This window comes from Granulicella aggregans (assembly GCF_014203275.1).
Taxonomy (GTDB): Bacteria; Acidobacteriota; Terriglobia; order Terriglobales; family Acidobacteriaceae; genus Edaphobacter.
In genome coordinates this window covers 692,060-749,730 of the sequence record NZ_JACHIP010000004.1, presented here as the reverse complement: position 1 = coordinate 749,730, position 57,671 = coordinate 692,060, and the positions used below count along the sequence as shown (strand labels likewise).

The following is a 57,671-nucleotide window of genomic DNA, read 5'->3' as shown; positions in this document are numbered from 1 at the left end:
TGTCGCAACTCCTGCTGACTCTACGGGCGATGAAGATCACTCATCTCACCGATCTTGATTGGATCGATCTCCCACCCGCAGAGGCGATACAGAGTGCCGAATCGCTGCTCGACCAGATTGGCGCGACGGGCGATATGGCGCAGCGCATGACTCGCTATCCGCTGACCCCGCGCCTGTCTCGCATCGTGATCGAAGCCTTGGATCGTGGCGTCGGAGAAGATGGATGTCGAGTTGCCGCGATGCTCAGCCTTGGAGAGCGGAGTGAGAAGAACGATCTTCTGGAAGCGATGGACCAGCCGCAGAGTCCTCGCGAGCGACAGCATACCGAACAACTTCTCCGCATGGCGCGGCCTACTGGCAAAGCTCATCACGACGACAACGCGCTGCTGCTCTCCGTTCTTGCGGGCTTTCCCGATCGCGTTGGCCGCCGTCGGCTGGGCAGCCAGGTGCTGCTATCGACAGGCATCTCTGCCGAAGTCGCTGGCGGAGTACCAGCCTATGAGTTTCTGATCGCCATCGACGCGGAGGATCGCAAGGAGAATGCCTCGCCACTCGTCCGCATGACCGCAAGAATAGAGCCGGAGTGGCTTCTCGATCTCTTCCCTGGTGGTGTGAAGGAAAGTTCAACGGTCGTGTGGAATCGCGGCAGTGAGCGAGTAGAACAGGTGAATGCATTGCTCTACGGCAAGCTGGTTCTTGAGGAGTCACGAGGCCCAGCGCCCGATGCCGACGCAGCCGATCTGCTCGCGCAGAAGGCGCTCGAGGCCGGTATCGAAAAGTTTGTGGACCGAGAGATGCTCGATAGCCATCTGGCTAGATTGTCGTTCGCGGGCTTCGACACTCCTGATCTTCACGAGACTCTCAGAGATCTATGCCTCGGGCTTCGTAGCTTCGCTGAGCTGAAAGAGGCCTCGAAGGATTTCTTTTATCTCATGGAGCAACAATATGACTCCCGACTGTTGAACGAAGTTGCTCCGCTCAGCGTCTCTCTGAAAAGCGGACGTCCTGCGAAGATTCATTACGAGCAAGGCAGACCGCCGTGGATCTCGTCTCGTCTGCAGGACTTCTTTGGCATGAAAGAGACGCCCAGAATTGGGCAGGATAGAAGTCCGCTCGTCGTCCACCTGCTTGCTCCAAATCATCGCGCGGTACAGACTACGACGGATCTCGCAGGCTTCTGGGAGCGTCTCTATCCGCAGGTCCGCAAGGAGCTGATGCGCCGATACCCCCGCCATGCATGGCCCGAGCGGCCGTGAACAAGCCGCATCTCGGGTAGACGAGAGCCAATGTACCCGACGATCGCGGGCAACATAAGCGGCGCAGTTTAGTGAGAGTGCGCACCTGCTGTCTGCTGTAGCCGGTATGTCAACTCGAAGTAGCCGTAGTTCGCATCGCGATCTGACGTATAAATGGCTCCCACCGCGCTCTTTCCGAAGACGTGAGCATAGTAGGTGCTCAGAGCGAGTTGCTTCGTAAGCACGATGTCTGCGCTGATGTCATAGACACTACTGAAGCTCGACACCTTGTTGCCGGGACGGCCAACATAGCCAAAGACCTTGCGGTCATAGGCTCCCCCGCCCTGATACCAGAAGTCCCCTGGCGCAGTGAGCTTCAGAAAGTGCAGGTCAGTTCGCACTTCGATCTTCTTCGACGGCTTATCGACCAACTGAACGAACGAGTCTGTTGAGTTCATCATGTTGTAAAAGGGAAAGCGTGCGTAGGTACGTGGAGTGGGAAGCACCTGGAAGAACGTGTTGTGGGTTCCGTCCGTATTGTTGTTGTCCCCTGTTGTGCGAAGGTAGCCGCCACGCAGCCAGGGCATGGTGCGAAGGGAGTCTACGCGAATGCCTGCTTCTGTAGTTACCGCAGCAGCCGAGTGATCGAGGCGCCCCCACGTACCGGACTGGCCCGCGCCCCAAACTAAGAAATCAAGGGTTGCGTGACCGGCTGGCACAGAAGCAATCATGTCTCCGCCATAGGTACCGATTCGAATATTTTTATGATCCAGGGCCCGGGCCGCAGCGGTGCGATTGTCTGTCTTGGTCAAGCCAGTGCGGCCATCATGATAGCCAAGTCCGAATCCCCGCATGAGGACGTGGCCCTTCGCGAGGGCGCGGGTGTACGCAAGGTACTGAATGTCCACGTCCAATTCAGGATTGGCATTCATGTTGAATACACCCTGCGTTGCGCGGCCAGCCATAGCTGTGAGATTCCAGGACGTGCCGCTAAGCTTTCCGTCTGCCCCGTCGAATGAGCGCTGGCCGTTGGAGAATCCGAAGTTGCCGATGAGTCTCTGAGCAATGCGGTTGGTCTGAAGCCATCCGAGGGTGGCGTCCTTCGGCGCGGTCTCGATACCGTCCAGGAACTCAAATCTCCCTATACGCACGGAGTCATGCTCGGCCTTAAAGTGGTAACGAAGAAAACCCTGACGGAATGAGGCAGCCGCCGGGTTCGAGTTGTTTGAATTCGCCGCGTAATAAGTGCCTCCAAGTCCGAGTTGGCCCTGCGCGGAGACAGCCGAGACAGCATCGGTGGGAAGCGAGAGCTCTGCGCTTTGCCCGAGTTCAAGTTGATAGTCCCACTGACGAATGCGCTGCGTGAGGCTAAGGCGGAGCAGCGAATCTTGGTGTGCGTAGGTCTCAGAAGTGGGGGTTGCGGCAAACCATTGCGTGACGTTCGTGCGCTCACGAATGACCGCTGTAAAAGTAGGAGTTGAGGACGGCTTGGTGGCCGGAGCGGTTTGTGCGAAAGCCCCAACGGAAGAGACAAGCGCGGCAAGGCACAATACGTTAACTTTCATGATCGATCTCCTAAAAAAGACATAAGTGGGCTGTACCAGCGAGGCGTTCACGCTGGGGCGATTTGTAGCGCTGAGGAGTTGATTGCCTAGGCGGTCTGCAATTCCGGTTCGGCGTCTTCTGATGGACTGGCGCCCGACTCCGCCGGAACAAGTGCCCGGCCACCGGCGCCAACCCATGTAGCGGTCCACCTACGAGAGACGATAGCGAGCATGACCAGCACCATCGTCGCGAAGGCCGCATAGCAACCGAAGCCGAGACCGAAGGAGCCAGTGTGCTGCTTCGATTGACCGAGTACGTTGGGCAGTATGCCGCCGCCGAGCGCTCCGATTTCGCCAATCATGCTGCCGGCCAGGGCAGTTGCCATGGGCCACCGCATGGGGACTAGCTGGAAGGTGGCACCATTGCCTGCGCCGAGTGCCGCGAATGCAAGCATGAACAGCGCCGTGGTGATCGCCAGCGAAGGAGAGGTTGCAAGACCAAGCAGGCTGCCGATGACGACGACGAAGACGCCGTAGAGCGCGTGGATGCCACCGAACTTATCGGAGGACCAGCCTCCGATGACACGGGCTCCGCTACCAATCAAAGTGGCGAACATGGTGAGCGTTCCTGCCTGCGACTTGGCAATATGAAACTGTGAGACATAGAGCGAAGGCAGGAAAGTGGCGAGGCCGAGGAAGCCACCGAAGGTGATGATGTAGATGAAGTTGAAGTACCAGCTGTCTGCCTTGAGGAAGATGCTGAGATGCTGCCCGAGGGTGCGATGCTCGATGTCCGGTGGCTCTTTGGCGAAGACGATCATGACGATGAGCGGCAGCAGCATGAAGAGAGCGGCAATCCCATAGACATGTTCCCAGCCATAGATCTTCGCCAAACGCGGGGCGAAGAAGGCGGCCAGTGCGGTGCCGCTGTTGCCTGCGCCGGCGATACCCATGGCGAGCCCTTTGTATTTCTGAGGGAACCAGCCCGATCCGAGCGAAAGCGCAACTCCAAAGCTGGCGCCGGCGGTGCCGAGAAGAACGCCCATCGCCAGAACATTCGAGAACGAGTGCACGAAGAAGTAGCCATATAACAGAGCCACAAGGATGCAGCACATCTCCACAATAGCGGCGCTCTTGCGGCCGATGTACTGGCTGAGCACGCCTAGCGGGAAGCGCATGAACGCGCCCGACAACGTCGGAAGCGAGACCATCAGGCCGATCTGGGCAGGGGACAGGTGGAACTGCTCACTGATGAATGGACCCATGGCACCGTTCAGTACCCAGACTGCAAAGGTGAAGTCAAAGTAGAGGAAGGACGCAAAGAGGGTCATAGGATGACCGGATTTGAGAAACGATTTAGCGTTGGCCACGGCGAAGCTCCTGAAGATGATCTTGAGATGTAGAAGCGGTGATGCAGAGGAGCGACAACAGGAGCGAACGTCCGGGTTCAGCTCAACAACTGATCTCGCGGCGACCATGGGCGCGAGGATGAAAGCTAGATCAGCGCATCTAATTCAACGTGGATCGCTCCACGCGAACAGCGCACTGTTTGAAATTGGGCTCGCGGCTGATGGGATCGAAGGCCCCCAGCGTGACGAGGTTTGAGTTCTGCTCGGCGAAGTGGAAGGGCATAAAAACCTGACCAGGAGCCACGATCTCCGTGACGCGTAACTCTACCTGGGTAATCGAAGCACGTCGCGAGCGGATCGTGACGGGATCGTGCTGACGCAGCGAGAGGCGCTGTGCGTCGACGGGATTCATCTCCAGCCATGCGTTGGGGACCATGCCTTCGAGCATGGCAACTGCACCCGTCTTGGTCCGCGTGTGCCAATGCTCTACAGTGCGCCCGGTGTTGAGGATCAGATCGAACTCTCGATTGGGCTGCTCAACAAAAGGCAGGCAAGGCACACAGTGCAAGAGCGCGCGACCACCTTCGCGGGGGAAGACGCCATCCTCGTAAAGACGTGCACCGCCCCACTGTGCGCCGCCTTGGTCCTCGATCTGTTGCCAGGTGAAGGGGCTGTAGTCGCATAGCCGACCCGCAGAGACCTTCTGCCACTCGAGCCATGCGCTATGGGTTGTGGTCCATCCGGGAAAGAGCTTATCCTTCACACCGAGGCCCTCTGCCAGTGCCATGAAGATATCGAAGTCGCTGCGAGCTTCGCCGGGCGGCGTGGCGAACGAGTTGACTTTGCTGATGCGCCGCTCGGAGTTTGTGTAGGTACCTTCCTTCTCACCCCAGATAGCCGCAGGTAGCACGAGATCAGCGAACTCCATCGTAGGTGTCGGGTAGAAGCCATCCTGCACAACGACGAACTCCGCAGTGTCAAAGGCCTGCTTGAGCAGGTTGTAGTTTGGAAAAGAGACGATTGGATTGGTGGCAATGATCCAGAGCGCCTTCACCTTCCCTGTCACTGCGGCTTCGATGATGTCGGGATAGGCTAGACCGCGCGCAGAGGGGAGTTCGCTCTCTTCAATATCCCAGAGGCTCGCGAGTTCTTCGCGGTCGTTCGCGTTATCGAACTTGCGATAGCCCGGCATCGAGGACGCGAACCCGCTCTCTCGCGTACCCATCGCATTGCATTGCCCGGTGATGGAGAACGGCGATGCACCCACGCGCCCGATGTTGCCGGTCAGCAAAGCCAGGTTGTTAATGGCTGCTACAGTGACCGCTCCTTGCGTGGAGTGATTGACGCCCATGGTCCAACCGATGAACGCTGCTTTGGCGCGGCCATAGATGCTTGCGACCGTCTCAATCGTCTCGACCGAAAGTCCCGTGACCTCGCTCACCGCTTCAGGCGTGAACTCCGTGACGAAGCGAACAAAATCATCGAGGCCGTCGACATGGTCGCGAAGGTAGTCGCGATGGACGAGTTGATCACGCAGCAGAATGTGGGCGATGCCATTGAGGAGCGCGATGTCGGAGCGTGGCTTCACGGGCAGATGAAGGTCGGCCATCATAGCAGTCTTCGTAACGCGCGGATCCGCAACGATGAGCACCTGTCCCGGCTTCTTGCGCAGGCGGTTGCAAAGGATGGGATGGTTGTCGGCTAGATTGGAGCCAACCAGAAGAACCACATCCGCAGTCTCGAGGTCGGCGTACGCACCGGGGGGACCATCGGAACCAAAGCTGAGCTTGTAGCCCGACACGGCGCTGGCCATGCACAGGGTGGTGTTGCCATCGTAGTTGCGCGTGCGAAAGCCGAGTTGCACGAGCTTGCCGAGAGTGTAGAACTCTTCGGTCAGAAGTTGCCCCGTGCCGATGACTCCCAGCGCTTCGTTTCCATGCCTGACCTGCAACGCACCAATGCGCGCGATCATGGCGTCCAGGGCTTCGTCCCAGCTTACAGGCTCCAGGGGTGTGCCTCGGCCACCTTTACGAAGCATAGGCGTCGTCGCTCGTCCAGGTGCTTCAACGATCAGATGTTCACTGAGTCCCTTGGGGCAGAGCTTACCAAGATTAACCGGGTGCTCGGGGTTACCGCGCGCTGCTACGGGGCGGCCATCGCGTGTGCCAATCAACATACCGCACCCGACGGAGCAGTAGCCGCAGGTGGTCTTTGTCCATTTGTCCGCAACGCGAGACTCGGAGATATGTCCGAAGCGTTTGTCCTTTGCGTAGCGATAGACGCTGCGGCTGATGTCGAAGCCCAGCCACTTTCCGACGCGCTGAGCCAGCGACATCGAGCGCATGGCGATGCGCTCCTTTGCACTGGCGTTGGCGGGCTGTTGCCCGGTCGTCGGATTCGTCATGCCGCCCGCTTCGCGTGTTTGCCGGTTGCACCGAGGAAGGTAAGTGCCATGCTGCGCGGTACAACAGAGACGAAGAAGAGATAGCGGTTCACCAGAACGGCCGCCCCGGCGGCGACAAAGGACAAGATGGGAAGTGGAATAGCAAGAAGTAGCGTGGCGGCTACAGCGCAGCTCCATGCGAGACCAACCTGCCGGGATAGGAGCACGCCGCGAAGGTGGTCATAGGTCGCGCGAAGCTCAAAGACTTCAGAGTTACGGAGCCGCAGTGTGCGAAGAACCTGATTGAGCAACCACGCAGCGGCGATCAGCGCCATCCACCAGGGATGGATATGGAAGTGTGGTGCAGTGTCTGCCATTCCGGGCAAGCGCCACTTACCGTAAAGCCACTGTGAAGGCATGGCCAGCGAAGCGTTGAGCGGCGCGCCGAGTAACAGTGCCGAGAGTAGAAAGTCGATTGGTGTGTGTACAAGGTCCCAGGCGGGGCGCGCTTTGACCAGATAGATGCAGGCGCTGGCGCCGGTTCCCATCAGCCCAAAGAGGGCAGTGGCCGCCGCCAAGGGCAGCACGGCGCGCGTGAGATTCAGATGGAACAGCGGCGACCACGCTGCGGCTGCACATGCAGAGAGAGTGCAAAGAAATAATGTGAAGCAGAGGACTTCGCGGCTCAGCCATGAGCGTCTCCACATCTTCAAGGCGCGCCAGGCATACGCCGGACGTCCCAGATGGAAGACCGAGATATTGATGGCAACAATGGTGACGAGCAGCAGAAATGCCAGGCTGGCAGGAGTGAGATTGTGGTCGAACAGCAGAAAGCAAAGCAGGCCGAACGCCGCCTGCATCGCCGATGTCATTAGCACCAGGGAGCCGTGGGCGTGCTCCAAGGGAATCTGGCTGGTGTCCACCCGAGCCAGCTCGGACACGGCTGTCTTCGGCAGGGTGATGCGAGTGGTTGAGATGGTTTGCTCAGCCGGTGGCATGCCCGGGGATTCGGCGAGCGCAAAATCGTTTACCCATTCGGCGAGGTTCACGATTTCAATCTGGATCGCATTCTCCGGGCAGGCGTTCACGCAGGCAGGCTCACGCCCATCCAGAAGCCGGTCGCGGCACATATCGCACTTCCCCACCACGCCACGTTCCGGATTGAATTGCGGGACGCTGTAAGGGCAGTTCCATACGCAATACTGGCAACCAATGCAGGCGTCAGCGGAGTGCAGGACGATGCCGGTGATTGGATCTTTGGTGTAAGCGTCGACCGGGCAGCCGCGCACGCAATCCGCACTGACGCAATGATTGCAACCCATGGAGAGATAGGTGCGGGAGACCAGCGGATAGGTGCCGCCTTCGAGTTCGCCCACCCGTCGCCACTTGATGTCTGCCGGATTGCCGTTCTGCTCGTTGCAGGCGACTTCGCAGGAGCGGCATCCGATGCACTTCGTCATGTCAAAGTGAAAGCGGTACTGCTCTCCGGGCTCAAGCGGCCGGGACGGGATGAGCAAATCTACCAGCGACGGTGCGGCACCGCTCTCGATGAGCGTCATCCGCACAAGCTCTGCGCTGTCGGTCTCCATTGCCCGTTCCTGTAGTGGTAAAGCCACGTTGTTGCTCCCGAGAGGTGCGTGTTAGTAGATGTCGCGGTGATAACGGCTTTCGTCCTGCAGCTTCGTAACGTATTCCTGTGCGGCTTCCGGGCCCATGCCGCCATGCTTTTCGATCAGTGCGTGGAGCGCGGCATCGACGTCCTTTGCCATGTAGGTTGCGTCGCCGCAGACGTAGATGCGAGCGTCTTCCTGCAACCAGCTCCAGAACAGGGCACCGTGCTCGAGCATGCGGTCCTGAACGTAGATCTTTGTCGCCTGGTCGCGTGAGAAAGCAGTGTCCAGACGCGTGAGGTGGCCGCTGTCACACATCTCCTGCAGCTCATTGCAATAGAGGAAATCGGTCTGCACACTCCGCTCACCGAAGAAGAGCCAGTTCTTCCCCTTATGTCCAAGCGCCCGGCGCTCGTGCAGGAAAGATCGGAAAGGAGCGACTCCGGTGCCGGGGCCAATCATGATGATCGGCGTCCTACCGTCCGCGGGCAGCCGGAACTTCTGGTTGGGCTGGATGTAGACGGGCACAGTCTGTCCGACTTCAAGCCGGTCGGAGAGCATGGTCGATGCCACTCCACCGCGTTCGCGGTTGTGGGAGCGATATTTGACCACCGCTATGGTGCAATGTAGCTCGTGCCCATGGGCGGCAGGGCTTGAAGAGATGGAGTAGAGACGAGGCGTAAGTCGTGGAAGTATGGCGAAGAGCTCGGACGGCGACTCGATGGCGCCTCGATACTCGCTCAGAAGGTCGATCAGCCCGCGGTCGTAGAGGTACTTGTCCAGGTGACCGCCCTGTTCAGGCTGAAGAAGAGTCAGCAGATTCTTGTGCTGTGTCCTGCTGGCGAAAGCCTGCACCATCTTGCGGCTGGCGCGGGTGTGCTGATAGAGCTGGGTCAGTGCGTACTGAACGGTGGTTGAACCGATTTTGGGGAGATCGACTGGCGTGGTCCCGTCGAACGGCAGGAGTGAGATGATCTCATCCACGAGAGCAGCATCGTTCTGCGCGATGACGCCGCAGGCGTCACCGGCTTCGTAGGGCAGAGATTCATTCAGCTGTAGCGCGAGATGCATGGTGAGCTTGCTTGAAGTTCCGGTGGTGAGAGCGCGACGCTCCACGATCTCGGCCGGGAATGGACTATCGCGGGAGTACAGGGAGGGCTTCGCCGTGACGGACACGGGGGCGATGGGCACGGCGGCGACGGATACGCTCGGACTGGCACCATTCTTCTTCCCTATGGTGGCGATGCAGGTATCCTTCCACGCGGCAAACGGAGCATCTACATCCACGTCGCTCTCGACCCGACCGATGATGCGTGTTGCGCCGAGATCTGCCAGGCGTTCATCGAGCTCTACGCCGAATTGGCAGAACTGCTCGTAGCTGCTGTCGCCGAGAGAGAAGACAGCGTAACGCAGCGAATTGAGGCGGGCGCAGTCCTCGGCCAGCAGGGCGTCGCGAAAGGAGCGGCTATTCTCGGGAGCCTCACCGTCGCCGTAGGTGCTCGCGAAGATCACGGCGCAGCGTTGGCTGGCAAAGGAGGCCATGTCCGTTTCTGCCAGCGAAGCAAGGACCGGACGATGACCGTTAGCCTTGAGATCCTTGGCAAATTTTTTCGCAAGCCGCTCCGCCGTGCCGCTCTGGGTAGCAAAGTAGAGCGCAACCTCTTCAGAGGTGGCGGATGGCTGCGCCGCCGTCTGCGTGGCGGTCGAGAACATGCCAGCGAGAAAGCCATTCAGCCAGGCGCGCTGGTCCGGGTTGAAGGGGGCGTCATCGGGGATGAAGGGAATGGGCTGAGGATTCATGCCATCGTCTCCAGGTTGTCTGTTGTTCCAGCTATGCCGCGGAGCTCCTCGATGCTGTGCCGTCGTGTGAATTCGAGAAAGCTCTCCTCGCCTTGAGAGCACTTTCTATAGCCCGCAAACAGAGCGTGCAACATCGGGAGAACCTCTGCGTACTTGATCCCCGGGAAGAGCTGCCGCGCGATCGCCTGATCGCTATCGGCGCCGCCGCCAAGGTTGATCTGATAGCCCTCTTCGCCGCCTACCTTGACGCCCATCAATCCGATGTCTCCGATGTAGTGCTGTGCGCAGGAGTTCGGGCATCCGGTGACGTGCAGATTCACGGGCTGTTCGAGGGCGAACGAGGCATCGAGTGAGCGCGCAATCTCCAGCGCATGAGCTTTGGTGTCTGTCATGGCGAAGCGGCATCCGCGGCTGCCGGTGCATGCTACGGTTCCGCTCTGCACGCGACCGGCGTCGATCGCCAGGCCAGCCCTCTTCAGCTCCGCACAGGCTTCAGCGACGCATTCTTGAGGCACGTTCGGAATGAGAAGGTTCTGCCATACGGTAAGGCGGATTTCGCCTGAGCCGAACCGATCCGCGATCTCCGCGACGGCTAGCGCCTGTTCCATGGGCAGCCATCCCACAGGAATGCAGACGCCGATGTAAGACCTGCCGGGCTGCGATTGAGGATGGATACCCAAGTGACCGGCCCTGTCGACCGGGCCACGAGGCTCCGCGACGTTGGCGTCGACGTGAAGGACCGGGAAGGCGAGCTTCTTCGCTGTCTCCGCAACAAAGCGGTCTATGCCCCACCGATCGACCAGATACTTGAGGCGCGCCTTCTTCCTGTCTGTGCGATCGCCATTCTCGGCAAAGACGCGCACCATGGCCGCGGCGACGGCGACTAATTGATCCGGCCGAAGTAAAAGGCCGCAATCCGTTGCGAACTGCTTATGGCCGGTGATGCCGCACAGAAGAACCCGGAAGTAGATCCCCGCGGGAACCGACCTGTCATCCGCGACCTTGACGGCTACAAAACCAATGTCATTGGTGTCGGCGAGCGCACTGATGGCACCGCCATTGTCGAAGGCGATGTTGAACTTGCGGGGCAAACCGAACATGTCGCGAGAGTTGGTGATGTAGTTCTGCAACGCATCGGCAAACGGTTGCACGTCGATCAGTTCCTGCGGATCGTAGCCGGAGATAGGCGACGCGGTGATGTTGCGAATATTGTCCGCGCCAGAGCCAAGGCCGCTCATGCCGAGCTTGCGAACGCTGTTGAGAACATTCACGATGTGTCTCGGCGCGAATTCGCGAAGCTGCACATTCGAGCGAGTCGTCAGGTCCAGGCGCCGATTGCCCCAGCTCTCTGCGATCTTCACCAGCCCGCGAACCTGATGCGAGGTGATGATCCCTCCGGGAGCGCGCAGGCGCAGCATGAAAGAGTCCTGTGCGGGCGCGACGTGGAAGAGGCCATGAAATTTGAATCGATAGCGCTGCTCCGCGTTCGGCGCTTCGTCACGCGCGGCTGCGTCCAGCAGTTCGTCCCACAGGTCGAGTGAGTTGGACTCGTACTTCCACACCTCTTCGGCGCACAGATCGGAGATCGGCGTACCCCAGAAGGTCTCTTCATTCTGTGGTTCGGCCAGGTTCCGCGCATTGGAACCAGGCTCATAGGTAATCTGCGCGGGCGATAAGTGCGCAACGAACGGTCGCTGCTGAACGCCGGCGAAGAACCCGCGCAGATAGTGAGTCTGCTGATCCGTGAACCCGGAGTCAGGCGTCGCGTTTGGTGGAGAAACAGTAGACATAGTCGGCCTTAGAACACTCCGGAGAACCGGCGGTTGTGTCCTGAGAGCCTGAGATCAAAAGCATGTAGAAAGATGTGCGGTTAAGCATCCATAGGGCAAGCACAGGATTCACCACGCAATTCGGGTGATCTCAGGCTCGTCAGGGAGCTCCGATAAGGAAATATCAGGTTAGGCGAGAGTGTGGACGCTTCGAGGAGTCTCACGAGAAACGATGCAGGTCGGGAAGATCCCCCGGGCACCGTTGATTTAGCGAGTATAGGAACAACTCAGTGCTAACGCAACATTTTTTTATTGGGATCGCTTTCATCGGCGCCAAGCTTCTTTTGAAGAGCCAAGGCGGGAGACGGCCGGGAGAGTCCGCCCGAGCGGCAGTATACTAAGCCCGATCCTCTTCCAATCCAACTTTACAGAGATCGCACCTGCTTCCCTTAGGAGGGCGCATGCCTCATGCAAGTTTTGACGGACTCCGTGTGTTATCGCTGGAGACCCGCCGCGCGCGTGAAGTGGAGAAGTTGATTTCTACCTACAACGGCGATCCGCTTGTGGTGCCATCCATGCGAGAGATCCCACTCAGCTCCAATACGATGTGCCTCGAGTTTGGGCGACGCCTTCTCGCAGGAGAGTTCGACATCATCATCTTCATGACTGGAGTGGGTGTCACGAAGATGCTCGAAATTCTCGACTCATCCTTTGACCGTTCGCAGATTGTCGAGCAATTGCGAAAGCGTGAGATCGTGGCGCGGGGAGTCAAGCCGTTAGGCGCGCTGCGCGAACTGCAGATCCCGGTGGCAGTGACCACATCTGAACCCAGCACATGGCGAGAGGTTGTCGCGCAGATCGATAAGACATACGGGGAAAGGATCGGGACTCTGTCTGTCGCGGTGCAGGAATACGGAGCGACGAATCCAGAGCTTCTTGCCGAACTGGTGCAACGTTGTTCCTCGGTGACCAAGATCCCTGTCTATCAGTGGGGGCTGCCTATCGATGTAGAGCCGCTGCAGCGGAGCATCCGCGAGATCATCGATGGATCAATCGACGTCGTTCTGTTTATGACGGCGGTGCAGGTCATTCACCTGTTTCAGGTGGCAAGCGGTATGGGCGTGGTTGAGGAGATGCGCCGCGCCATGCAGTCGATCGCAATTATTTCGGTGGGCCCAACGACCACTGAAGAGATTCTGCAATACGGGCTCAAGCCTGATTTTGAACCTTCCCGGCCACGCATGGGCTTCATGGTCAACGAGGCGGCACAGTATGCCCGCAACGTGTTGGCTGCAAAACGAACGCCATCTGCCGACTCCGATGCGCAGCGGACCTTCGAGCCTCCAATTCGAGTGAGTACGAATGCCAGCCCACCGGCAGCTCGGTCAGCATCATGGCCAGTGCAGCAGGTATCTCTGTCGACCCCGACGATGGCCGGCTTTCGCGATGGCCTCGCGCCACTTGACGTGCTTCAACAAGTAAGCGGAAGTCTAATATCGAGCGACCCGTTACATGTCGTACTGTCTCGGATCGTCGCTTGTGTGTGCTCGATCGTGCCTTGCGAATCCTGCTTTATCTACACGCTGGAAGAAGACAAGCTGGTTCTTCGAGCGTCGAGAAATCCGCACGCGGCAGAGATTGATCAGCTCAAGATTTCGCTCGGACAGGGTGTGAGCGGATGGGTGGCCGAATATCGCGAGCCAGTAGCCATCTCCGAAAAGGCCAGTGACGATCCGAGGTTCAGTGCTTTCAGGAGCCTTCCGGAAGACTCTTTTGAGGCCATGCTTTGCGTTCCGGTACTTTGTGCCGGCAGGGTTGTGGGCGTGCTGAATCTGCAGCATAGACAACCCTATGTGCACACTGAGCTTCAGCGAAGGCTTGTTGCAACGATCGGCGTCCTTGTCGGTGCGGAGATTGAGCGGGCTCGATTGGAGACAGAAAATCTGCAGCTTTCTGACCGGCTCGAATCGCGCAAGGTGATCGACAGGGCGAAAGGGCTTCTGCAGAGGGACCTCAATCTATCTGAAGATGAGGCATATCGCGTTATGCAAAAAGAAAGCCGGGAACGCAGAAGATCGATGCGAGAGATTGCGGATGCTGTACTGCTCTCGGAAAATCTGAGGGCCGGCCGTCTGTCCGTCGCGACTCGTAAAGGTACCAGCACTCGATAGAGAGCAATTGGCTTCCTGTCTCCAGCCTGGCGGGCACAACGCCGTTTGTATCAATCTTCAACGTCGCGGAGATGGGAAGTAGCGTGATAAAAGACATCTCGAAAACATATCTCGTTTATTCTGCGAATTCCCTAGTTTATTTAATTATTAGTGGACGTGATCGGGATCGCACCGATGACTTCTCCCATGCCATCGGGCGATCCGCTTCTTAGTTCCTCCTCAGAAATTAAAGCTGGCTTGGAGATCGACACTTCTGTTAGATGCGGCAGAGCCGAAGAAACCACCCGCGATCGCATTCGACGTACCGAACAGAGGTGAATCCAACACGCCGACAGGAGCTGCAAGGCTAACGTGGTTGAAGACATTGCGTCCCATCACGGAGAAGCTTAGTGAGTATTTTCGAGCGGCAACCTGATCTAGCCGCGGCGGGCCGTTATTGCCGCTGAGGCCACCGGGGCCAAGACCACCGCCTCGTCCACCGCCAGGACCTCCCGGGCCTCCGCCGGGCCCACCAGGGCCACCTCCCGAAGCGCCACCGGATCCACCTTCCGCCCTGGGGCCAATGCCGAACGTCTTTGCGACCCGCAGGTTCATGCTGAATTGAGCTGGGCCGTTCCCCATGTTGTAGGGCACACGCGCCGCTCCTGCCGCCGGGTTGAGGTCGAAGTCTCCATACGCTGTCTGCAGCGTGCTTGTGCTGTTGGCGGTGGCAAATGCTGGACGATCGTTGTACTGGTTATCGCCGTTCAGGTCCTGGCCCACGGTAATGTTGAAGGGGCTTCCTGAGTTTGCCACCAGGAAGGGGCTGATGGAGACTCCGAACGGAGCGATGTAGTTTCCTCCCAACAGAAATCGGTTATGCACATCGAAGGTCGCCCGTCCGTAGTCTGCACCGGGATTGGTCTGCTCGGATGGAAAGTAAGTTGCACCTGAGGTATCAGCCTTGGCGAAGTTCATCATGTAGAAGCCAAAGAGGGAGAGCTTCTTCGCGCGCACTGAGTAGTTGAGCATTATCTGATTCTGGTTGTAGACACCGCCGGATTGGAACTGATAAAGATTCTCGTTCGTACCATTCGGTCGAACGCCTGTGCCTGTGGTCGCGTCGTAGGTGGACGCAACATAAGCGTTGACGTTGTCACTCGAATACTGATGCACACCGCGTGAGTTGATGTAGGTCGCTGATAACGTCACGGCTCTGCCAAATTGGTGATCAACCCCAACTGCCGCCTGCATGTTCACGGAGCTCTTAAGACCCGGTGCGACCGAGTAAAGACTTGGTGCGGACGTACTGCTGGCTGCGAGTTCCGAGGCGGTTGGCGCATTCATCGTGAAGGTTGGATTCTTGACTACATATTCACGCTGGTTGATTCCATTTTGCCGGATGGCGTCGAGGACATAGGACGGGGAGAAACGGTCAAAGAACCAGCCGTATCCCGCACGGAAGACCGTGTTGGCCTTCTTTCCGTCGCGAGCGCCTGGGGCGTAGCTGACCGTAAAGCGAGGGGCCAAGTCGGCGTGGTCGTTGATGCGGTTCTGTCCTTCGTAGCGGATGCCATAGCTCAGGGTCAGATTTGGGCGGATCGTCCAATCGTCCTGCAAGAAGAGGGCGGCATCGAAGAGGTTCACGCGTGATGTAGGATTGCCCGCAGTTACGTCGTACTCAGAGGGAGTTCCTGCCGTGTAGGCAGCAAGCGACTGATAGATGTAGTTGCCGTTGAAGCCGGATGTGGAATTGCTGACCTCGTGCGTGAGCCGCAGTCGTGTACCGAAGTTGAGCGCGTGCCTGCCTTCAGCAGCGGTCACATAGTCTTGAAGCTCATAGCGATCCTGATTGTCGCGCACGGTTCCGGAGTTGCTGCCACCGCCGGTAAATGCTGCCTGCACAGTGACGGTGGGGTCCGTTGAGTTTGCGACCTGGCTGTCGCGTTCGGCGGTGTATTGGAAGCGTAGGTCGTTGACGACCTTTGGGCTCAGAATCTGTGTGTCGCTTATCTGGACTGTATTCTCGTGGTCGAGTACGTTGTACGCCTGGCTCTGCAGAGCAAAGCCAGTAACGCCGCTGTTCGTCTGCTTCTGCCGGTCGTACATGTAGCGCACGCTGAGCGTATTGCTTGCTCCCAACTGGAAATCGAACCTTGGGCTGATATCCAGCCGCGACTGCGGATTTGCCACGGCGAGAGAGACGCTTTGCGCTACACCGTTCGAATCAGGCACCACTGCATTGACTATGGAGTTGGAGGCGTTGTCGCGACGAAAAACGCTTGTAAACCAGGAGGCGGATTTGCCTAGCGCTCCACTTGCGTTCCCCATAAGGAACGTCGAATAGTATGGGGGCTCGCTCGTAACGAAGGGGTTCAGTGAGTTGAAGGCACTGTCGTTGCCGGAGATCATGAACGAGCCGTGGAACTTGTCGGTACCCGGCTTTGTGAGGATCTCAATGCGGCCATATCCAAGCTTGTCGTACTGTGCTGAAAACGGATTCTTGTTGATACGAATCTCGCGAATCGAACTCTTGGGAGGAAGCTGGCCACCGGTAAAACCGTCAATGTAAATCTGAGCGCCGCTGGGACCGGCTGCGGGACCAGCAAGAGCGGTTAGTTCATTTTGCAGGTCGTCGGGATCATCCGAGAGTGCGTCTAGATCTTTGCCCTTGATTACGAGGGCGCTGGCGTTGTCGTCCGGGCTGGTGCTAATCCCCTGGGTCTCGGCGGTCACCTGCACGTTTGTCTCGACCGTCAATGTCATCTGGACTGCCTCGGTCGTGGCTTTGCCTCCGAATACCGAGACATCGTCGATCACTGTCTGAGAAAAGCCTTTGGCGGTGATGCTCAGCGAGTAGCGACCGGGAACCAGGCGAGGAGCCTCGAAGAAGCCTGTGGCGTTGCTCTTGACCTTAGCCACTACGCCACCCGAATTCATAACAACTACTTCGGCCTGCGGGACCAGTGCACCGGTGGAATCCGTAACCGTGCCTTTCACAGTGCCCGTAGTTGACTGACCATGTGCGATGCCAGCCATGCAGAGCATCACACCTAGAACAAATCTCGCGGCAAAAACCTTCATCGTCTTGCGCCCTCCTGAACCTTCTTCAGGAGACCGCATCCCGCGACCGGGTGCTGTTACATTGAGTAACCGCATGTAACGTTTTGTAACGATGGCGGTGACCATTCGTTACATCAGCAGCGGTAGATCAGGCATCGTTCAGCGGTACCATAACGCAGGAAGCATAGCGACAATGGAAGACATTCTGCTCATCGATGACGATGTTGAACTGTGCGAGATGTTGGGCGAATATCTCGGCAGATACGATCTGCGTGTCACCTCGGTGCATCGCGGAGACACGGGACTTGAAGTAGTTCGCGCGGGGAGCTGGCCGATGGTCCTGCTCGACGTTATGCTGCCGGGCATGGATGGTTTCGAAGTCCTCAAGCGCATTCGCATGTTCTCCTCTGTGAGCGTGCTGCTGCTGACAGCACGCGGAGAGGATGTCGACAGAATAGTGGGACTTGAGATGGGAGCGGACGACTATCTCGCTAAGCCCTTCAACGCCCGCGAGCTCCTTGCTCGTATTCGAGCGATTCGCAGACGCAGCGTGACGCCGACTTTGGCGGCAGAGTCTCCTGTACTCATCGTGGAAGACCTCATTCTCGACCGGGCTGCGCGCACAGTGACGAGAGACCGCGAACCGTTGGAACTTACCGACGTTGAGTTCACCCTACTCGAAGTGCTGATGCGCAATCCCGGCAAAGTTGTCGAGCGGGAGAGTCTGGCGGAGGAGGTGCTCGGCCGCAAGCTCAGTGCGTTCGACCGCAGCCTGGATATGCACGTGAGCCGACTTCGTAAAAAGCTGGCGGGTGATCGTAGTGATGATGAACGCGTGAAGACGATCCGCGGAAGTGGTTATCAACTCGTACTCCGCCGCACGTCTGCGAAAGGAGCTGACAGTGCGCGGCCTCTTCTTTAAAATCTTCGCGATCTTCTGGATCGCACAAAGCCTCATCTTTGTCATCTCGACTGCGCTCATCGTGAGCCAGCGTTTTCCCACGCACAACATTGTCTCCGACGCTCTCGACAACAATCTTTTCCATAACGCCGCCGCCGCATTACGGGCTTACCAGACCGGTGGCTGTCAGACATTTGCAGACAACGCTGCGAGAAATGAGCCGACTGGCTCTGCACTGCTTGACGAGCACGGAACGAAAGTCTGCCAAACCGCGGGCTCCTCGGCGATTCCTTCCCTGGATCATTTACCCCCGAGGATCGACGTTCGCGAAGTGTCAGGGCGCTGGGCATGGTTGATTCCAGTGGCTGCTAGTGATGGAACGCGCTATGAATATGTCTGGTTCCAACCGCCAGCGCAATCGCGTCCCCCGTCCAGATGGCATGACTTCTGGCGCTTTGCCTTTCCCCAGCTTCCGGTAGCAATTGCTGTAGGCGGATTGACCACGTTCGTACTGGTTCTGCTATTTACACGACCGCTTGTACGGCTTCGCAAGGCCGCTCGTCAACTAGCGGAAGGCAAGTTGAATGTTCGTGTTGAAGCGTCTGGCAACGCCGGAGCGCTCAGGCATTCCGACGAGTTTGAAGGCCTGGTACACGACTTCAACCATATGGCGGAACGGCTCGAATCTCTTGTCGGCGCACAAAAACTCCTTCTCCGAGATGTCTCGCACGAACTGCGTTCGCCCTTGTCGCGCCTAAGCGTAGCTCTTGCCCTGGCGCAAGAGGACGGAGACCCGGGTCGAACAGAACATCTCTCCCGCATTGAACGAGAGGCCGACAAGTTGAACCTGCTCATCGGTCAACTGCTGACGCTCTCATCGATGGAGGTCCGCGAGAGCATCGCAGCCTTCAGCACAATTTCACTCAACAAGCTTTGCGAACAGATTCTGCCAGACGCTGAGTACGAAGCTACGCAACGGCCGTGCGCTTTAGTCCTAGAGCATGCGGAAGCGTGTTCCATACGCGGCGATTGGGAACTGATCTATCGCGCAGTGGAGAACGTTGTCCGCAATGCGATCCGGTATACCGATGCGGGTTCCCGCGTAACCATCCGGGTTCTCTCTATTCCATTCGATGGACAGCCATTTGCGGCAATCGAAGTCACCGACTGCGGACCGGGCATTCCAGAGGCAGATCTCGCACACATCTTCAAACCCTTTTACCGCGTTGACCAGGCCAGAAGCTCCTCGACCGGAGGCTTCGGTGTGGGACTGGCGATTGCCGAAAGGGCCGTGAGATTGCATGACGGAACCGTTCAGGCAAGCAACCGGGCCGGAGGTGGCGCGATTATCCGGCTGTTATTTCCGATTGAGCATATCGCCTGACAAACTATTGAGCGACAGTCCCTGCGGCTTCAAAGAGAGACTGAGTCATTTCCGAAAGCGTTGCTCCAACGTCGCGTTCGGGACAATCCGGTGTGTCCATCAGGGCAGACCAATCTATCTGCCGAAATTCAAGCGTCACTCAATACTGGTTTTGTCTATTTTCAAACGATCCTCTTCTCGAGCAAGTGTAAAGCGGATTGCGAAGGCCTTTGAGCCCTCATCTATCTGCGAGCTTTGGGGTCTCATCTTGTCTGCGGACTGAGGTATGTCCCGGTCCGCGCGCGGGAGGCTTACCGTAAAAAGAGACCCGCGGCCAACTTCGCTCTCGACAGCCACCCTACCCATGTGGCTCGCAAGAATCTCTTTGGCGATGGCGAGGCCTAGGCCGGTTCCGGCATCGCGCTGGGTTCGGGCCTGATCAACCCGGTAGAAGCGTTCAAAGATCTTATCCTGATCATCCGGCGAGATTCCTATTCCGTGGTCGGAGACCGTGAATCCACATTCATCCGCCGTACTCCACGTTGCAACGGTAATCTGACTATTTCTAGGTGAGTAACGAATTGCGTTGTCTATAAAGATCACGGCCAACCGCTGAAAGTCGTTGCGGTATCCGCTGATCGCGACGACGCGACGAGCGGGTTGATACACGATTCGAATTTCCTGAAGTGCCGCAAGAATCTCGGACCGGGCAACAATCTCACCGAATGCTTCTTCCATTTCAAAAAGCTCTTTTTCGAGAGAGAGTTGATCGCGATCGGCTCGGGCCAGTGTCAGCAGATCTCCGACCAGACGCGTCATAAATTCGCTCTCCTTCAAGATGTCGGCGATCCCCCGCGCGGTTCGCTCTTCGTCTGGCTTCTCCATCAGCAGATACTCAGCGTTCGCTCGGATCACCGCCACGGGTGTGCGCAGTTCATGGGAGGCATCGGCTGTGAATTGCATCACCCGCCCATACGCTAGTTCAATGCGGTCGAACATTGAGTTCAAAGTCTTCGAAAGGAAGTCCAGTTCATCGTTGGTGCCTCGCAGTGGAAGCCGCAGTTGCAGGTTCTGTGCATCGATGAGGCTTGCGGTGCTGGTAATACGATGGATAGGCCGGAGAGCGCGCTCGCTCATCCAGTATCCGCAAAGAGCCGCCAATACAGCAGCGATCGGGATGCTGAGCGTCAGCAAGCAAGCGAGGCGCCGCAACATCAGGGCATACTCTGTCTCGTCCTCGCCGATCTCAATGAGAAAGAAGTCAGGACCGGCCTTGCAGATACGGCTGAAGTAGCGGAAGGATCGTCCACCCGCCACAGCGTCGCGCCGCGAGTACTTGCCGTCTGCGCTGGCAGGCAGTATGGGCAGCAGTTGCATGTCCGGCGTCTCGTAGAGAACGACACCACGAGCATCGCTCCCACGCAAGAGCTTGGCCTTTGGCAGCAACGCCGAGTGTTCCCTCAACTCCTCGCCAAGATTCTTGATGTCGTTCTGATCGTACTTGTGGCGAAGGAAGGCAGTGACCCCATCGATGCCCGACGTAAGGTCGCTGTCGATGGCGCGCCGCACGCTCCACGCCGCGCTGAAGTAGACACCTAGTCCCAGGGTAAATACGATCAGCGCGACTACCGTCGCATACCACAAAGTCAGAAGGGCCCGGATCGAGAGCCGCATTCAGCAAGCCACCGCAGAGAGCCTGTAGCCGAAGCCGCGCACCGTGTGAATGAGCTTCTCACTGGCCCCATCATCAACCTTGGTCCGCAGTTGTTTCATAAAGACATCAAGCGTATTGTTCTCGACCGTCTCTTCGTAGCCCCAGACCGCATTGATGATCTCTTCCCGTCGCAGGACAGATGCAGGGTGCTTCATCATGAACTCGAGGATTAGAAATTCGGTGCGCGTCAGGGACAAGGTCCGGCCGCCGCGAGAGGCGGCATGCGTTCTCGGATCAAGCTTGAGGTCCGCCATTTCAAAGTACAGTGCAGCCTCCGTCGGCGGTCTTCTGCTGATCGCCCGTATCCGAGCGAAGAGTTCCTGGAATGCGAACGGCTTCGTCAGGTAGTCGTCCACGCCGCTGTCTAGCCCCATCACCACATCCGACTTCGCATCTCGCGCCGTGAGCATCAATATCGGAGTCGCAACCTTCGACTCTCGCAGATTCTGCGCGACGCGAAACCCGTCCATGCCGGGCAGCATGGCATCGAGCACGATCGCTTCGAAGGGATGCGAACGAGCGATCTCCAATCCTTCGGGGCCCGTAGAGGCCGAGACGACCCGATGCATCTGTCTCTCCAACGCTTCCCGAAGGATCAGCGCCATCTTTCGATCATCTTCCACGATTAGTATTCGCATAGTTTCTTCGCTCCAGATGACCGCCCGTAATCCTCTGCAGGGAGAAGTACCAAAACACAGTTTCCCAAGAGTTTGTTGACGGGTAATAAAAGGAGTTCTGCGACGGAGTTGTTTTGACACACCCGGAACCAGACCGCTAATAGCGAGCGGGCTCCGAGGGACGTCGATCAAGCTTTAGTACGTGAGCCGCAGTGAGAATTCGAGCACCCGCGGGGTTCCGGTACCCACAAGGCCGGCGCTGTTCACCACCGAGGTAAGCTTGCCGAAGCTCGCAGGTGTCGTCAGGGCAGGAGTTGCGCCCGTACCGCTAACGCTCAAGGAAGACGCTGGAGATCCGTACTGCGCGCGGTTGAAGAGATTGAAGGCCTCCGTTTTGAATATGACTTTGTTGCGTTCCGTCACATGGAAGGTCTTCTCCACGCTAGCGTCGTCCTGCCATAACGGCGGACCCGTTACCGCGTTCTTCGCCAGATTTCCCCAGGCCGACGTACCGGCCGGGAGAACACAGGCACCGGTCTGCGGACATGCCACAGGAAGACTGAAGGCTGCCGGATTGAGCCAGGAAGAGATGCCCCGACCGGGAAGATAGATCGGAACTCCAGGCACACGGTTCGGTCGTTGGCTCGTATTGTTTCCGTCGGGAAGTTCAAAGGAGCTGCGGCTGAGTGCGATGTTGATCGGCAATCCCGCACGAGCCAGCAGCAACGTGTTTACCGACCATCCTCCCACCAGCAAGTCGAATGCTTTGCCGCGATTGAGAAGCCGCTGGCCCCGGCCAAACGGCAGGTTGTAGACAGCACTCATCGTACCGCTGTGGCGCGAGTCGAAGTCAGAGCTGCCGTAGTCGCAGGTGTAGCAGCTGATGTTCTCCGGTGAGTCGCCATCGCCGCCACCAACCGAACCATCGTCGAGTGCGTGGGAGTACATGTAGTTGCCCGACAGGAAGAGGTTGTTGTGGAAGCGGCGATTGACGCTGATCTGCAACGCGCTGAAGTTAGAGGCTCCCGAGTTGTACTTCGTATCGATCTGGCTGGGATACTGAGGCAAAGGACGTGTACGGGTGTTCGGGTCCAGGAGGTTCGTATAGCTGCGGCGGAAGAGATGAACGCCGTGCGATCCGAGATAGGTCACCGTGAGTGCGGTCTGGCCGGGGAGGGCCTGCTGGATCGAAGCCGTCCACTGCTCGACGTAAGAATCCGGATGGTTGCGCGCCATGGAGCGCGGTGTCAGCGCAAGTCCCGTGGAAGGAGTAAGAGCGGCAGGCACCGGGTACGAGAACTGCACGACCGTTCCGTCCGACTGCGGTCCGCTGGTTAGCAAGGTGGAAGGCTCTACGTTTACCACCGGGCTGTCTTCATCTCCGAGTTGCACTTCACCGTGATAGACGCCATAGCCGGCGCGAAGCACCGTGTTGCCATGGAAAATATCAGGCGCATAAGTTGCGGACATGCGAGGGTCGAAGCTTAGGTAGTTGGTGTGGTAGAAAGACGTGCCAATTCCGCAGTATCCTCCGCAATCGGCGATGTCGAACGGATCTTCGCTGCCGTGCTGCTCCTTGAAGGGAGAGAAAAAGTTGTACCGCAGGCCGTAGTTGAGCGTGAGATTCGGACTGACCTTCCATTGATCCTGCACGTACGCTCCAACATGCGTCTTACGCATGCCCTTGTCAGGCAGAGCCGCCGTCGTGAGGAAGGTGCTGAGCTGATTCTGCAGGAAGGCCTGCTGATTGATGAACGTCGCCGTGCCATCCACCGAGTTCTGTTCGTTGAACCACGGAAGCTTGTACTCCGCGCCTAACTTCAGCGTGTGCTTCCCGCGCGTCCAGGTAACGGTGTCGTTGACGCTAAATGACTGCCCCACCTGCTCCTTCGAGTAGTTCTCATTCAGCGAGGTAAAGCCAGTAATGGAAAAGTTGAAAGGAAGTCCAGTCTCCTGGAATTGGATATAAACATTGCGGTTAAATCCAATTTGAAACTCGTTGACCGCGCGCTCGTTGATGATGTGGGTCTCTTCCAGGGCGAAGTTCTGTGTCCGCGCGTTCACGGTGATGCCTTGCGCCAGCGCGTTGAGCGCATTCGTGGAGATACCGTCATCGATGTTGTAGCGAGCGTAGCCGGAGTCCTTGCCCGAGATCCGGTGATCGACGCGGACCGTCCCGGCGTTCTCGCTGTTGGGGCTGGGCACTACTCCGGTGAAGGTATCCACGGTGGGATCGGACGTCGATGCCTGACCGGTCGGATAGGCATTGACGATGAAGGCCAGCGATGGCTGTGTAGCGGCAACCTGAGCACGGAACGCGGCGCTCGGGACGAAGCCAGTCTGGGGCACGCCGCTCAACTGCTGCCGGAAGCCCTCATAGTTGACGAAGAAGAAGGTGCGGTCCTTGATGATCGGGCCGCCGATGTTACCGCCGAACTGGTTCAGATGAAAGGTCTGATGAACTTTTGCCTTGATCGGCGATAGCGCGTCGAACGCACTGTTACGCAGATAGTCGAAGACGCTTCCATGAAACGCGTTCGTTCCCGTCTTCGAGATCAAGCTGACCTGCGCTCCCGCAGACCCGCCGGTGTCCGCCGTGTAGCCGGCGGTATCCACCTTGAACTCCGCGATCGCCTCAGTAGAAAACTGCAGCCGCAGTGCAGACTTCAACGACGCGTGAAAGACTCCGCTCGCATCTACTCCATCGAGCCGGAAGTTGTTATCGTCAGTGCCATTGCCTGCGAAACGGATCGACGATTGTTGGCCCGAACCGGCATCGATGGCACCTGGCGCTAGCAGTTCCAGGGTGGTTAGATTGCGACCGTTCAGTGGCAACTCCGCCACCTGAATGGATTGAATCGTGCCGCCAAGAGTGGCATCACTCTTGTTGAGCAGAGCTCCGCCACGGTCTCCTTCAACCTGGACGACCTGGTTCACCGACCCGACCTCCAAGCGCGCGTTGAGCGTTTGCACGTCGCCGGAGTGAAGATCGATATCGGCGACCCGCAGATCGCTGAAGCCATCATGGGAGAAGACGACAGAAAAGCGACCGATGGGCATTGACGACGCCACAAATTGCCCGTTCTTGTCAGAGTTCACAACGCGAAGCTGATTCGTGCCCTCTTGCTTGATGGTGACAGTTACGGCAGAGATCGTAGCTCCGGAGCTGTCGCTGACCACGCCGTTCAGCTCCGTGCGATCGATCTGAGCAGCAGCGGGAATTGTCAGCCCGGCAAGCACCAACAGAGCCTGGACAAACCTGGGAAAGATCGGAATTTTCAAGAGGGATCTCCAATTCACGGCAAACATTTAGGGTTGGGCAAGCTCAGTCAAACAGGAGACTTCGCCAGAAAGATTGCTGCGGGATTGAGATTCCCTGAATCCTGCTTCAGGGAATCTTCAGTCTTCTGTTAGCGAACGGATAGGCACACGAAGCCGCATGCCGCAGCAGTTCATCGACTGCGGCATGTAATGGGAGGTATTTCTTCGAAGCTATTTCTGCTGGAAGAGCCACTCCAGGCTTGGGATCTGGGAGGCAAGCTCTTTGCGCAACGCCTCCGCCTGATGAGCGGCATCTTCTTCCGAACTCGCGCTAGTGTCCGGAATCTCCATCACCAGAATTCCGATGTTCCTCTCCCGCGCGTCGAACATGTTCATCTTCATGTTGTAGTAACCCCCATCCGCGATGTGTGGTCCATAGGTCTTGCCGCTCTTCACCGCGGCAAAGTCTCCCGGAGAAGTATGAATCCCGAGCCTCGTTGCGTTGCCGTTCGCAATCAGGATCATCTCCTTGCCACCGGGCGGAATCACGTGCAATCCCGTCTTGCGCAGCATCGGATGAGCGGAGAGGAAGTTCAGAATCAGCTCCTCGGCGCGAGGTGCGTCCACATGCTCCTGTGGCTCGGGCCCACGTACAATCCCCGCCCCCGCGTGCATCGGTGTGTAGACCAAAACCTTTGCGTTCTCTGCGTCTGCATGCGGCACAGCCACAAATAGTTCGTCGAGCTGAGGGACGACTTTTCCTGTCCTGGCCCCCAGGCCCGCATGCACTGAACGCTTGGCGGCATACTGATCCATCGCAATCTGGTCGAAGCTATCGACCGCACCGCCTCCCACAGCATAGAGGCGCTTGGTCTTCGCGTCGTAGATCGTATCGTCCACACCGGGAGTGATCGTGAGCGTCTCCAGCTCTTTACCGGTATTGGTATCCAATACAACAAGCTTGCCATCCCGGCAGCCGACGAAGAGGCGCTGGTGTTGCTCGTCGAGCGCCATCGTCGTGTTCCCTTTGCATCCTGTGATTGGCCAGGTCGCAACCCCTGCGTTCTTCACTCGGTCGATCACGACCACCGTGTTCTTCGCCTTGTCATTCACGTAAAGTCGTGGCCGGTATGTATCAAGAGCCATCGCCTCCAGCGTGTCTCCGTCGATCTTGATGTCGGCGATCTTCTTATTGGACGTCGTATCAATCACGCTCAACATCGAGTAAGCCTGACCCACATCGCGGCCACCGTTGTCGACGTAAAGATACTTCTTCGAGATGTCATAGCCAATCGAATCAGCATCCTTCAAGAGCGGTATGCGCTCCAACTGCTGATAGGTTTCGCCGTCGTAAACCTTCACGCTGCCATCGCCGCCGTCGGTCACATAAAGGCGATCGGTATCTTCGCGAAAGAGGACAGCATGAGGTCGCATGATCCCTTCAATTGTGTGGATCAGCTTGCCTTGTGCGAGATCGAATACGAGGAGCGCCTTGAAGTCTTCCGGCGTGGCAAACAGGCGGTTCCGCTTCAGGTCAATGCCGAAGTGGTCAAAGTTTCCTTTGATCTCCGCCGCGAGAGGGAGAGTTTGCTTTAGCTCCAGCGGCGTCTCAGCCGCACTACTGGAAGATTGCTGTGCCGCCGCCATTGCTCCCGAGAAGACAGTCGATAAAACAAGTACAGCAAATAGACGCATCTACATAACCTCAAGGTACGAAAAGTCTCCGACCAACGTTAGGGGGAGTCATCGTGATCGTAGATGGACTAACCTTCGAGTATGTTTTTATGAGGGCAATTTCCAGTCAAACTGTACTCATGAAATCTTCAGAACTTGATATGCGCGGTGAACTGCAGCCTACGCGAGGGGCGGCAGTTGGTTGTTTAAAAAGCTTCGTTTGGCAATTAAGCAAAAGTTAAGTTTCTCCGCATACGCTGGAGGTATGGTCTTTAGGAATTTTTCTATCTTCATGCTTTCTCTGCTGGCCTTCGCGTCGAACGTTGCTGCACAGAATGGATTTTTTCTGCGTGGGTCAGTTGTCGATACCACAGGTGCCTCGATTCCCCACGTAGCCGTGAGTGTCGAGACGCTTTCAGGCGCCCTCGTAAAGGCGACAACGTCAGGAGCGGAAGGAGATTTTGAATTGTTGTCCTTGACCACGGGCGACTTCAGAATCTCCATACCCGCAACGCCGCCGTTTGCCGGCAGTCAGGAGACCCTGCACCTCTCACACTCTGTCAGCAACCATAGGATTGTGTTAAAGATTGAGTCCGTGGATCAGGCTGTCACAGTAGGTGAGGAAGAATCACTCTCTACTGAGGCGTCGAGCAATCGTGACACAGTGAGCGTCAGTGGAGACGATCTGCGGAAGCTACCCGTTTTCGATCAGGATTACATCGCTACCATGACTCCATTTCTCGACGGTTCCTCAGGTTCATCAGGAGGCGTCACTCTGATTGTCGACGGGGTCGAGATGAAGAGCGTTGCGGTGTCGCCTTCCGCAATTCAAGAGGTTCGAATTAATAACGATCCTTACTCAGCTGAGTTCACGCGGCCCGGTCGAGGGCGCATCGAGATCATCACGAAGCCAGGTTCGCCGGAGTTCCATGCTGAGCTTAACTTCACCGTTCGTAATGCGGTATTCAATGCAAAGAATTACTTCTCCGCCGTGCGACCGCCGGAGTCGCGACGCATCTACGAAGGACATCTCAGCGGACCATTCGGGCGTGGAGGGCATACCAATTTCATTGTCTCGGGATCGCGACGCGAACAGGACACCGCGGCCGTAGTCAATGCAACCGGCCCAAATGGTGTCGTCAACCAGAATGTCCTGACGCCCAACCGGAACATGGGATTCACTGGCCGCATCAATCATGACTTCTCTCCCACGCATCGACTGTCGATTGGCTATAACTTCGAGAACAGTGGCAGCACGAATGCGGGTGTTGGCGGGATCGTCCTAGCGGAGGCGGGGTATAACCTCAACTACCGAGAAGACGACCTGATCTTGAATGACCGGATCATCGTGACACCAAACCTGATCAACCAGTTGCAGGTGACGCTGGAGAAGGACGAAGACAACACTCGCAGTGTTACCCAGGCTCAATCGATCCAGGTCAATGGAGAGTTTGTTGGAGGGGGAGCTCAAGCCGATGCCCACAGGACGGAAAATACCATTCACATCAACGAGATCGTTACCTGGAGTCACGGCCGCCACTATGTGCGAGCGGGTGTGCAGCTTCCGCAGTTCAGCCGGAGGGCGGTTGACGATCACACGAACCGGCTCGGCACTTTCAAGTTCTCGTCACTCGGCAGCTACAGCGGAAACACGCCCTACGTCTTCACGGCTCAGCAGGGGCCTGGACGCGGTCTATATTGGATCAATGAGTTCGGATCGTTTGTCCAAGATCAGATCAAACTAAGCCCCAGGGTCCAACTGGTTCTCGGCCTACGATATGACTGGCAGACATTTCTGCCCGACAACAATAATCTCGCGCCGCGCATATCGCTCGCGTACGCTCCGGATAAGGGCAAGACGGTACTACGGCTCGGGACTGGCATCTTTTACGACAGAACTGGCGGCGACTTCCCCGCCACCGTCAAGCTGCATAACGGAAGTGTTCTTCATTCCATCCAGATTCAAAACCCTGACTTCCCGATTGCACCCGGTACGAACTTCTCTGCCGTTCCGACAAATCTTGCACGATTCGATTCAAGGGTTCGCACACCCTACGCTCTCCAATACAGTCTGGGGCTTGAAAGGCAGGTTCATAAGAATGCGACTGTCACGATCTCCTATCGTGGCCAGGTGCAGACAAAATCGTTCCGTTCCCGCGACGCCAACGCTCCCATTCTTCCAGTCAATCCTGACCTCACAGCGACTTACGCTCGTCCTGATCCAAACTATGGACAGATCCAACAGATCGAATCCCGAGGGCGGACTGAACTTAACGCACTCGATATCTCCTTTCGCGGTCAGGCAGGCAGAGTCTTTTCGGGACAGGCGCAGTACACCCTGTCGCGCTTCTATGGCAACACAGGCGGCATCAACTGGTTCCCCCAGGACCAGTACGACGCCGGTAGTGAATGGGCGCGCGCCGACATGGACCGCCGTCATCGACTCAATCTAATCGGCAACATCAATCCTGACCATTGGCTCTCGCTCGGAGTCAATGCGACTTTATATTCCGGAACTCCTTACACCGAAACGACTGGAAACGATGACTTTCATACGGGTCTCGGCAATGCACGGCCTGCGGGAGTTGGCCGCAATACACTTCAGGGAGGCGGGGTCGCTTCACTGGATCTTCTATACAGCCATGACTTTCGGTTGACGAAGGCAACCGGCGATCATGCGAGACTTCTGTCAGCGGGCGCCTCTGCGTTCAACGTTTTGAACCGGACAAATTTCACTAACTACATCGGCGCGTTGAGTTCTTCCTTCTTCCATCAGCCGACGGCGGCACTTGCCGGACGACAACTTCAATTCGCGGTGGGATACCGGTTCTAAGCGGAAAGAGATAGCGCTTCTGGAGAGGGTTAGATCCTGCGTGTTCCTTCCGAACGAGGAGCAGGGCGAAAGATCTGACGTACTGTCTCTCTAAGCCACATATGCAGCGAGTCGCTTTCGAAGCGTGGGTGCCAGACCATGGAGTAACGTATCGGCGGGATCTCCTTCGGCGCCTTCAGACTTACCAAATCATGACGCTCTGCAACATGCTCGGCGATGCGAGCAGGCATCGTTAGTGCCAAGTCTGTCATTTCCAGCATGCGAATCGCTGCGAGAAAATAGGGTAGTTGGACAGCAATGCGCCGCTGCTGACCAGCTTCTCCAAGGGGCCGGTCGATGAGGCTCTGCTGGTTGGGCTGCGTTTCTACGGAGATATGTCTGAAGCTTAGATAATCTTTCATCGTGAGAGACGCTCTATGATGTCTGAGCTTGCGGCCGAGGACGCAGAGGAAGACATCCTCGAACAGAGGTTCCACGCGGAATATCGAGGGGACGGGCGATGGGCTTAGAATCAGGTGCGTTGTCACGAGTCCGCTCTCTTCGTGAAACCGCTCGTGCCAAGGGACTGCCTCCAGCGTAATGCCCGGAGCAAGCCGTCCACAGATCTCCGCTAGCGGCACCAGCACAACACTGCTTGCATAGTCGTTCATCGCGAGGCGGATGTGTCCTTCGCTTTGCGCCGGAGAGAAGGTCTCTCCTGCCCAAAGGCGTGCCAATCGAGGCATCACTTGCGCCAGTTCTTCGAGCAATTCGCTACCGCGGGGTGTCAGTTCATAGTTGCGACCCACGCGTACCAGCAGTTCGTCTCCTAGCTCGGAACGAAGGCGGTCCAGAGCGCGGCTCATGGCAGATTGGCTGAGATGAATGCGCTCCGCTGCGCGAGTGACATTGCGCTCATGAAGCAAGGCTTTGAGTGGAATCAATAGGTTCAGGTCAATATTTCGGAACTGGACTTTACTCATGCTTCGAGTGCATACCTCTCATTCCAACAATGCATGGTGCGACTACAACCTCAGAATACTCCAATCGGAAAAGGAGAGATGCCCATGCAAGATAAACCCGTAGCTCTGGTCACTGGTGCCAACCAGGGAATTGGCCTTCAAATCGCAAAAGATCTCGTAGCGCATGGTTTCACTGTGTTGGTTGGGTCTCGCAATTTCGAGCGCGGTGAGGTCGCGGCCAAGGAGGTTGGGCCTGACGCCCACGCTATCCAACTCGACGTGACAGATCCGGCTTCGATCACCACGGCGGCGACGCGCATTCGCAGCGAGTTTGGTCGCCTCGACGTGCTCATCCAGAACGCGGCGATCTCGAATACGAACAAGCAGCCCGGCCAATCCGTCGCAGAATACGCAGCGACGACCCGCCCGAGCAACGTGACCCTCGATGAAATGCGCGCGGTGTGGGAGACGAATGTGTTCGGCGTTCTAGCCGTCTACCAGGCCGTGTTGCCGCTTCTACGCGAGGCGCCGAACGCCCGTATCGTCAACGTGTCGAGTGGCGTCGGCTCGCTGACGACGAATTCGGATCCGAACTTTCCCTGGCGCTCGATCTTCGGCCCCGTCTACCCTGCGTCGAAGACCGCTCTCAATGCCTTGACGGTCGCCATGGCGCTTGAGTTGGAACCGGAAGGGATCAAGGTCAACGCTGTCTCTCCAGGATTCACCAAGACGAACCTCAATGGATATGCGGGTACTGAGACCGTCGAGCAGGGCGCAGCTGAGGTTGTTCGGGTTGTGTTGCTTGGGCTGGATAGCCCGACAGGAAAGTTCACCCGTTGGGAAGGCGAAACCATCCCTTGGTAAGTAGAAGTTCCGACCATAGAGCCATCGAAGGCGTTTTCAACGCACCCGACACAAGAAAGGACACAGTCATGAGATACCGCACGCTGGGCCGGACCGGAATCAAGGTCAGCCCCTATTGCCTGGGCGCGATGATGTTCGGCGGCATTGCCAACTCCGATCACGACGAATGCATTCGTATTATTCACAAGGCCCTGGACTCCGGTATCAACTTCATCGACACTGCCGATCGGTATAGCAATGGCGAGTCGGAAGAGATCGTGGGAAAGGCGTTGAAGGGTCGCCGCGAAAATATCGTGCTAGCCACCAAGGTGAACGGCGCCATGGGGGAGGATCCAAATCAGCAGGGCAATTCGCGCCGCTGGATCACGCAGGCAGTCGAGGCGTCGCTGCGCCGTCTGCAGACCGACCACATCGACCTTTACCAGATCCACCGGCCGTCCCCCGATACCGATATTGAGGAGACGCTGTCGGTGCTTACCGACCTTGTACGCGCCGGCAAGGTGCGCGCCATCGGGTCCTCGACCTTCCCCGTCTCCGAGATCGTGGAGGCGCAATGGGTGGCGGAGCACCGCAGCCTGGCTCGCTTCCGCACCGAACAGCCGCCGTATTCCATCCTCAACCGCGCTATCGAACAGGAAGTTCTGCCTGTCTGCCAGAAGTATGGGATGGGTGTGCTGGTATGGAGCCCGCTGGCGAAGGGCATGCTCACCGGCCGCTATCGCAAGGGCCACGCTCTACCGGAGAGCTTGCGCGTCAAGGTCTTTCCCACGCAGATGTCTGACGAGCGCAATCTGGAGGCCGTCGAACGACTCCTCCTCATCGCGGAGGAGGCTGGGATGTCGCTGACGCACATGGCGATGGCCTTTGTGATGGCTCACCCTGGCGTGACTTCGGCGATCCTCGGCCCACGCACGATGCAACAGCTCGACGATCTGCTCGCCGGCGCCGAAGTCGCCCTTAGCGACGAGATCCTGGATCGAATCGACGAAGTCGTTGCGCCGGGTACCGATGCAGGACCGATGGGTGCAGTCTACGCTCCCCCGGCAGTGAGTCAGGCAAGTCTCCGACGACGTCCGGATAGGGTTGCAAGCTGATCGAAGTGTTGTGTAGGTCGTCGATTTACACAAGATCGCCGATGCACTCATCGAATGGCTGGATTGCTTCTGATAGGACGACCCAGGGAGAGCATGAACCATGCCCTCCCTGCGGTCTCCACGCCGGCTTTCGAAACTCTGGTTATCCCGGGAGAGTCCGCTTTCCAGCTTGTTTACTACCCTACTTACGGCTGCAACTATGGTTGCATAACCATCTTCCCTCCGACCGAGTAATCTGTCGGTGCTAAAAGGAGCTTCTTCAGAGATTTACCGGGCCGCGTTCCATCGCGCATCCGAGCCTCCTTATACCTAGAGAGGGAACAATCATGTGGCTGCCGCGCTCAACATCGAGTTGGCTTCTTAGTCGAGGCGCGGCTTTGTGTTTTCTGCTCGGAGGCCTTTTCATTCTGCCTGCTGCGACAGCCCAGCAGTTTAACTTCTTCTCCTATGGCGAAGGCTCGGGACTTTCGAACCTGAACGCTACTACGCTTCTGCAAGACCGCAAAGGGCTTCTCTGGGCTGGCACACAGAGCGGAATCTTCACCGCCGACGGCCCACGCTTCGACAAGCAAAAGGCTTTCACGGACGCTGGGTTCGAATCGATCCGTGCCATGCGCGAAGACAGCGCCGGGCGCATCTGGATCGCCGACGGACGCCATCTTGGCTTCTGGCAGAATGGCACGTTGCAGACGATCAATGGCCTGAAGTTCCATGTGCTGACCCATGAACCGCTCGATCTCGCGGTGCTTCCCCATCAGGCCGATGGCATCTTCTTTTTGCGCTCTGGCAACCTATCAATCGTAAGTACCCACGATGGTGGCCACACCTGGCAGGTCGCGGATGCTCTCAGCCCGCAACTACTCAGAAGCTACCCCGAACTCAAGGCCATCACTGGTGTCACTGTGGACCCGAATCATCCGTCGAGCCTCTGGCTTGGCTGCGGCGAATCAATCTGCGAGGTAGATCCATCCCTTCAGAGCGTTGTTCGCTTCGATCGATCGCAGGGCGTTGCCGCAGATCGCTGGAACGCGCTTATGGTCACGCGGTCCGGCGACCTTTGGGTAAGGGGCGACAAGAACGTAGCGGTTCTTAGGAACGGATCGTCTCTCTTCGAACCTGTGTTGAATCTCCCGGCGGATTGCTTTCACAACATCCGCAGGGCAGTCCTCAGCGAAGATCCCTCCGGCGCGGTTCTTCTCAATCTTGCTAGTGGAATCGCTGTAGGCAGCCCCAAGGGCTGGCATGTCTTTAACGATAGCAACGGTCTTCCCGGTGATGAGACGGACACCATTATGTTCGATCGCTCGGGTTCACTCTGGCTCACGTCGCTCGGCCACGGAATCTTGCGCTGGCGAGGCTACGGAGATTGGGAAGGCTGGAACAAGACCGCCGGTCTTAACAACAATATCGTCTGGAGCCTTACTCGAGACGGAGCAAAGGATCTTTGGGTCGCAACCGACGCGGGTCTCGACAGACTCGATATCTCCACGAATCGCATCACTCACCAAGGATCATTCACTCAGCGCCTGTTCTCGACTCTTATGGGTCCAAAACATCATGTATGGATCGACGATCCTACCGGTCAGGTTCTTGACTTCGATCCGCAGACTCAGCGCACCCGGGTCGCCGCCGATCATCTCGAACACATCTTCCAGATGCGCATCGACCACGAGCAGCGTATATGGGCCGGGTCGCGGAAGGGGCTTCTCTTCTTCTCGCCCACGGACAACTGGGCGCTGCCTCATTTCGTCCAGGCAGTCGACGGACCTACCGGTTACGCCTGGGCTATTGCCGAAGGGCCTGACGGATCGATATGGGTCTCCACGGGCAAAGGCATCTATCGTCTAAAAGGAGAGACCTGGTCTGAGATCCATCTCCCCTTCGCCGACGGTATCGAGTACAACCGCATGGTTGCGATCTCCCCGGATGGCACCTTTTGGATGCAGAACAAGCTTCCTTACCCTATTCTTCATCTCAAACTCGAAGGCAACAACGCGAAGATTCTTGACCAGGTCAGCGGTGCAAATATTGGCTCGGACAACACGACGTTCATCGAGACCGATCAACGTGGATGGGTGTGGGTAGGCAGTGATGATGGCATCCACGTCTTCAACGGCAAACGCTGGATCATGTGCACCGCCGAGGATGGTCTTATTTGGAATGACACAGACTTCCATGCCTTCTTCGCCGATCCAGATGGCTCGGTATGGATCGGCACAAGTGCCGGCATCTCCCACCTCATCCATCCGGAGCATCTCTTCGAGCACGTCGCACCGCAGATCCAACTCGCCGATGTATCACTCTCGGGAAATCTCATCGCTACCGGTGGCCCCAGCTTCGATCTTCGCCGCCCCACGCTGAATTTCCGCTTCCGCAACGTGAACTATGAGAGCGGCTCAGGCGTCGTGGCGCAGTACAGACTTGAAGGCGAAGAGAACGACTGGCAGGAGACTGCCGGAGGTCTCGTGCGCTTCCCCGCCCTCAACGCCGGAAAGTACAACCTGCATGTTCAGGCCTACGATCAAAGGCTTCATCTGAGCTCGCCTGTCACCGACGTACCCTTCACAGTCCTCGAGCCATGGTGGAAGCGTCGCTGGTGCATGGCCATAGAAGCTGTGTTTGCTCTTCTCGTCCTCTTCGGCCTCTGGCGCCTGAACATACACATCCTGGTCGTCCGCCAGCAGGAGCTTGAACGGCTCGTAATCTCTCGCACTCGCGAGCTTGAGAAGGAGAAAGCCGAGCTGCTCACAGCCCGCTCGGCCCTGCTCGAGATTACTCGAAGAGACGGTTTGACTGGCCTGTTGAACCGGACCGCAATCTTTGAGCGTCTCGATCAACTGTGCGAGACTGCGCGATCGAACGGCCTGCCAATCGCCATCATCATGGCCGATCTCGACTCCTTCAAGCGCGTCAACGACCAATACGGCCATCTTGCAGGCGATACGGTCTTACGCGAGTGCGCATCGCGAATCGCCGCGGTCACACGCCCCATCGACGCCATCGGACGGTATGGTGGCGAAGAGTTGCTGATCCTGATGCCGGGCCTCAACATGGGCAGTATCAAGCTTCGTATTGAAGAGATCCGCCGAGCCATTGGCGACAAACCTATTCGTCATGGCGATCTGGAACTGAGAGTTACGTGCAGTTTCGGCGTTGCATGGTTCCTCGGCGATGATAGTTCCATCGAAACGCTCATTGGCGACGCTGACGCTGCGCTCTATCTCGCGAAGCAGAACGGCCGCAACAGGATCGAATACGCCGAGCTGGTCTCGGCGTAGGGTTCGGAGCGGCTTACTAGTCAAAGCTCCCTCTGTCGCCAGCTAGGCTACGATGCAGGTGGTGATACGAGCGGTCTTCGGGAAGAGGTTGGACACGCGACGGCTAGCTGCTGCCCGAATTATTGGATCTCCGGGCCGCTAGATCGCCGCGTGAGAGGCGACTAGTCACCGCAAACTGGTACGCCGTAAATTGTAAAACCTCGCTTGTACGAAGGGTTGGCACCCGCGTCGGTTACTAGCGCCACGTCCGCAACCGTGTAGGCATAGCCGTACGGAGAGGTCGTACACGCAATCGTTCTCGGGTTGTAAGACACGACCACGGAGCAGGTCGATCTCACCGGCAGAAACCTCCCGCAACTGTCGCTCACAATTTTTATCGTTCCCGCAGTCGCGGTCACCCTTCCCGTGATAGCCGCTTCGACTGTGGCCTTGTCGATAATCAGCGGGTAGTCTCCGTCGCTCACCAGGTCTGCCACGAAGGTGAAAACCGAATCGCTAATATCCGAATATCCCCCGCTTGGCGGCTCCCACGAATAATGCGCCGATGGCGTCCTCACGAACCCAAAACCCCGTGTATCGAAACCCGTACTGCTTGCTCCCTCTTTGGCGTAGATAAGCTCGTAACCCACTCTCGAGAGCACAGTCGGAATCGTCAGGCCCGATGTTAGTGGTGTCGTACTAATCAGGTTTCCGAAAAAGTCCCAACTGCACCTGTTGTTGTAGTGGGTGATAATCGTCCGGCCTCCTCGCCCTCCCGTATAGCGGCTTGTGTAGTAACTACAGACCCCGGAGACGGTTGAGTTCGCGAAAGCGTAACCAGCGACAATAACGCCTCGGGCTCCGCTCGGAGCGGTGTATTGGAGTGTGTACTCATAGGCCCGCGCCATGCGCGGTCCAAGGAAAATCATCGATATAAGGAACAAGACCTTCGCCATCGCCATACCTCAAGAATCGAATTGATTACTGAGAGCCCCAAATGCAACCCGGCGGGAGACGAACATAAGATGTAGATACCGAAAAAGTTGCTCTACATCCTCATACTGCCTGCGATCACCGAAGGATCACGGCAGAAACATACATCAAATTCGCGACCTGACACGGTCGCTGGTGTCAGCTATCGTTCTAGCGCACACCACGCTACTGTTCAGCAATACCTTTGTCAACACTGCGTGGATGTTGGTAATGCCTCAGCTTTAATCATTCTCATCCCGCGCCATTTCTTCGGGGAGCCGTAGATACGACAAATGAAACCCGTGCTCATCTTGAGCGCGAAACATGGCGATCACGTTAGGCAATGCTAAGTGATGACCCGTAAACGATAAGCAGCATGTCTGATGCAATCAGCATCACGAAACGTTTAGACCCCAATGATGCCGCTTCCAATTTAGAATCACCCATTCAATTCAGAACAACCACCAGTACTCAGTCAATTTGTCGCGACGGAGCGGGAGGCGAGCCTCGAAGTTTTTCTACAATCTCGTCTTGGACAAGCAGCTTCTTGACTTATAGTTCAAGGTCGACGGAGCGATCCTTACTTCACTCTAATTTGCGCAAACGCAAAGAGCTCGCGGCAGAAGGGGCCTACAGTGCTCGCAGAAGCGTTTGTCCGCTTTCGCGAGGCATCATGATTCCGGTCAGATTCAAGCTTTGCCTCGTCTTGATCGGGTTCGTTAGTTTACCCGTCTATTCCCAGCGCCCGGAATCTTCCTATAAGGCGGGAGTCCGAGCTGAAGCCAAGGGACACCTTGACGCCGCCTATCTCGCGTTCAAGGCGGCGCATGACAAGAAACCGAACGAGCCAAAATACCTGGCGGCCTATCTTAAGGCTCGGCTCTACGCGTCCTCCGATCATGTCCAAAAAGGACAATCCCTCCGCGACGTATACAAGCTTGAAGACGCGCTGGTGGAGTTTCGCCGTGCCGCCGAGATTGACAGCAGCAACTTCAGCGCATTCCAAGAGATCCGTCGCACCGAAGATCTCATTCAAAGACGCGAGGCGGAACAGAATCAGTCAGTGCAGGTAAAAACGCAGATCTCGCAGTTGGAAAAGCAGGCTGGCTCCGCTGCCGGTCCGGTAAGTATCACCTTCCCTTCGAACAACGACATCACTCTTCATCTCGTCACAACCGTCGACATGGTCTACAAGACGCTCGGCAAGCTGGCCGGCTTCAATGTGCTTATCGACCCCGAGTACAAGCCCCAGAAGATTCAGATGGAGCTAAAAGATGTCAACGTGCGAGACGCTCTCTCCATGGTCGCCCTGCAATCGAAGACTTTCTGGCGCCCGGTCTCATCGAACACGATCCTTGTATCCGCCGATAACTCTGGAAAGCGCAAGGAGATCGAGCAGAACGTCATGCGGACCTTCTATCTGAAGAACGCAGCGACGCCGGCGGATCTACAGCAGGCTGCCTCCACGCTAAAAGGGATTCTCGACATTACTCGCATCCAGACAACGCCGGAGCAGCGATCACTCACGATTCGCGGAACGCCGGACCAGATGGTGCTGGCGCAAAAGCTTCTGTTGGATATCGACAAGCCAAGATCAGAGGTGATGATTGAAATCGCCGTCCTTGAGATAAGCAAAGGCAGGATTCAGACCCTGGGAATAAATCCGCCGACTAGCGTGAGCGCCACATTGCAGCCGAGCGGCACCACGAGCACCTCCACGACCGGAACGACTACGACCGGTACAACTAGTTCCGGATTTACGCTCAATTCTTTTGCCTACCTTACTGCAAACAATGTCCAGATCTCCATTCCAGGTGCCTCGCTCACGGCATTGCTCTCCGACAGCAATACCAAGGTCTTGCAGAAGCCACAGATCAGGGCCATGGACAGTGAAAAGGCAACACTAAAGATAGGCGATCGCATACCTATTGCGACGGGTTCGTATCAGAGTGGGCTTAGTAACGGAGTCAACACCCAATTTACCTATATCGATGTCGGCGTCAACGTAGACATTGTTCCTTATATCCACTCGAACCGCGAAGTGACACTTAAGATGTCCTTTGAGATCTCCTCGGTCACTGGCGAACAGACGGTGGATGGAGTTACCGAACCAACCATCGGACAACGCCGGATCGAGCACCAGGCACGCCTTCGCGATGGTGAGGTCAACCTCATCGGAGGCATCCTTCAAGACACGGAGAGTCACTCACTCAGCGGCTACCCCTTTCTGGCGCGACTTCCCCTGCTCAAATATCTTTTTGGTCAGGAAAATAAAGACCACCAGCAGAGCGAGATTGTCTTCGCTATAACTCCACACATCATTCGATCCAATGAAGTAAACGATGACAATGAGAAGATGGTGGACATCGGGACGGGAAGCAGCATCGCATACCGTACTATTCAACCCGCGGACAACTCCGCCAAACCTGCGACGCCTACCGTGCCTACCCCTGCCATGCCTGCGCCTGCCGTGCCGCAACCTCTAAAGCCTTGAAGTCATCCGCTCGGCTCCAGCAGGTAACGATGCGGGTTGGCTAAACCCATTTCGCTGCATTCCTGTTTCCGGGGAGTTACTGGCACGGTAGTTTGCCGCTGGGGAAGAGATCGTCTTTACGTACCCGCACTCGTAGCGCAAACTGCCAAAAGACTTAATTCTGATTCGTGTCGGGGTTCTGCGCCGGAGGTTGAGTCGGCTTCGCATTCATCTGCTTGCGCTGCTCGAACAGCTGCTCCATCTGATTGATCTGCTTTTGTAGAGGAGAGGGCTCCGGCGTCGTCGTCTGGCTTCCGTCTGCAGGTGGCTGAGTTGGAACTGCCGCCCCCGTGCCGGGAGCAGCAGCGGGAACCCCAGTGGACGGCGCACTTGCTCCTGAGTTCTCCTGCGATTGGTCTTTGGGTTGGTCCTGTTTCTGATTCGGTTGATCCTGTTTTTGATCGTTGGGTTGATCTTTTGCCTCTGCGCCCGCGGATGCTTCCTTTGCGTCGACCGGCGCAGGAGCCGAGCTGTCCTGAACGGGTGGACCTGGCTGTGATTCATCGGCGGGAGACTCGTTATCCTCAGACGTCGCCGTCGGTCTGCCGGCGTTTCGGCTGGCAAGCCACAACCGGCGCGCGGGCGTCATCGTCAAGTCGGCGGTCGCTAATGAGTCCTTTCCATCTCGGATGTCTTTGGTGCGCGCCGTGAGTTGGATCGACTGAATCGCTCTCGTGTCAGATAAGGATGATTGAATTACATAGTCAAAATCTGTTCCACTTAGAAACTCATTCAGTACGTCACGAGCGAGACCCGGTCCCAGGGTGATAAAAGTCCGATCGTCCTTTAATCCATGTGGGACCTCGATCTCCACGCCAATGCACTCATGGATGGCTGTGAAGACGCTGCTCATCGTGGAATTATCCGCCACAATCGTAAGTTGGCCGCCGGCGCAAGTTACATGTGGGAGCTTCGCAGGGCTCAACTTCATCCTGACCGGAGGTGGCGAGACCTCGTCAGCCGGAGCATTCGAATTGCCCTTCGAGACCGTCTGCTGCGCTCGCGCGGGATAAATCGTGATCGCGAGAAAGAGCAGACAAAAAAACAGCTTCGGCGCGTTCTTTTCTGGAATCGCCATTCTTCTCACCGTAGTCACTTGCTGGACTTCAAACCAAAATCCAATGCTCCATCCATTCCAATCAGCTGTCTCTCAATCGAGACGGCCATCCTCTCTCCGTCATACAGCTTGCTGCGACTGGAGCTTTCTATCTCGTCGGGATCTACTTGCCGAGGCAACGAACGTCGTCGCCATAACTCATATACCGCAGGGTATACCAGTAGCTCCAGTAAGAACGATGTAACAATGCCTCCGGCCATGGGCGCCGCAATCCGCTTCATCACCTCGGAGCCGGTACCCGTCGACCACATCACCGGAAGCAGACCGATGCAGATTGTCGCAAAGGTCATAAACTTCGGTCGCAGCCGTCTTGCCGCTCCATCAACGATTACCTCTCGCAACTCCCCGATTGATCGGATCTGACCCCGCTTCATTGCTTCGTCGTAGGAGAGATCGAGATAGAGCAACATAAAAATTCCCGTCTCCGCATCGATACTCAACAGACCTGCAAGACCGACCCATACGGCCACACTTAGATTGAAGTGAAGCAGATAGAGCAGCCAGATTGACCCGACCGCGGAAAATGGAACAGCCAGCAGCACGATCAGCGTCTTACTTACCGCGCCGGTGCTCAAATAGATCAAAAAGACGACTGCCGCCAGCGTCAGTGGAATGGCAATCTTCAACCGCTCATTGGCCCGCTGCATGTCCTGGTATTGCCCACTCCACGTGACCGTGAACCCCGGCGGCAGCGACATCTTCTGATGCAGCAACTTGTTCGCTTCGGCGACGTAGCTGCCTGGGTCGCGCCCCGCTAGATCGACATAGACATAGCCCGTCAGTAAACCATCTTCGTCGCGGATCATCGATGGACCGCTGGTCATTTGAAGCGTCGCCAGTTCGCCGACCTCCACCTGGCCTTTCTCCGGCGTCGAAACCAGAACATGTTTCAGCGCATCGATGCTACTCCTGAAATCCGGCATATAACGGACGTTCACCGCATAGCGTTCCGGTCCCAGCGAAACTGTAGAAACGTTATCGCCCCCAATGCCGTTTTCGACGACGCGTTGGGCCTGCGCCATGCTTATGCCATAGCGTGCGAGCTGGTCGCGTCGCCACTCGATATCGATGAAATATCCGGAGTTTGTGTGCTCCGAAAACACGTTCGCTGTGCCGCGAACCGACGGCAGAATTGCCTGCACCTGGTTCCCTATCGCCTCTATCGTCTCCACGTCTCTTCCCGAGATCTTCAGGCCTACGGGCGTGCGAATGCCGCTCGTCAGCATATCGATGCGCCCTTTGATCGGCGTGGTCCACGCATTGCTCACGCCCGGCGCTTGCAGGGATGCATTCATCTCCCGAACCAGCCGCTCAGGCGAGATCGTATCGGGCGTGATTGGCCGCAGCATCGGGCGAGTCCACTCGGGTGCCCAAGAGGAGTACCACGTGTCGACCTTGCGCCAGTCCGATTGGGGCTTCAACGTAATTAGGGTCTCCAGCATGGAGAGAGGTGCTGGATCGGTCGGTGTATCCGCCCGTCCCGCTTTGCCCAGTACTCGATCCACCTCCGGAAATTGCTTCAGAATCGAGTCTGTCGCAATCAGCAACTTCTGCGCCTCGTTCACCGAAATCCCAGGCATCGTCGTGGGCATATACAGAATCGTGCCCTCGTTCATCGCCGGCATAAACTCTGACCCAAGCGCGAGAAACACCGGGACCGTAATCGCGATCATCGCTGCCGCGCAGCCAATCACAACCCACTTGTAGCGGAGTGTCCATCGCACCACCGGCTCGTAGACGCGCACCATCGGTCCACTGATGGGATGCTGCTCCTCCCGCCTTATCCTTCCGTTAGTCAATGCGTTCATGAATCTGCGAACCCACTGCGGACCGAACTCGAATCTCCGTGCCTTGGTCAGCAGCAATCGTAATGCCGGATCGAGCGTAATCGCCATCACCGCCGCCACAATCATCGCCAGAGACTTGGTATAGGCCAGCGGCCTGAACATCCGTCCTTCCTGCCCCTCAAGCGCGAAGACCGGAAGCACCGAAACCGCGATTAGCAAGAGACAGAAAACGATCGGCCCCGCGACCTCCTTCACCGCTCCAAGAACGATGTCACTCTGCCGTCCTCTACATCCGGTTGCCTCCCACTGTTCAAGTCGCTTGTAGCTCTGCTCCACAATAAGAATCGAAGCATCGACCAGCTCGCCGAACGCGATCGCGACGCCCGCCAACGACATCACATTCGCGCTGATCCCCAGCAGGCGAAGCGGAATGAAAGAGATAAGAATCGCCGCCGGCATCGTCACCAGAGGAATGATCGCACTGGGAAAGTGCCAGAGAAAAATCAGAATCACCAGCGCCACCGTGATGATTACTTCAAAGATCGTGAGCCGTACGCTTCCTATCGTTCGATGAATTAGCGTCGACCGATCGTAGATCGGGACCACCTCCACGCCCTGGGGCAGCGAGGGTTCGATCTCCTTCAACTTGGCCTTAACCCGATCGATCACCTCCAGAGCATTCTCGCCACTGCGCATCATCACGATGCCCGACACTACATCTCCCTGTCCGTCCAGATCGGTCACGCCTCGCCGCAGGTCTGGGCCTGTCGTAACCTCGCCCAGGTCCCGAAGTCTTACTGAACCACTATCCGGCCGGCCACTCCCAACCGGCCTTGGCACCGCGATGTTACGGAAATCATCCAACGTCTTCGCGTAACCGCGGCCCCTGACCATATACTCCGTGCCGCCAAATTCAAGCAGCCTTCCAGACGTCTCAACATTGCCTTCGCGAACGGCATCGACGACCTGACTGATGCTGATCCCGAAGTTGCGTAGACGGTTCGGGTCTACGTTCACCTGGTATTGTCGGCGCAGTTCTCCTGCAGCCGCCACGTCCGCCACGCCCGGAACCGCCTTCAGGTAGTAGCGAAGATACCAGTCCTGATACCCGCTTAGCTGCGAGGTCGAAAGCTTCCCGCTCTTGTCCACCAGGGCATATTGAAAGATCCATCCAAGACTCGTCGCGTCAGGCCCTATCTGCGTCTTCACCCCGTCTGGAAGCTGTGACTGAACCCCCGATAGGTACTCCATCGTGCGCGACCGCGCCCAGTAGAGGTCCGTATTGTCTTCGAAGATCACATAAACGAACGAATATCCAAAATCGGAGACTCCGCGAACTGTCTTCACATGCGGAGCGCCCAGCAGCGCAGTAACAATCGGATAAGTCACCTGACTCTCGATAAGCTCAGGGCTCCGGTCCCACCGCGAGTAAATAATGACCTGCGTATCCCCTAAGTCCGGAACCGCGTCCAGCTTCAGAGTCGACATGCACCAGTAGCCAGCTACGCAACCGCAAAACACAACCGCGAAGACCTGGGCCTTGTGACGCACAGCATATTCGATGACCCAGTGAATGAGCCCGATGATGCCCTTCATCGCGACGTCCCGCTTTGTAACTCAGGCGCCGCCGCCTGCGCACCTGGAGGAGGAGCTTTTGCCGTACCGGAAAGCCCATGGAGCTTACTCTCTGAATCGATCAAAAATGTTCCCGCGGCCGCAACCGTCTCTCCGCCAGTCAATCCCTTCGTAATCTGCACCCTGTCTCCACGATGCCAGCCCGTCTCTACCTCGCGCGGCTCAAAGTATCCTTCCGCTGTCTCGACGAAAACGCGCTTCGATAGGCCGGAATCGACAACGGCGTCCGCCGGCACAGCAAGTTCGGTGCCGCGCGCTCCTCCCGCCGCCTCTACCGTAACAAACATGTTCGGCCGCAACCGCGCCCTCGGATTGTCTGCCTCTAGCCGCACCGTAACCGTGTGACTCGTCGCATCGACCTCAGGCAGCGCATCGCTCACTCGTGCTTTCAGTCTGCCTCCGCCATCCGGAAGAACAATCTCGGCCAGAGAACCAGGCCGTAATGTTGCCGCCTCATCCCCAGACACCTGCGCCAGGATCCACACTCGGCTCAGGTCGGCAATGCTGTAAAGATCAGTGTGGCGCTCAAACCGCAAGCCGGGTGAGATATTGCGTGCCAATACATATCCATCGGTCGGCGAGACCACGTACACGTCTTCGGGAATCTTCCGCGAGGTGCTGACCTCCTGGATCTGTGAGTCGCTCATCCCGAGATTTCTCAATCGATCGGCTCTTGCCTGCGCGCTCGCGGCATTAGCGGTAGGAGCGGAGTTGTCCTTCATCGGCACGGTTGGTTGCATCGTGCGCTCGTTCGCAGAGAGATAGCCCCCGACTACCGCAAGGAACTCCGGAGCGTATACCGTAGCCAGGCGCTGATCCTTGGCGACCCTCTCTCCAACCGAGTCACCATGGGTCTCCTTCACGTATCCTTCGGTTCCCAGATTCACCCGATAGATTCGTGACTCATCCGCCGCTACGCTCCCGAAGAAGCGAACCGTTCCTCCGCTTGAAGCTTTGCTGACCGGCTCAACCTGTTCGACCTGTATGCCGTATTGTCTTTGCGTGCCGGCATCGATATGCAAGGCCATCGATCCTGGGCCGGCCACCGTCGAACGCCTGCCCTGCAGATCCTCCGCATAGACCGCCACCAGATCCATACCGCAGTCCGGGGCCTTTCCGGGCCCGCGAGACCGATAGGAAGGATGCATGGGGTCTTCATAGTACAAGGGCAGGCGCGCAGTCTCTGCCCCTGCCGGCTTCAGCGCAAAGTGGCCGATCGCCACCCCGGCGGCAAGCACCATCAGAAGCGCAACGAGATAGACCGCCCTCTTCGCCATCTACGTCTCTCCTCTAATGGATCACTGGCTTGGAGACTCTTGTCGCAAACGTCTGGCTCCCTGCTAATGCAACCAGATCGGCCTTAGTGAACAAAGCGTCGTTCAATGCTGGATTCACCTCCACCTTTTCCAGCGTCATCTGTTCACTCGCCACCGGCGCGCCTCCCCTTCCTTGTACGGTCGGATTGAGCACCTTCGTCTCGACCACGAAGGGAATCTCCAATCCACTTACCGCCCGGAAGTCGCGAAAGTAGATCTCAACCGGCCGTGGCCTGCCGTCGAGACGCGCAGGATCACCTTCCATCTTCAGATCGAGAAACGTTGTTGCATCGATCCAGAGGTATCTGGTCGTTCCATCTTTTATGGTCAACTTCAACTTATAACTGTCGTGGCCTTCCACTTTATCCAGACTAGCCAACTCGATGCTGGTTCCTTTGGCGGCGTAGTCGATAAGCGGACCGTCGAGCTCCGACTGAGTAGCAGCCATCTTGATTTCAGCTTCCGTGTAAGGCTCTACCTCGCGCCGGTTAAGAAATGGTCGCAGCTTCCAGCCATCCTTGCCATCGTAGATCTGGATCGCGTTCTGTCCCGCGAACGTCACCTCAACCCTCATCCTTTTGGGTCTTTTCAGTTCCATGACGAATGGCAGTCGCACTTGCTCAACCGGCCTGGGCGGGGGCAGGGAATCTTTTCCCTTAATTCCAGGTAAGGGCAATGTAGGACGACTATTTCCTCCTGCCTCCATCTTCCCGGTGATACTCAAGGTTTGCACCGCGCGCCACTTGGTCAACCCACCGCGGGCAGTCGCATTTTTATCGGCGATCTCAGCCGCCGTAAGCTTTGCGGTAGGTTGCGGCAACTCCGCCGCCCTCGCAAGTGAAGCTACCGAACATCCCAATAAACAACTCATCATCAATCTGGAAAACATTCCAATCTCCTCCAAAACGTACCAAGATTTCTACTCGAGCCAGCCAGCAGGCCCATTCCACCAGTCACCGAACGTAAAGTCCATCCGCTTTGAACCTTCCTATAATCACACTTACACGATCACCAGGCTTAACAATCCCACCCTTATTTGAAAAAACCATCCAGTAGGACTTACCGACCTCGGGGGTACTGCTTTGCCGCAATTGACCTACTTTTTCCATTGTCGGAATCTCGAGCCTCACTCGCGCCTGTTCGTCGATGAGCGATGGATTCACCTTCTTGTCGTTCAAGATAGCCGCCTTCACGGGATCCAACACCGTGTAGCTGAATCGAATCATCTGCCCGGACTCCACCGCCTTGACGTCCAGGTTTTCTACTCCCCATATGAGCTGATAATGCTCGATTGCGCGGGGCGACATAGAGACGGCACGCCGCACGGGTGTCGGCGAACTGACAGAGGACGAGTTGTTTGACGCTACCTGCCCCACGGGTTTCACTGACGTCCCGGTGCCTTGTGCCGCCGCGTAAGGAATCGCAGGGAGAATAATCGCGAATAATGATGCAAAAATACCGGAAAAAACCGGCTTGGATTTACTGTTCATTGATGCCTGCCTATTACCAAATCTGATCTTGGAAACGTTGCGTCTCGCAAGCGATTGACGATCCATGAATCCCATTCCCTTCAAATCTCATGCTGCTCCCGATGCATATCGGAAGCAGCATGAGCAATTGTTACTTTCTACGCTCTATGCTCTCAATTCGCATGCCCGGTAAGCACTCCAGTCTGCGAATTGCCAGTTGCGTTGTCGGTGAAGACAATCGTTCCCGCTCGATTCGCACCGCTTGCCGCCGTCACATTCGTAAACCTGACGCCAACCGTGCAGGTGGCTCCAGGCGCAAGCACGGTGCCTGTGCAGGTATCCTGCCCAGCGATGGCATTGAAGAACCACGTCAGGATGTTACTGCCGGCGCCCGAACTCACCGCCACCGAAGTGACCGTTACCGGCGCGGCGTTAGTTGAAGTATTCGTCAGCGTGACGGTTCCCGTACCGCCGCGCGGGTTACCGCCTGCCGCTAGCGTGATCGTCAGCGGGTTAGGAGTGATCGAAGCGGTTCCCGGAAGAACTCCTGTTCCACTCAGGCCCACCGGCGAACCAGTTACGGCAGCGTTCGTCCCCGTAACTCCCAGCGTTGCGTTCACAGCACCGCTCGCTGTCGGCGCGAACACCACATTGATCGTGCAGGTGGCGGCCGCAGCAAGCGTCGTTCCGCAAGTCCCGCCCGCCGTTCCCGCCGGCCGCGAGTAGCGTGGCGACGAGAAGGTTAGCGCGATGCCCGTGAAAGTGGCATTGCCCGTGTTCGACAACGTCAGTGTCTTCGACGGACTGGTGGAGCCATTGACGACATTTCCGAAGGCAAGCGCCGTAGGCGTGATGCTTACGACCGGCAGTGGAGCCACGCCTGTACCGCTCAGTGCGACCGGCGAACCAGTCACCGTCACGCTGCCATTTACAGCCAGCGTTGCGTTGACCGCTACCGCCGTGGTCGGCGTAAATACCACGTTGATCGTACACGTCGTGCCGGCGGCTAATGTCGCCGTGCAGGTACCTCCCGCCGTCCCCGCTGGCCGCGAGTAAGTGGGCGACGAGAAGACAAGCGCAATTCCCGTCAGACTTGCTCCACCGGTGTTCGAAAGAGTGAGCGTCTGTGAGGCACTCGTTGTTCCCGTAACGACATTGCCGAAGGCGAGCGAAGTGGGCGTGATGCTCGCGATGGCGTAAGCCGGCGGAACATATTCCACCGCACCGATATCCACGGCACCATTCGTCTTACGAGGTGTGCCCAGAATATCGACCGAGGGCGCCTCTCCGTAATTGATCGCAGATAGGCCCGTGTTCTTGATGACTCCGATAGCCGACGTCGATGTACTCGTTAGGCTGTAATTGCCATTCGCCGTCCCGCTTGCCGTCGGAAGTGTGGCAGACGCAAGGGTTGGGTTCCCCAGGCTCAGTGGACCATAAGTCAGGTTGATCCAATTGTTGCCTTCATCAACCGTAGCCGCCGGCGTCAGGTTGAAGACCGGGTTGGGTACAGTCGCATCCGAAATTCCCGGAGGCACCTGGAACCCGAATGGATTGGCCGTGCCGCCTAACTCGGGTGGCACACGCGATCCATTGCAATACTGGCTCGCCACGTTTGGATTCGTCGAGGAGTTTGATATCCCGTAGCCGGTCGTGTCCGACAGGATCGAATACGTTGGATTGAGAGTCACCGTAGAGGAGTGGTCGTGCGGCCCCGTGTCTCCACGGACGCCGATATCCCAATAGCCGGGTCCTGCCGCGCATTGCCCGGTCGACGTCTGGCTCAGCTGCGGCAGCAGCGTCACCAAGTTTTGCTGATTCAGATTGCCTGTCCCCAATCCGCCTACTTGGATGTTGAAGATGCGGTTCTGCCAGAAGAGATTATTCGCCAGCAGTGGATAGGAGAACGTCGTGCAGGTCCCGTTGAGCGCCTTAAGTATCCCGCCACTGAAATTCCCTGCGGGGCATATGACGTTCTTCGGCATCTGAGTGGCAAGGTTTGCGGTATTCTGCATCGTCACCAATCCAGCGGCCTGAGGCGTCGACGTCAGGACTTGCTTGCCCGCGCATGTGGGATTCGTGCTTGGGTCGCATCCCGGAGGAGGCGTGCTTGCACCCGGCGCTCCGATCGTATTGAACAGAACGCCAGCCGAGGCCGTCGTATCGTTTGACGCAACCGTGTTGTTGATGATCTTCACGTTCAGCGCATCCTGTAACGAGATGCCGCCACCGTCCCAACCTGCGACGTTGTTCGAGACGATGTTGTTCGTCACCGTCACAGAGTTCCAAAGTCCTGGCAGAAGAGGTGTGCGGGTCACATCTGTCCCGTTCACCGTCTGCAACCGGATACCGCCGCCGCTGCCGCTCTCCGCCGTATTACCCATGATCACGTTGCTGTCGATGACCAGGTTCGGTCCCGTGCCATCGCTCAGACCGGGCGCGCAGTCGGCATCGGCCGCTGTGTTGCCGCACTCTGTCCCGGCCGGGGTCGTTCCATCCGGGGCAGCGCCAAGAACCGCGATGCCGCCGCCATTCGTCGGCAGGGTAATGTTATTGCTCTGATTGAATAGGATCCAGTTGTGCGAGATGTCTCCGTTATAGCTGAAGCCCTCGTGAACCAGCCCACCGCCATCTCCAGTGCTCAGGTTGCCGCAAACCCAGTTGTAGTTGAAGTGGTAGTAGTCCGCGCCGGTACAGAACGTGACACCGCCCGCCGCCGACGGCGAGGATGAGAATAACTCGTCGCCGTAAGAAGTATTCGCTGTTACGGAGTTGTTATGGACTAGCACGTTCGTCTCGAAATTGAACGGCATCTCGACGTTGAGTGCGTTGAAAGTCGGGTCCGGTGTCTCGCCCTGGCCGATATTGATTCCGCCAGAGAGTGTACCGGCATTGCCGTAGATTCGATTATTGGAGACCTCCAGGTTGTGGTTCCAGGCGTGGGCGAAGATACCGCCGCCGCCCTGTGAACTGTTCGTGATCGAGAAGCCATCGATCCGCGACGGATTGCACCAGAAGTTGCTCTGGAATTTATTGCAATCCGCAACGCTGTTGGTAAGCACACGAGAGCCAGTCGGGAAGTCTCCCTCCGTCCCCGCCGCTCCAGTGCTGGCAAGGCCGATACTCATGTTCTCGCCCTTCGCCAGAACCGTGATTCCAGCGCCTTCATAAGCGCCCATCAGCGAAGGCTCCTGGAGCAGTTGTGCGAGGTTGCCGTTCAGTGTTGTATCCCAGCCCACGATGCCTTCGAGCGGCAGCGGGTCGACCGCGCCCCGCATCAACGGAGAACATGTGTAGGTGCCGGTCGGATCATATGCATTTCCGGCGCTCAGCAGGCTTCCATTCAGCGCCAGCCCGAAGAGGCAGTTGACCTGCCGCCGCCACGGATCTAGCTTGCCCGAAGGATGAGTGTTGGCGTTGATGATCGTGCCGCCGGCTCCTGAACCCTGTAGCCGGACCGGCTTCCACATCAACACCATCTCCTGATAGACACCGGGGCTGACCAGGATCAGATCGCCCGGAGTGGCTCCGTCGATAGCCGTCTGAATCGCACTGTTTGTTGAATTCTCGCCAGACACAACTGACGGTGGCTTGCCGCCGACAGTCACCGTGATGCTATCGATCGACTTCTGTCCAGTCCCAGAGGTGATCACAACCTCGCCGCACTGCGCCGCATACTTCATGTTCCCGGTTCCATTTCGCTGTAGCGGTGTGGTCCCGTTAGCCGCACACGAAGGCACATTTGCAGGCACCGTCACAGCGATCGACGTATCGCTCCAGGTACCGATAGGTGCGCTAATCCCGCCGATCGTCACGCTCGACACCGCAGTGCATCCCGCACCGATAGCCGTGCATTGCGTGCCAAAACCATAATGCCGCGTTACGAACTTCTGGTTGAACGGAGCTTGTGTTGCCTGCGGCCCCGTATAAGCAGGGTTGGGTACCGGCCGGTCGCCGAGCGCGGTGATCGTCAGCGTGTGGCCCGTTCCCGTGCCGCTTACCCACGGTCCCTTGCCGCTCGATCCTCCAACCGCTCCGGCCGCATCGCTCCCAATCACCGACCCAATCGCTGGCGTACCGCTGGGATAGTTGCAATCCGGCGGGTTATACCCTTCGGCGAACGCTGCGGTCGGCACAACTGGTGTATCCATATACTGCGTCTGCCCGGGCATGTAAGGAATCTCGTAGCAGAACTGGCTGTACGAAGGATTGAAGTATTGGTCCGGTGTCGCACCCGTTCCCGGATCGTTCATGCAGGCGACCATCATCGTCGGCGCATATCCCGTCGGGTTCGGCGGATTTACCTCCCACGTCGAGTAGTTCAGCCCGTTATAGGTCCCCCATTGGTCGGCATACACACGTTCCACTTCGTTGCCGGCAAAGTCCTTGATCGAGACCGGCAAATTCGGCACCGCGAACTTCTCTCCGAACTGCGGCGAGAACGGATCGAACTCTGACGAAAGGTCGTCCAAGATAAAGCCGGTAAAGTGCGCCGCTACGTGCGTCGAGCTGAAGATCCAGAACTTCGCCAGCGCGGAGGTCTGGTCGCCCAGAGTAACTTCCTTGCGATCGCAAAGATTGCGCGTCGCTCCCGCGAACGGCGCAACTTCGGCCGACCCTGGGAAGAGACTGATGAAGTCCGGAACGACGCGGGACGCACCCACGCAAGGCCACGCCGTATCCGTGGAACCCGCCACGTCCGATGTCGGATAAGTCGTCCTTCCTAGCGTGTTCGTGGAGTTCTGTGCGTTATTCGCGTTGTAGAGCGACGTGACCTCAGCTTGGTCCGGCAGGATGAAGATGCTTCCCAGCCCGCCAAACTCCTGCGTCACAGGCGCGATATAGTTGTCGCCGATCAGGATGTTCTTATCCTCTTCCTTGACCAGTTCGTATCCCGGAGGCACAACCACTTCCACCACATACTTTCCAGCAGGAAGCATCTGCGTGCCATCTCCTGTGGGATTGGCCTTGCAGACGGTGCAGTTCGTGCCTGCCTCCGCCCCGGTTGAAGGATTCCGCGAAGTCACGCTTGGGAACTTATATGCGCCGTCATACGGTGCCGGCTGCACCTGGTTGAAGTTGTGCAGTCCGTCATAGCATTTGAACTGCGAGTTATTCGGCAGCGTGTGTTGCGTGCCGTTGTTGTAGGTCGCGTTGTACTGGTCCAGGAAGAATGGCGTGTTCTGCAACGTAAAGTAGAACGGATCGCCTCCGCTTGAGCTCGCCTGCCCAGGACAGTTCATGTTGGGAACGCCGTCGGAGCGGAAGCCCTGTGCCCAGTCATCCCAACTGCTCGTCTTGGTTGTGTCGACCATCTTCAGGCTGGTCGTGCCATCGGCGGCAGTCGACTCCTGGTAGAGGTTCACAGTAACGCCGGGAACATTTGGCGTCCAGCTAAGGTGCGTCAACAGCGACGGATCATCGAACGGACGAGTCGAAGCGTAAACCACTTCGCCGTGAATGCCTCCGTTCTCTCCCGTAACAAAAGGCGTTTTGCCGAACTCCAGGAACTCGTACTGACCGATAAAGCCCTGCCAGCCTTCGCTCGTCACCCACGGAGGGTCGATGCGACCGGTAGATACGATTCCAGTCGTACTTCCACCTGGCCCTGCCTTGATCCCTTTCGGGATGTCCGTGCAGTCCGCGGTATTGCAATAGACCGAACCGGGGAAGCGCAGGTTGGTGGGAAGACTGCTGGACTCCGCTGTCCCAGCCAGGTTTGCCGCTATTCCCGACGTGGCTGCGGGGCCGCCACCGTCGTACACCACGTGCACGCCCGTCGACTTGTAACGCGTTGTGTCGGCCTCGATCGTGTACCAGTTGAAGAGCGGAAACTCTTCGTTGAACGCGGCGTATCCGTTCAGGTCTGTGTTGTTGAAGTTCGAAAAGCTTCCATCGCGGAACCTGACATTGGTAGGCACCAGCGCCAGACCTTGTTCGCCCGGCTGCCGGATGCCATCGCCGTTCGCATCGAAGAACGTGGTCGTCGAAACGTTGGTCTGCCACTGCTGCACTGCGAGGTTGGTGAAGTTATAGCCCGTGCCGTTTGTCAAGCGAACTGGCGTCGAGAGACCGTCCACGATCTGGTCATTCCATTGATCAAACGCCGTGATTCTCCAGTCCCCATCCGGTATATTGTCGAGCTCGAAGTTGCCGTTTGCATCACACTTGGCAAACGCGAAGTCTTCGCCGTCCGGGTCTCCCAGGCTGACGTAGCACTGTGTGAAACTCAAAGCGTCATTCGTACCGCTGCTGTACAGCCGCTGATCGGGCGGATGGCTCTGCCGCATCATGGTGATTTTGCCGGTCACTTTGTTGTGGCAGTTCGTTCCCGTGACGTTGATGTCCGACCCATTGCAAACGCCCGCAAGCCTGGCATTGATCAACGCCGGTTGCGCGAAGCCGATCGAAACATGGAAGCCAGCCGGCCCGAACTCCTGGAAGTACGCGGGACCGCCTTGCTTAATAAAGGAGTCATGCGCCTTCTGTCCGTCCAGAGTGTTCGTCTGCAGCCACTCCTCGCCCTTGCCCGTCCGGTCGGCTCCAGGGTTCGCCTGCACGCCGTACCGCCCTGGCATCATGTTCGCAATAATCGCCTGTCCGGCCAATGGTGAAAGCGTCTTGCCGTCCGATTCGAACTTCGGACAAGTCACAATTCTGCCGACAATGCCATCCGGCGCAGCGGTAATAGGACAGGCGTTGAGAGTCGTAACGGGGTCGATCGTTCCCGCAAGACTGTTAGACAATGGCATGTTGAACATGTCGTACGTCAGTTGGCCCGTGGCGCCGCCGGTGCCGCCTGCGTCGTCCCACAGACGAACCTCGAATCCGCCAAGACCGGGCTCATTCGGTGCCAGAATATCCACACCACCGCCGGCGTCATTTTCACCGTTCAAGGGGAAGTCATCCTCATACACGAACACGGAGATCTTCGCCGGCTGGAAAGGCGTCTCCTGCAGGAGCACATTCACCGACTTCGCTGCGATCGCAGCCGGCGGAATCTGCGCTCCGCCCATACCGTGACCGCACTGGCCCTTTCCAGGCTCCCAGTTTCCCGACGGCCCGGTATAGGCACCGCAGTCCTTCGTGATATCGAACTGCCGCGACGGGCTGTTGGGATCCGTAGGATTGACAGGCTGCGGCGCGCCCCCGCCATAGGTGAATGAATTTCCCGCGTCCCCCGGAAGAATTGAAATGTAGTAGTGCCGATTTGGATCGAGATGCACCTGCGACGGATCCACCGGCGTCTGCTGTGAGGCGGTGGTTCGGCAAACGCCGTCTCCTATATCGCAGACTACGGGCGCGCCCCCCATAGTCTGCCCAGACTCGCATGCCAGTGTACCCACGCAGCCCGTTGCGATCACCGGCATGTAGCTGGTATGGAAGTTTGTGCCCAGGCTTTGAACGGGGTTTGTAGTGCTGATTGTCTCCTTGCTCGGATCTACCTGGAATGTCCGGTCCTCTTCAATAATCCATCGGTAGTCCGTGATCGCTTTGCCGATCGTACCTACAGTCCCCACTGGCGCATCCAGCACATTCACTTTCAGCCCGCTGCCCGGCAGGAACGTCACCGTTGCCGTGCCGAGATTGGTGCTCGATGTCCCTTGTGAGTTCGCGACTTTATACTGAAAAGTGACAGTAGCAGGCGTTCCGCTGGCAGCAGTCGTCGGGCTCGCAGTGAACGAACCGTCCGGATTCAAAATTACCGATCCCCCACCTACCGCCATCGCCGTGGACGCTGTCATAGGATGACCCTGCGGGTCAGTCGCATACATCAGCACTCCTGGAGGTCCGACGTGGTAGAGCGATGCAACATTGCTCGTATAGCTTGCATTGCCCGGAGTAGGCGCGCCGCCAAGACAAGATCCCGTGCAAGCCCCCAGCGAGACGATCGCCGTAAGACTAGCCTTACCGTTTGCCTGGTACACAAATGAGTCGGTCGTCGTGCTCGTCCAACTAGTATCTGGCGTGTAAGTGAACGTTCCATCCGGGCTCAGGCTCACCGTTCCGTGGGCGGGTGCGGGCGCGGTGGGCGACATCTGAACCCCATATACCCCAACGTCATTCGCAATCACGCCCTTTGCCGGGTCGCTTACAGCCAGCGGAGTATTGGCAATCACGATGTAGCTGTCCGCGTTCGCCTTAGCCCCGGTCTGCGCATTGCTGGGCGCGGCCGCCCCGTTTACGCTGATGTAGGCCTGCATGCCACCATCTCGCTGGTTATTAGCCGACAAGCTCAACTGGCGATCAAATATTGGCAGCGCGGTCGGTAAAGTTGGTACCGGGTTAGTAAGAGTAGGTAGAGGAATCGACGGAACATTAATCATCACGTCGTACGTCTTACCTGCGGCCATAAACACTTCGCTCTGCACCCGAGGCGTTCCCGGAAGAACATTACCGTCCTCCGCAATCAGCGAGAAGCCGGAGGCCGCGGGCAGTACAGTCCCCAGGACCGGGGCTACAGGTACAGCGGACCCTGCTGTAGATCCCACGATCGACGGAACGTGCATCCGCAGGCCCGCGTTCACCATGCGTACCAGCACCTGGCCAGTTACTCCGATTGCAGGCGTGGTGGAGAAGACCGAGGAGCCCAGGTTGCTGCGATCGAGCGATACTCCGTTCACCATGTAATACAGCGGCGAGTAATTCACCGCCGGCGGATAGCACTGCCCATAGGTCGTCGATCCCGGGTAGCCGCACCCGCCAGGTTGTCCCGACCACACCATAGTCTCGCTGAATCCGGGAGTGGCTACTGCCTTTGCAACCGCCGAATTTTGAACCGGATCGATCTCGCTCATGATCAACGGCACATCCGCGTTGTAGTTGACGTTCGGATACGCCATTCCCGGCACTGCCGCAACCGCCGGTTGCGTCACGACAAGGATCCCGTACAGTCCCATCGGCCCTTGAATAGAGGGGTGCGTGCCCGACTCGATCAAATACGTTCCAGGGCGCAGATTCGGCCACGTTAACGCCGTGGGCCCGCTGCCCGCCGGTAGCTCTTGGGCGAACGATTGAACGCGCGTCCCCTGCGGCGGAGGTTGATAGGTCGATCCGCCATTGGCGATCGGCCACGTCGTTCCCTGTTGCGCGTGGGTCGGACTCGGGACCGCCATCTCCTTGGTCGTGTCACCCAGGCCACCACCCACCTGACCCACAATCGTCAGGGAAGTCGGCACTGGCAGGTTGTTCGTCAAGTTGATCGTCAACGATGCGGGGCCGGTAAGCAAAGTCGCCGCGACCGTGATGATCACCGGAGACCAGGCGCCTGCGGCGTTCGGATTTGCCGCCGCGCAGCTCGCGGTTAAGATGGGCAACGGGGGCAAACTAGGCAGAGTCGGTGCGCATGAGAGTCCCCACATCGGGACCGTCTGCCCATCCGGCAGCACGGCGCTGCTCGCCGCCGCGGTAAGGCTCACAGACTGACCCAGGGCTGTCGCCGCTCCTAGAAGACAGCACACCGCACTCAACGCGAATTTATGGTGGCTCAATCGCATCTCTATCTCTCCTGAAATCCACTTTGCAGTTAATTCGATTCGTCAATAACAAATTCCCGCGAGTCGACGAGCATCATCATCATCATTCCGCCCGGGAATACGTTATTCGTCGTGATCTCGCGCTCGTTATGCGAGTGCCACATAAAGGCAAACCCAGCCTCACTACTAGGGGGATTGCCGACTGTACCGGAAGGCGGTGTAGTCCCTTTTGGACCTGCGGAACGAGACGTTGCATCCGGTCCAAGATATGCACTGCCGCCATACCAGGTGCCGTTCGTCAGGTAGTTCGGATCCGGCAACGTAACTGGACCGCCCGCTTCTACATCGCCAAAAGGAAACTTCTCGAGCGGTTTGTTATGGTCGGCGCACCACTCGTAGTAGTTCGCCTGGGTATAAGCTGTGCCCATCGTGTTGTATCCGTTAACGTCCGCATTGCAAGCCAGATTCGCCATTGGATTTGTGGTGTCCTTATTGTTATGCCCGTACACGTCCCAGTTCAGGCCCTTACCCGTCCAGTAGAAGATGCCGTCCATCGCAAGGCCGGGCGTAGTAGTAGTCGTAAACAACAGCGGTCCCGCAAGCTTTGTAGGGTCGCTTGAACTCGTAATCAGGTTGCCGTCCCGAGCTAGCACACGCACATGGTTTCCGTGTTCATGGAACGGATGCTGCCACCTTCCCTGTCCCACCACTCGGACCAGCGTCAATTCGCCGGGGTGCATGTGCGGATTACCGTTGTAAGGCTGGTGTGGATACTCCGATGCGTAGTTCGGATCCATGTCGTCCGGCATCGACCGCCCATTCACCATGAAGTAGGTTGGGTGGTATGGCTCCGTCTTGACGTTCATCGTCGGGCAAGCTCCCGCGGTGCATCCTGAAGCAACCGCGACCGCAACCGCTGCTTCGGCCTGCTTATGGATCGTCGGATCTATCTCCGAAAACTGAAACAGATACTCGCGGTCATAGCAGGTTGAAGCATTGTCATAGGCGGCCGGAGCCAAGCGAAATTCAGACTCGCCGAATTTACTTCTTGCCGACATATTGCTCTGCATCACGCCGCTCGTGCAGGAGCTCGGGACCGTCTTTGGCAGCACGATCACTGCTCCGTACATCCCCATCTCCACCTGAAGATCGCCCTGTGTACCGCTGTAGTAAGCTCGCGTTCCAGGAGAAGTCGCCGTAAACGTATAGGTGACGCTGGATCCTGGAGTTGCCTCCTGGGTAAGCAGCCCCTGCACTCCGCTCGCGGTGGTCACGGTAAATCCCGGGAATAAAATGGATGTATTTCCGGCAGCCAGCGGCAGATTGTTCGTCAACGTCACCGTCACGACGTCGCCCTCATTCACAATCAACGTCGGCCCCGGAATCTGCATCGTTGGGCAGGTGGCGCCGGCTATGGCTGCTGGCGCATAGGTCAGTCCTGCAGTCGAACTGCAGCCATAACCCCAGGAGTAGATCGCCTGCCCATCCGGCTGGCTTATGTAGTTGTCCTGCGCAGTAAGGGCGAACGTAGGGTTCCCCGATGCTCCCATAATTCCGGGCGCAGCTCCCCAGGCCATCGCCGTGGAGATCAGGGTCGCTACCGCAACTCCCACCGCAAACAAGTACCGAAACAATCCGCATTTTCCAAGACTTAAAATGCTCATTGCTGCTCTCCTGACCTAGCTACAGGCCTTCGTAATCGGATCGACTGCATTGCAGACATTCACTTCCGTCATCAGCCCGCCGAAGTTCTCGGCGTCGTTCGAGAGGTGGTCTAGATTGGGTGAATAAAGAAAAAATTTCTGGCGTGCCGTGTAGCCAGTTGCATCCAGAATCACGTCGATAGACTCCCCGCCGCCTAGCGTGATCGAGTTTGTCCCGTAGTACATGTTGTTCCCGGCCTCGTCCCGCAGCAGCCGCGCATTCTGTCCGATCACTTTCATC

At 57.5% G+C, this 57,671-nt stretch carries 30 protein-coding genes (2 of these 30 running past the window's edge); 9 read left to right on the top strand and 21 right to left on the bottom strand.

Translation table 11 applies throughout. From position 1 onward, the window contains the following. On the top strand, positions 1-1,256 hold the 3' portion of the coding sequence (hrpB, locus tag HDF16_RS16860) for an ATP-dependent helicase HrpB (protein ID WP_184218923.1). 1,075 nt of this gene lie to the left of the window's left edge; the window shows 1,256 of its 2,331 coding nt (coding positions 1,076-2,331); its start codon lies beyond the left edge, outside the window; the stop codon is at positions 1,254-1,256. Positions 1,257-1,324: 68 nt separating this feature from the next. Here hrpB and HDF16_RS16855 read toward each other — a convergent pair whose 3' ends face one another. The 6 genes from HDF16_RS16855 to HDF16_RS16830 form a co-directional block, all read right to left on the bottom strand. Beyond that, positions 1,325-2,800 (bottom strand): alginate export family protein, encoded by a 1,476-nt coding sequence (locus HDF16_RS16855; protein ID WP_184218920.1) that lies wholly within the window; start codon positions 2,798-2,800, stop codon positions 1,325-1,327. A gap of 86 nt (positions 2,801-2,886) precedes the next feature. Further along, positions 2,887-4,149, bottom strand: a complete 1,263-nt coding sequence (locus HDF16_RS16850; RefSeq protein ID WP_184218917.1) for an MFS transporter — start codon at positions 4,147-4,149, stop codon at positions 2,887-2,889. A 139-nt stretch (positions 4,150-4,288) separates the two neighbouring features. Next, positions 4,289-6,532: a molybdopterin oxidoreductase family protein gene (locus HDF16_RS16845; RefSeq protein WP_246409182.1), complete on the bottom strand. Its 2,244-nt coding sequence runs from the start codon at positions 6,530-6,532 to the stop codon at positions 4,289-4,291. Beyond that, positions 6,529-8,100, bottom strand: a complete 1,572-nt coding sequence (locus HDF16_RS16840; protein WP_221312818.1) for a DmsC/YnfH family molybdoenzyme membrane anchor subunit — start codon at positions 8,098-8,100, stop codon at positions 6,529-6,531. Before HDF16_RS16840 ends, HDF16_RS16845 begins: the two co-directional genes overlap by 4 nt. Positions 8,101-8,151: 51 nt before the next feature. Next, complete coding sequence (locus tag HDF16_RS16835; protein WP_184218911.1) at positions 8,152-9,921, bottom strand: diflavin oxidoreductase; 1,770 nt, start codon at positions 9,919-9,921, stop codon at positions 8,152-8,154. Next, on the bottom strand, positions 9,918-11,711 hold the full coding sequence (locus tag HDF16_RS16830) for a NirA family protein (RefSeq protein ID WP_184218908.1): 1,794 nt from the start codon (positions 11,709-11,711) through the stop codon (positions 9,918-9,920). The genes HDF16_RS16835 and HDF16_RS16830 overlap by 4 nt, the downstream gene beginning before the upstream one ends. Before the next feature lie 440 nt (positions 11,712-12,151). On the opposite strand from HDF16_RS16830, the gene HDF16_RS16825 reads away from it, so the two are divergent. Then, positions 12,152-13,861 carry a uroporphyrinogen-III synthase gene (locus HDF16_RS16825; protein WP_184218905.1) on the top strand — a complete coding sequence of 570 codons (1,710 nt, stop codon included), beginning with the start codon at positions 12,152-12,154 and terminating at the stop codon, positions 13,859-13,861. A 219-nt stretch (positions 13,862-14,080) separates the two neighbouring features. Here the strand turns inward: HDF16_RS16825 and HDF16_RS16820 are convergent, their stop codons facing one another. Then, complete coding sequence (locus HDF16_RS16820) at positions 14,081-16,924, bottom strand: TonB-dependent receptor (RefSeq protein WP_184218902.1); 2,844 nt, start codon at positions 16,922-16,924, stop codon at positions 14,081-14,083. Positions 16,925-17,096: 172 nt separating this feature from the next. On the opposite strand from HDF16_RS16820, the gene HDF16_RS16815 reads away from it, so the two are divergent. After that, positions 17,097-17,825 carry a response regulator transcription factor gene (locus HDF16_RS16815; protein WP_184218900.1) on the top strand — a complete coding sequence of 243 codons (729 nt, stop codon included), beginning with the start codon at positions 17,097-17,099 and terminating at the stop codon, positions 17,823-17,825. Next, positions 17,758-19,188: an ATP-binding protein gene (locus HDF16_RS31590; protein WP_221312816.1), complete on the top strand. Its 1,431-nt coding sequence runs from the start codon at positions 17,758-17,760 to the stop codon at positions 19,186-19,188. The genes HDF16_RS16815 and HDF16_RS31590 overlap by 68 nt, the downstream gene beginning before the upstream one ends. Before the next feature lie 135 nt (positions 19,189-19,323). Here HDF16_RS31590 and HDF16_RS16805 read toward each other — a convergent pair whose 3' ends face one another. The 4 genes from HDF16_RS16805 to HDF16_RS16790 form a co-directional block, all read right to left on the bottom strand. Then, positions 19,324-20,841, bottom strand: coding sequence for a sensor histidine kinase (locus HDF16_RS16805; protein ID WP_184218893.1), 1,518 nt, complete (start codon positions 20,839-20,841; stop codon positions 19,324-19,326). Then, positions 20,842-21,519, bottom strand: a complete 678-nt coding sequence (locus HDF16_RS16800; RefSeq protein WP_184218890.1) for a response regulator transcription factor — start codon at positions 21,517-21,519, stop codon at positions 20,842-20,844. Between the two features lie 174 nt (positions 21,520-21,693). Beyond that, on the bottom strand, positions 21,694-24,780 hold the full coding sequence (locus HDF16_RS16795; RefSeq protein ID WP_246409180.1) for a TonB-dependent receptor: 3,087 nt from the start codon (positions 24,778-24,780) through the stop codon (positions 21,694-21,696). 210 nt (positions 24,781-24,990) lie between these two features. Continuing rightward, entirely contained in the window at positions 24,991-26,454 is a 1,464-nt protein-coding gene (locus HDF16_RS16790; protein ID WP_184218884.1) for a YncE family protein, read from the bottom strand. Between the two features lie 244 nt (positions 26,455-26,698). On the opposite strand from HDF16_RS16790, the gene HDF16_RS16785 reads away from it, so the two are divergent. Continuing rightward, on the top strand, positions 26,699-29,266 hold the full coding sequence (locus tag HDF16_RS16785; RefSeq protein ID WP_184218881.1) for a TonB-dependent receptor: 2,568 nt from the start codon (positions 26,699-26,701) through the stop codon (positions 29,264-29,266). A 29-nt stretch (positions 29,267-29,295) separates the two neighbouring features. Here the strand turns inward: HDF16_RS16785 and HDF16_RS16780 are convergent, their stop codons facing one another. Beyond that, positions 29,296-30,228, bottom strand: coding sequence for a LysR family transcriptional regulator (locus HDF16_RS16780; protein WP_184218878.1), 933 nt, complete (start codon positions 30,226-30,228; stop codon positions 29,296-29,298). Positions 30,229-30,312: 84 nt separating this feature from the next. Here HDF16_RS16780 and HDF16_RS16775 point away from each other — a divergent pair, with 84 nt between their 5' ends. The 3 genes from HDF16_RS16775 (at position 30,313) to HDF16_RS16765 (ending at position 35,443) form a co-directional block, all read left to right on the top strand. After that, a complete protein-coding gene (locus HDF16_RS16775; RefSeq protein ID WP_184218875.1) occupies positions 30,313-31,071 on the top strand; it encodes an SDR family NAD(P)-dependent oxidoreductase in 759 nt (252 codons plus the stop codon). 68 nt (positions 31,072-31,139) lie between these two features. Further along, positions 31,140-32,165: an aldo/keto reductase gene (locus HDF16_RS16770; RefSeq protein ID WP_184218872.1), complete on the top strand. Its 1,026-nt coding sequence runs from the start codon at positions 31,140-31,142 to the stop codon at positions 32,163-32,165. A 377-nt stretch (positions 32,166-32,542) separates the two neighbouring features. After that, complete coding sequence (locus HDF16_RS16765) at positions 32,543-35,443, top strand: ligand-binding sensor domain-containing diguanylate cyclase (RefSeq protein WP_184218869.1); 2,901 nt, start codon at positions 32,543-32,545, stop codon at positions 35,441-35,443. A gap of 161 nt (positions 35,444-35,604) precedes the next feature. Here HDF16_RS16765 and HDF16_RS16760 read toward each other — a convergent pair whose 3' ends face one another. Further along, on the bottom strand, positions 35,605-36,351 hold the full coding sequence (locus tag HDF16_RS16760) for a hypothetical protein (RefSeq protein ID WP_184218855.1): 747 nt from the start codon (positions 36,349-36,351) through the stop codon (positions 35,605-35,607). A 716-nt stretch (positions 36,352-37,067) separates the two neighbouring features. Here HDF16_RS16760 and HDF16_RS16755 point away from each other — a divergent pair. Beyond that, a complete protein-coding gene (locus tag HDF16_RS16755) occupies positions 37,068-38,888 on the top strand; it encodes a type II secretion system protein GspD (protein WP_184218852.1) in 1,821 nt (606 codons plus the stop codon). A gap of 154 nt (positions 38,889-39,042) precedes the next feature. Here the strand turns inward: HDF16_RS16755 and HDF16_RS16750 are convergent, their stop codons facing one another. The 8 genes from HDF16_RS16750 to HDF16_RS16715 all read right to left on the bottom strand — a co-directional run. Beyond that, on the bottom strand, positions 39,043-40,005 hold the full coding sequence (locus tag HDF16_RS16750; RefSeq protein WP_184218849.1) for a hypothetical protein: 963 nt from the start codon (positions 40,003-40,005) through the stop codon (positions 39,043-39,045). Between the two features lie 14 nt (positions 40,006-40,019). Further along, entirely contained in the window at positions 40,020-43,427 is a 3,408-nt protein-coding gene (locus HDF16_RS16745; RefSeq protein WP_184218846.1) for an efflux RND transporter permease subunit, read from the bottom strand. Next, a complete protein-coding gene (locus tag HDF16_RS16740; protein ID WP_184218843.1) occupies positions 43,424-44,743 on the bottom strand; it encodes an efflux RND transporter periplasmic adaptor subunit in 1,320 nt (439 codons plus the stop codon). Before HDF16_RS16740 ends, HDF16_RS16745 begins: the two co-directional genes overlap by 4 nt. A 13-nt stretch (positions 44,744-44,756) precedes the next feature. Continuing rightward, positions 44,757-45,344, bottom strand: coding sequence for an outer membrane lipoprotein-sorting protein (locus tag HDF16_RS30225; RefSeq protein WP_221312814.1), 588 nt, complete (start codon positions 45,342-45,344; stop codon positions 44,757-44,759). A 391-nt stretch (positions 45,345-45,735) separates the two neighbouring features. Then, the gene (locus HDF16_RS16730; RefSeq protein WP_184218840.1) at positions 45,736-46,347 is read right to left on the bottom strand and encodes a hypothetical protein; all 612 of its coding nucleotides are present in this window, start codon (positions 46,345-46,347) and stop codon (positions 45,736-45,738) included. Between the two features lie 77 nt (positions 46,348-46,424). Then, positions 46,425-55,748 carry a choice-of-anchor D domain-containing protein gene (locus HDF16_RS16725; RefSeq protein WP_184218837.1) on the bottom strand — a complete coding sequence of 3,108 codons (9,324 nt, stop codon included), beginning with the start codon at positions 55,746-55,748 and terminating at the stop codon, positions 46,425-46,427. A 29-nt stretch (positions 55,749-55,777) separates the two neighbouring features. Continuing rightward, positions 55,778-57,391, bottom strand: a complete 1,614-nt coding sequence (locus HDF16_RS16720; protein WP_184218834.1) for a multicopper oxidase domain-containing protein — start codon at positions 57,389-57,391, stop codon at positions 55,778-55,780. A 15-nt stretch (positions 57,392-57,406) separates the two neighbouring features. After that, positions 57,407-57,671: the 3' portion of a multicopper oxidase domain-containing protein gene (locus HDF16_RS16715; RefSeq protein WP_184218831.1), read on the bottom strand. The gene runs 1,349 nt beyond the window's last position; only the last 265 of its 1,614 coding nucleotides appear in the window; its start codon lies beyond the right edge, outside the window; it ends in the stop codon at positions 57,407-57,409.

Bases quoted from the DNA above. Each gene is read 5' to 3' on its own strand.
- HDF16_RS16725 (WP_184218837.1), bottom strand. From the start codon at position 55,748: ATGCGATTGAGCCACCATAAATTCGCGTTGAGTGCGGTGTGCTGTCTT.
- HDF16_RS16800 (WP_184218890.1), bottom strand. From the start codon at position 21,519: ATGCGAATACTAATCGTGGAAGATGATCGAAAGATGGCGCTGATCCTT.
- HDF16_RS16790 (WP_184218884.1), bottom strand. From the start codon at position 26,454: ATGCGTCTATTTGCTGTACTTGTTTTATCGACTGTCTTCTCGGGAGCA.
- HDF16_RS16740 (WP_184218843.1), bottom strand. From the start codon at position 44,743: ATGGCGAAGAGGGCGGTCTATCTCGTTGCGCTTCTGATGGTGCTTGCC.
- HDF16_RS16805 (WP_184218893.1), bottom strand. From the start codon at position 20,841: ATGCGGCTCTCGATCCGGGCCCTTCTGACTTTGTGGTATGCGACGGTA.
- HDF16_RS16840 (WP_221312818.1), bottom strand. From the start codon at position 8,100: ATGGAGACCGACAGCGCAGAGCTTGTGCGGATGACGCTCATCGAGAGC.
- HDF16_RS16855 (WP_184218920.1), bottom strand. From the start codon at position 2,800: ATGAAAGTTAACGTATTGTGCCTTGCCGCGCTTGTCTCTTCCGTTGGG.
- HDF16_RS16770 (WP_184218872.1), top strand. From the start codon at position 31,140: ATGAGATACCGCACGCTGGGCCGGACCGGAATCAAGGTCAGCCCCTAT.
- HDF16_RS16835 (WP_184218911.1), bottom strand. From the start codon at position 9,921: ATGAATCCTCAGCCCATTCCCTTCATCCCCGATGACGCCCCCTTCAAC.
- HDF16_RS16815 (WP_184218900.1), top strand. From the start codon at position 17,097: ATGGAAGACATTCTGCTCATCGATGACGATGTTGAACTGTGCGAGATG.
- HDF16_RS16830 (WP_184218908.1), bottom strand. From the start codon at position 11,711: ATGTCTACTGTTTCTCCACCAAACGCGACGCCTGACTCCGGGTTCACG.
- HDF16_RS16845 (WP_246409182.1), bottom strand. From the start codon at position 6,532: ATGACGAATCCGACGACCGGGCAACAGCCCGCCAACGCCAGTGCAAAG.
- HDF16_RS16750 (WP_184218849.1), bottom strand. From the start codon at position 40,005: ATGGCGATTCCAGAAAAGAACGCGCCGAAGCTGTTTTTTTGTCTGCTC.
- HDF16_RS16820 (WP_184218902.1), bottom strand. From the start codon at position 16,924: ATGAAGGTTTTTGCCGCGAGATTTGTTCTAGGTGTGATGCTCTGCATG.
- HDF16_RS16760 (WP_184218855.1), bottom strand. From the start codon at position 36,351: ATGATTTTCCTTGGACCGCGCATGGCGCGGGCCTATGAGTACACACTC.
- HDF16_RS16730 (WP_184218840.1), bottom strand. From the start codon at position 46,347: ATGGGATTCATGGATCGTCAATCGCTTGCGAGACGCAACGTTTCCAAG.
- HDF16_RS16775 (WP_184218875.1), top strand. From the start codon at position 30,313: ATGCAAGATAAACCCGTAGCTCTGGTCACTGGTGCCAACCAGGGAATT.
- HDF16_RS16755 (WP_184218852.1), top strand. From the start codon at position 37,068: ATGATTCCGGTCAGATTCAAGCTTTGCCTCGTCTTGATCGGGTTCGTT.
- HDF16_RS16785 (WP_184218881.1), top strand. From the start codon at position 26,699: ATGGTCTTTAGGAATTTTTCTATCTTCATGCTTTCTCTGCTGGCCTTC.
- HDF16_RS16825 (WP_184218905.1), top strand. From the start codon at position 12,152: ATGCCTCATGCAAGTTTTGACGGACTCCGTGTGTTATCGCTGGAGACC.
- HDF16_RS16780 (WP_184218878.1), bottom strand. From the start codon at position 30,228: ATGAGTAAAGTCCAGTTCCGAAATATTGACCTGAACCTATTGATTCCA.
- HDF16_RS16745 (WP_184218846.1), bottom strand. From the start codon at position 43,427: ATGAAGGGCATCATCGGGCTCATTCACTGGGTCATCGAATATGCTGTG.
- HDF16_RS16720 (WP_184218834.1), bottom strand. From the start codon at position 57,391: ATGAGCATTTTAAGTCTTGGAAAATGCGGATTGTTTCGGTACTTGTTT.